Source organism: Streptomyces sp. NPDC058663 (assembly GCF_042716745.1).
GTDB lineage: Bacteria > Actinomycetota > Actinomycetes > Streptomycetales > Streptomycetaceae > Streptomyces.
Window position 1 is genome coordinate 714 of sequence record NZ_JBHXRV010000014.1, and the last position, 56648, is coordinate 57361.

General features: G+C 72.6%; 46 protein-coding genes and 3 tRNA genes. 29 read left to right on the plus strand and 20 right to left on the minus strand.

Going from position 1 to position 56648, the window contains the following annotated elements:
* Positions 1-221 precede the first annotated feature (221 nt).
* The 6 genes from ACFWVV_RS12600 (at position 222) to ACFWVV_RS12625 (ending at position 8436) form a co-directional block, all read left to right on the plus strand.
* A complete protein-coding gene (locus tag ACFWVV_RS12600) occupies positions 222-674 on the plus strand; it encodes a GNAT family N-acetyltransferase (protein WP_384341663.1) in 453 nt (150 codons plus the stop codon).
* Between the two features lie 83 nt (positions 675-757).
* Entirely contained in the window at positions 758-2050 is a 1293-nt protein-coding gene (locus ACFWVV_RS12605) for a deoxyguanosinetriphosphate triphosphohydrolase (protein ID WP_384341661.1), read from the plus strand.
* A 278-nt stretch (positions 2051-2328) separates the two neighbouring features.
* A complete protein-coding gene (locus ACFWVV_RS12610; RefSeq protein WP_384341659.1) occupies positions 2329-3351 on the plus strand; it encodes an ArsR/SmtB family transcription factor in 1023 nt (340 codons plus the stop codon).
* A gap of 254 nt (positions 3352-3605) precedes the next feature.
* Entirely contained in the window at positions 3606-4886 is a 1281-nt protein-coding gene (locus tag ACFWVV_RS12615) for an NAD(P)/FAD-dependent oxidoreductase (protein ID WP_384341657.1), read from the plus strand.
* A gap of 74 nt (positions 4887-4960) precedes the next feature.
* Positions 4961-6871, plus strand: a complete 1911-nt coding sequence (gene dnaG / locus ACFWVV_RS12620; RefSeq protein ID WP_384341654.1) for a DNA primase — start codon at positions 4961-4963, stop codon at positions 6869-6871.
* A 371-nt stretch (positions 6872-7242) separates the two neighbouring features.
* Positions 7243-8436: an RNA polymerase sigma factor gene (locus tag ACFWVV_RS12625; RefSeq protein ID WP_384342161.1), complete on the plus strand. Its 1194-nt coding sequence runs from the start codon at positions 7243-7245 to the stop codon at positions 8434-8436.
* Positions 8437-8677: 241 nt separating this feature from the next.
* On the opposite strand, the gene ACFWVV_RS12630 is transcribed toward ACFWVV_RS12625, so the two are convergent.
* The 4 genes from ACFWVV_RS12630 to ACFWVV_RS12645 form a co-directional block, all read right to left on the minus strand.
* Positions 8678-10612 (minus strand): ABC transporter ATP-binding protein, encoded by a 1935-nt coding sequence (locus ACFWVV_RS12630; RefSeq protein ID WP_384341652.1) that lies wholly within the window; start codon positions 10610-10612, stop codon positions 8678-8680.
* Positions 10609-12342, minus strand: a complete 1734-nt coding sequence (locus ACFWVV_RS12635) for an ABC transporter ATP-binding protein (RefSeq protein WP_384341650.1) — start codon at positions 12340-12342, stop codon at positions 10609-10611. The genes ACFWVV_RS12630 and ACFWVV_RS12635 overlap by 4 nt, the downstream gene beginning before the upstream one ends.
* A gap of 210 nt (positions 12343-12552) precedes the next feature.
* The gene (locus ACFWVV_RS12640; RefSeq protein WP_384341648.1) at positions 12553-13998 is read right to left on the minus strand and encodes an FGGY family carbohydrate kinase; all 1446 of its coding nucleotides are present in this window, start codon (positions 13996-13998) and stop codon (positions 12553-12555) included.
* 93 nt (positions 13999-14091) lie between these two features.
* Positions 14092-14400, minus strand: a complete 309-nt coding sequence (locus tag ACFWVV_RS12645) for a YtxH domain-containing protein (protein WP_384342160.1) — start codon at positions 14398-14400, stop codon at positions 14092-14094.
* A gap of 181 nt (positions 14401-14581) precedes the next feature.
* On the opposite strand from ACFWVV_RS12645, the gene ACFWVV_RS12650 reads away from it, so the two are divergent.
* From ACFWVV_RS12650 to ACFWVV_RS12660, 3 genes are all read left to right on the plus strand, one after another.
* Positions 14582-14654 (plus strand) — tRNA-Asn (locus ACFWVV_RS12650).
* A gap of 5 nt (positions 14655-14659) precedes the next feature.
* A tRNA-Asn gene (locus ACFWVV_RS12655) sits at positions 14660-14732 on the plus strand.
* A gap of 214 nt (positions 14733-14946) precedes the next feature.
* Positions 14947-15020 (plus strand) — tRNA-Ile (locus ACFWVV_RS12660).
* A gap of 186 nt (positions 15021-15206) precedes the next feature.
* Here ACFWVV_RS12660 and ACFWVV_RS12665 read toward each other — a convergent pair.
* Together ACFWVV_RS12665 and ACFWVV_RS12670 are read right to left on the minus strand one after the other, a co-directional pair.
* Positions 15207-15560, minus strand: a complete 354-nt coding sequence (locus tag ACFWVV_RS12665; RefSeq protein ID WP_384341646.1) for a hypothetical protein — start codon at positions 15558-15560, stop codon at positions 15207-15209.
* 499 nt (positions 15561-16059) lie between these two features.
* Positions 16060-16644, minus strand: a complete 585-nt coding sequence (locus ACFWVV_RS12670; RefSeq protein WP_384341644.1) for a TetR/AcrR family transcriptional regulator — start codon at positions 16642-16644, stop codon at positions 16060-16062.
* An 87-nt stretch (positions 16645-16731) separates the two neighbouring features.
* Here ACFWVV_RS12670 and ACFWVV_RS12675 point away from each other — a divergent pair, with 87 nt between their 5' ends.
* The 3 genes from ACFWVV_RS12675 (at position 16732) to ACFWVV_RS12685 (ending at position 19533) form a co-directional block, all read left to right on the plus strand.
* A complete protein-coding gene (locus tag ACFWVV_RS12675; protein WP_384341642.1) occupies positions 16732-17946 on the plus strand; it encodes an FAD-dependent monooxygenase in 1215 nt (404 codons plus the stop codon).
* Positions 17943-18428, plus strand: a complete 486-nt coding sequence (locus ACFWVV_RS12680) for a hypothetical protein (protein WP_384341640.1) — start codon at positions 17943-17945, stop codon at positions 18426-18428. Before ACFWVV_RS12675 ends, ACFWVV_RS12680 begins: the two co-directional genes overlap by 4 nt.
* Positions 18429-18618: 190 nt before the next feature.
* Positions 18619-19533 carry a YceI family protein gene (locus tag ACFWVV_RS12685; protein ID WP_384341638.1) on the plus strand — a complete coding sequence of 305 codons (915 nt, stop codon included), beginning with the start codon at positions 18619-18621 and terminating at the stop codon, positions 19531-19533.
* 66 nt (positions 19534-19599) lie between these two features.
* On the opposite strand, the gene ACFWVV_RS12690 is transcribed toward ACFWVV_RS12685, so the two are convergent.
* Entirely contained in the window at positions 19600-20208 is a 609-nt protein-coding gene (locus ACFWVV_RS12690) for an NAD(P)H oxidoreductase (protein WP_384341636.1), read from the minus strand.
* A 172-nt stretch (positions 20209-20380) separates the two neighbouring features.
* On the opposite strand from ACFWVV_RS12690, the gene ACFWVV_RS12695 reads away from it, so the two are divergent.
* A complete protein-coding gene (locus ACFWVV_RS12695) occupies positions 20381-23719 on the plus strand; it encodes a BTAD domain-containing putative transcriptional regulator (RefSeq protein ID WP_384341634.1) in 3339 nt (1112 codons plus the stop codon).
* A gap of 100 nt (positions 23720-23819) precedes the next feature.
* On the opposite strand, the gene ACFWVV_RS12700 is transcribed toward ACFWVV_RS12695, so the two are convergent.
* Positions 23820-24635, minus strand: coding sequence for a FadR/GntR family transcriptional regulator (locus ACFWVV_RS12700; protein ID WP_384341632.1), 816 nt, complete (start codon positions 24633-24635; stop codon positions 23820-23822).
* A 301-nt stretch (positions 24636-24936) separates the two neighbouring features.
* Here ACFWVV_RS12700 and ACFWVV_RS12705 point away from each other — a divergent pair, with 301 nt between their 5' ends.
* The 8 genes from ACFWVV_RS12705 to ACFWVV_RS12740 all read left to right on the plus strand — a co-directional run bounded on the left by ACFWVV_RS12705 (position 24937) and on the right by ACFWVV_RS12740 (position 33743).
* Positions 24937-26001 (plus strand): sugar ABC transporter substrate-binding protein, encoded by a 1065-nt coding sequence (locus tag ACFWVV_RS12705; RefSeq protein ID WP_384341630.1) that lies wholly within the window; start codon positions 24937-24939, stop codon positions 25999-26001.
* Positions 25998-27521, plus strand: a complete 1524-nt coding sequence (locus tag ACFWVV_RS12710; protein WP_384341629.1) for a sugar ABC transporter ATP-binding protein — start codon at positions 25998-26000, stop codon at positions 27519-27521. The genes ACFWVV_RS12705 and ACFWVV_RS12710 overlap by 4 nt, the downstream gene beginning before the upstream one ends.
* Positions 27514-28560, plus strand: a complete 1047-nt coding sequence (locus tag ACFWVV_RS12715; protein ID WP_384341627.1) for an ABC transporter permease — start codon at positions 27514-27516, stop codon at positions 28558-28560. Before ACFWVV_RS12710 ends, ACFWVV_RS12715 begins: the two co-directional genes overlap by 8 nt.
* A gap of 58 nt (positions 28561-28618) precedes the next feature.
* Positions 28619-29473: a fumarylacetoacetate hydrolase family protein gene (locus ACFWVV_RS12720; RefSeq protein WP_384341626.1), complete on the plus strand. Its 855-nt coding sequence runs from the start codon at positions 28619-28621 to the stop codon at positions 29471-29473.
* A gap of 97 nt (positions 29474-29570) precedes the next feature.
* Positions 29571-30959: an enolase C-terminal domain-like protein gene (locus ACFWVV_RS12725; protein WP_384341624.1), complete on the plus strand. Its 1389-nt coding sequence runs from the start codon at positions 29571-29573 to the stop codon at positions 30957-30959.
* On the plus strand, positions 30956-31711 hold the full coding sequence (locus ACFWVV_RS12730; RefSeq protein ID WP_384341622.1) for an SDR family NAD(P)-dependent oxidoreductase: 756 nt from the start codon (positions 30956-30958) through the stop codon (positions 31709-31711). Before ACFWVV_RS12725 ends, ACFWVV_RS12730 begins: the two co-directional genes overlap by 4 nt.
* A gap of 89 nt (positions 31712-31800) precedes the next feature.
* Positions 31801-32814, plus strand: a complete 1014-nt coding sequence (locus tag ACFWVV_RS12735; protein WP_384341620.1) for an aldo/keto reductase — start codon at positions 31801-31803, stop codon at positions 32812-32814.
* The gene (locus tag ACFWVV_RS12740) at positions 32811-33743 is read left to right on the plus strand and encodes an amidohydrolase family protein (RefSeq protein WP_384341618.1); all 933 of its coding nucleotides are present in this window, start codon (positions 32811-32813) and stop codon (positions 33741-33743) included. Before ACFWVV_RS12735 ends, ACFWVV_RS12740 begins: the two co-directional genes overlap by 4 nt.
* 60 nt (positions 33744-33803) lie before the next feature.
* Here ACFWVV_RS12740 and ACFWVV_RS12745 read toward each other — a convergent pair whose 3' ends face one another.
* From ACFWVV_RS12745 to ACFWVV_RS12755, 3 genes are all read right to left on the minus strand, one after another.
* A complete protein-coding gene (locus ACFWVV_RS12745) occupies positions 33804-35507 on the minus strand; it encodes a GAF domain-containing protein (protein WP_384341616.1) in 1704 nt (567 codons plus the stop codon).
* A gap of 108 nt (positions 35508-35615) precedes the next feature.
* Complete coding sequence (locus ACFWVV_RS12750; protein WP_384341614.1) at positions 35616-36659, minus strand: rod shape-determining protein; 1044 nt, start codon at positions 36657-36659, stop codon at positions 35616-35618.
* Positions 36660-36747: 88 nt separating this feature from the next.
* Complete coding sequence (locus ACFWVV_RS12755; RefSeq protein WP_384341612.1) at positions 36748-37374, minus strand: hypothetical protein; 627 nt, start codon at positions 37372-37374, stop codon at positions 36748-36750.
* 96 nt (positions 37375-37470) lie between these two features.
* Between ACFWVV_RS12755 and ACFWVV_RS12760 the strand changes: the two genes are divergently transcribed.
* Together ACFWVV_RS12760 and ACFWVV_RS12765 are read left to right on the plus strand one after the other, a co-directional pair.
* Positions 37471-38493, plus strand: a complete 1023-nt coding sequence (locus ACFWVV_RS12760; RefSeq protein ID WP_384341610.1) for an NADP-dependent oxidoreductase — start codon at positions 37471-37473, stop codon at positions 38491-38493.
* Between the two features lie 87 nt (positions 38494-38580).
* Entirely contained in the window at positions 38581-39009 is a 429-nt protein-coding gene (locus tag ACFWVV_RS12765; protein WP_384341608.1) for an organic hydroperoxide resistance protein, read from the plus strand.
* A 241-nt stretch (positions 39010-39250) separates the two neighbouring features.
* On the opposite strand, the gene ACFWVV_RS12770 is transcribed toward ACFWVV_RS12765, so the two are convergent.
* The 5 genes from ACFWVV_RS12770 to ACFWVV_RS12790 all read right to left on the minus strand — a co-directional run bounded on the left by ACFWVV_RS12770 (position 39251) and on the right by ACFWVV_RS12790 (position 46207).
* Entirely contained in the window at positions 39251-40411 is a 1161-nt protein-coding gene (locus ACFWVV_RS12770; protein WP_384341606.1) for a serine hydrolase domain-containing protein, read from the minus strand.
* An 84-nt stretch (positions 40412-40495) separates the two neighbouring features.
* Positions 40496-43075, minus strand: a complete 2580-nt coding sequence (locus ACFWVV_RS12775) for a M14 family zinc carboxypeptidase (protein WP_384341604.1) — start codon at positions 43073-43075, stop codon at positions 40496-40498.
* 158 nt (positions 43076-43233) lie between these two features.
* Positions 43234-44316, minus strand: a complete 1083-nt coding sequence (locus tag ACFWVV_RS12780) for a hypothetical protein (RefSeq protein WP_384341602.1) — start codon at positions 44314-44316, stop codon at positions 43234-43236.
* Between the two features lie 241 nt (positions 44317-44557).
* Positions 44558-45652 carry a helix-turn-helix transcriptional regulator gene (locus ACFWVV_RS12785; RefSeq protein ID WP_384341600.1) on the minus strand — a complete coding sequence of 365 codons (1095 nt, stop codon included), beginning with the start codon at positions 45650-45652 and terminating at the stop codon, positions 44558-44560.
* Positions 45653-45811: 159 nt separating this feature from the next.
* Positions 45812-46207, minus strand: a complete 396-nt coding sequence (locus tag ACFWVV_RS12790; RefSeq protein ID WP_384341598.1) for a cupin domain-containing protein — start codon at positions 46205-46207, stop codon at positions 45812-45814.
* A 52-nt stretch (positions 46208-46259) separates the two neighbouring features.
* On the opposite strand from ACFWVV_RS12790, the gene ACFWVV_RS12795 reads away from it, so the two are divergent.
* From ACFWVV_RS12795 to ACFWVV_RS12805, 3 genes are all read left to right on the plus strand, one after another.
* Positions 46260-47273, plus strand: coding sequence for a GlxA family transcriptional regulator (locus ACFWVV_RS12795; RefSeq protein ID WP_384341596.1), 1014 nt, complete (start codon positions 46260-46262; stop codon positions 47271-47273).
* A gap of 77 nt (positions 47274-47350) precedes the next feature.
* Positions 47351-48151 carry an EI24 domain-containing protein gene (locus ACFWVV_RS12800; RefSeq protein ID WP_384341594.1) on the plus strand — a complete coding sequence of 267 codons (801 nt, stop codon included), beginning with the start codon at positions 47351-47353 and terminating at the stop codon, positions 48149-48151.
* A 215-nt stretch (positions 48152-48366) separates the two neighbouring features.
* On the plus strand, positions 48367-48975 hold the full coding sequence (locus ACFWVV_RS12805; RefSeq protein ID WP_384341592.1) for a LysE family transporter: 609 nt from the start codon (positions 48367-48369) through the stop codon (positions 48973-48975).
* Between the two features lie 36 nt (positions 48976-49011).
* Here ACFWVV_RS12805 and ACFWVV_RS12810 read toward each other — a convergent pair whose 3' ends face one another.
* The 3 genes from ACFWVV_RS12810 to ACFWVV_RS12820 form a co-directional block, all read right to left on the minus strand.
* Entirely contained in the window at positions 49012-49422 is a 411-nt protein-coding gene (locus tag ACFWVV_RS12810; protein ID WP_384341590.1) for a DNA-binding protein, read from the minus strand.
* The gene (locus ACFWVV_RS12815) at positions 49419-49679 is read right to left on the minus strand and encodes a hypothetical protein (protein WP_384341588.1); all 261 of its coding nucleotides are present in this window, start codon (positions 49677-49679) and stop codon (positions 49419-49421) included. The genes ACFWVV_RS12810 and ACFWVV_RS12815 overlap by 4 nt, the downstream gene beginning before the upstream one ends.
* A 79-nt stretch (positions 49680-49758) precedes the next feature.
* A complete protein-coding gene (locus ACFWVV_RS12820) occupies positions 49759-50328 on the minus strand; it encodes a TetR/AcrR family transcriptional regulator (protein ID WP_384341586.1) in 570 nt (189 codons plus the stop codon).
* Positions 50329-50472: 144 nt separating this feature from the next.
* Between ACFWVV_RS12820 and ACFWVV_RS12825 the strand changes: the two genes are divergently transcribed.
* Positions 50473-52944 carry a glycoside hydrolase family 3 protein gene (locus tag ACFWVV_RS12825; protein ID WP_384341585.1) on the plus strand — a complete coding sequence of 824 codons (2472 nt, stop codon included), beginning with the start codon at positions 50473-50475 and terminating at the stop codon, positions 52942-52944.
* Here ACFWVV_RS12825 and ACFWVV_RS12830 read toward each other — a convergent pair.
* Complete coding sequence (locus ACFWVV_RS12830) at positions 52941-53891, minus strand: SGNH/GDSL hydrolase family protein (RefSeq protein ID WP_384341582.1); 951 nt, start codon at positions 53889-53891, stop codon at positions 52941-52943. The genes ACFWVV_RS12825 and ACFWVV_RS12830 overlap by 4 nt on opposite strands.
* 482 nt (positions 53892-54373) lie before the next feature.
* Between ACFWVV_RS12830 and ACFWVV_RS12835 the strand changes: the two genes are divergently transcribed.
* The gene (locus ACFWVV_RS12835) at positions 54374-54868 is read left to right on the plus strand and encodes a DUF3145 domain-containing protein (protein ID WP_384341580.1); all 495 of its coding nucleotides are present in this window, start codon (positions 54374-54376) and stop codon (positions 54866-54868) included.
* Positions 54869-54973: 105 nt separating this feature from the next.
* Complete coding sequence (locus ACFWVV_RS12840; protein WP_384342158.1) at positions 54974-56563, plus strand: PQQ-binding-like beta-propeller repeat protein; 1590 nt, start codon at positions 54974-54976, stop codon at positions 56561-56563.
* Positions 56564-56648 lie beyond the last annotated feature (85 nt).

Consider the following 56648-nt stretch of genomic DNA (forward strand, 5'->3'; position numbering starts at 1 on the left):
GTGCACCCCCCCCCCCCCCCCCCCGGCGCCCGGGGCCCCCCCGGCCCCGGGCCGCCCGCAACCGCCGCCCCCCGGGCCCCCCTGTCCCCCTCCCCCCCCCGGGGCGGGGCCACCCCCGCGCCCCCCCCGGGGGGGCGGCCGGGTACCTCCCCGGGCCGGCCCCGCCGTCGTACCCGCAAATTCGCTGGAGGGTGCCCCCGTGGCCCCGGCATACTCCCCGCATGACGACCGATCAGAGCGCCACCCTCCGCGTGGGCGAGGACGACAAGGAACTCGACGACCGCCTGGACAAGGAGCTCACCGCCTTCAACAGGGCGGCCACCGGGGCCCATGACGAGAAGGAGCTCTCGGTACGCGTCACCGACAGCGCGGGGGAGCTCGTCGGCGGCCTCACCGGGTGGACCTGGGGCGGCCTGTGCGGGGTGGCCATGCTGTGGGTACGGGAGGACGCCCGGCACGCGGGCTGGGGCTCCCGGCTGATGCGGGCGGCCGAGGCGGAGGCGGTGCGGCGCGGCTGCGACCGCATGATGGTCTCCTCCTTCACCTTCCAGGCACCGGACTTCTACCGCGGACTGGGGTACGAGGAGGTCGGCCGGCAGCCCGGAATCCCCGGCGGGCACGAGGACGTGCACTTCTTCCGGAAGCTGGACAAGGCCGCAGGGCACCGCCCGTAGCACTCCGTCCTGCCGTCCCCGCCCGCCCGGCCCGCACGCGGCGGGTGGGGCGGCTGTCGGTGCGTGCGGTTACGGTCGGTGCCATGGAAAGCAGTGCATACGACTTGGCCGCCACCCAGCGCTGGGACGCCGAGCCCGACAAACGGCCCGGCAGGACCGCGTTCCAGCGCGACCGCGCCCGGGTGCTGCACTCCGCCGCGCTGCGCAGGCTGGCGGGCAAGACACAGGTCGTCACACCCGGTTCGCGCAGTCAGGTCTGGGACTCCAGCCCCCGCACCCGGCTCACCCACTCCCTGGAGTGCGCGCAGGTGGGCCGGGAGCTGGGCGCGGCGCTGGGCTGCGACCCCGACCTGGTCGAAGCGGCCTGCCTCGCGCACGACATGGGCCACCCGCCCTTCGGCCACAACGGCGAACAGGCGCTCAACGACTTCGCCGAGGACTGCGGCGGCTTCGAGGGCAACGCCCAGTCGCTGCGCCTGCTCACCCGGCTCGAACCCAAGCGTTTCGTACCCGACGAGGAGAGCGGCGGCCTCGTCAGTGTCGGACTCAACCTCACCCGCGCCGCCCTGGACGCCGCCACCAAGTACCCCTGGGCGCGCGGCGGCCACCCCACCGAACCCGGCTCGGTGAAGTTCGGGGTGTACGAGGACGACCTGCCGGTGTTCCGGTGGGCGCGCGAGGGTGCTCCCGGCCTGCGCACGTGCTTCGAGGCCCAGGTCATGGACTGGTCCGACGACGTCGCCTACTCCGTGCACGACTTCGAGGACGGCCTGCACGCCGGCCACCTCGACCCCGGCCTGCTGCTCGCCGAACCCGAACGGCAGGAGATCTTCCGGGTGGCGCGCGGCCGTTACGTCCCCGAGGACACCGACCCCGCCGAACTGGCCGCGGCGCTCGACCGGCTGACGGACCAGGAGTGGTGGCCGCACGGGTACGACGGCTCCGCCCTCGCCCAGGCCCGGCTCAAGGACGCCACCAGCCAGCTCATCGGCCGGTTCTGCCTCGCCGCCGAGAGCGCGACCAGGGCCGCGTACGGCGGCGGACGGCTCACCCGGTACGCGGCCGAACTGGTCGTTCCGCGCGAGACCCGCAACGAGTGCGCGGTCCTCAAGGCGGTCGCCGACCGCTATGTGATGCAGCGCGACGAGCAGGAGCGGCTGCGGGCCGACCAGCGCGTCGTGATCGCCGAACTGGCCCAGGCTCTGACGCTGCGCGCACCGGGGGAGGGGCTGGACCCGCAGTTCCGGGCCCTGTTCGACGCCGCCGGGGACGACAGGACCCGCAAGCGCGTCCTGGTCGACCAGATCGCGGCCCTCACGGACGCCTCCGCCCGCTCCCTGCACGCACGGCTGACGGTCCGCCCCGGGGGCCGGTGACCCCGAAGCTCCGGCCACCGCCCGCCGCACGCCCCGAAAGCGATCCCGGGCCCTGGGCACGGCACGCCCCGCGCCCGGGGGAGGCGGCCGCGGACGACTCCCCCGCGGACCCTCCGCGGCCGCGCCCCTCCAGCGTCGTGCCGATGTGTGCGAGTCGCGGGGCTTTCGTGCACAACGCAAAGGGACCGTCCCCTTCCGGTGAACGGTCATTAGGCTCGGCACAGCGCCGGCGAGGCGTGAACGGCGCGACCGCGGGGGAGCAAGGGGGGCCGGCAGACGTGCTGCGAATCCACTTCGGTACCGAGGACCTGAACCGGCTGCGGATCGCCGCCCGCCCCGACCCGCTCTGGGAACTCGTCCACGCCCTGCACCTCCTGCAGAACCGCCAGGCCTCGCTCGTCTTCGACCCCTGGCGCCGCGAGGTGCGCGACGCCCTCGTGCGCGAGCGGCTGACCGACACGGTGGCCGCGCTGAGCCTGGTGTGCCCGTGCGCCGCCTACTTCCCCGACTTCCTCACCCCCGGCCAGGGCATCGCCGACCTGGAGACCGGCCTCGACGAGGTGCTCTCCACCCCGAAGCAGCGGCTGGCGGCGGAACTGGGCCTGCTGTTCGCGCACGGCGGCCCGGTTCCGGCGATGGCGCGGCGGCTCGCGGAGGGGGACGCCCGGACGCTGGAGCGGCTCGGCGAAGGGATGCGCCGCTTCTACGCCGTCGCGGTGGCCCCCTACCTGGGCGAGATCCGTGCGGCCGTGGCCGCCGACCGGCCCGCCAGGGCGGAAGCGGCCCTGGAAGGCGGCGCGGACGGCCTGCTCGCCAGCTACCAGCCCGAACTGACCTGGCGGGAGGGCGGCAGGCTGCTGGAGGCGGAGTACCCGGTGGACCGCGTCCTCACCCTCCAGGGGCAGTCGCTGACGCTGATCCCCTCCTTCTTCTGTGTACGCCGCCCGGTGGCGCTGGCCGACCCCGAGCTGCCCCCGGTACTGGTCCATCCGCTCACGCCGGAGCCCGGCTGGCTGCTGCGCTCCCGGGCGGCCGGGGGCGGGGTCACGGCGGCCGGGCTGCCGGTGGCCCAGCTGATCGGGCACACCAGGGCCGCCGTCCTCGACGCACTGGACCGGCCGATGACCACCACCCAGCTCGGCTCGGTCCTGCGCCTGGCCCTGTCCACCGCCAGCAGGCACGCCACCGTGCTGCGCGAGGCGGGCCTGGTGGCCTCGCACCGCCGCGGGCCTTCGGTGGTCCACCGGCGCACCGACCTGGGCGACGCCCTCCTCAACGGCGACCCCGCCTCCGCGCCCTGACCCCGGTCCGCGCCCTGACTCCGCCTCCGCCTCCCGACCCCGCCTCCGCCCCGTGACCCCGGTCCGCGCCCGCACGGCAGGCCGCGCACAGACCGTCGCGGCCACCCGGACTCCACCCCCCTCTTCCGCCCGCCCACCGGGTGCGGGACGCTCGCTGGGGCGGCGTACGCACGCGAGGTCGTGTGTACTTCGTCCGGTGACAGCGCGCCGGAACAGCGCGGCGGCAGCACAGGGCACAGTGGTGGAGGCATCAAGTGGTCGACGCAGATCAGACGTTCGTGATCGTCGGCGGGGGACTGGCCGGCGCGAAAGCGGCCGAATCCCTCCGCTCGGAGGGATTCACCGGCCGGGTCATCCTGATCGGGGACGAACGCGACCACCCCTACGAACGGCCACCCCTGTCCAAGGGGTTCCTCGCGGGCAAGGACGGCCGCGACAGCGTCTTCGTCCACGACAGCGGCTGGTACGCGGCCAACGACGTCGAGCTGCACCTCGGCCAGAGCGTCGAGAGGCTCGACCGCACGGCGAAGACCGTCCGGCTCGGCGACGGCACCCTCATCGGCTACGACAAGCTCCTGCTGGCCACCGGCTCCGAGCCCCGACGCCTGGACGTCCCCGGCACCGGTCTCGCCGGCGTCCACCACCTGCGCCGGCTCGCCCACGCGGAGCGGCTGCGCGGGGTGCTCGCCACCCTCGGCCGTGACAACGGCCACCTGGTGATCGCCGGAGCGGGCTGGATCGGTCTGGAGATCGCCGCCGCCGCCCGCGGGTACGGGGCGGAGGTCACCGTCGTCGAGGCCGAGCCCACCCCCCTGCACGGCGTGCTGGGACCCGAGCTCGGCCAGCTCTTCACCGACCTGCACGCCGAGCACGGTGTCCGCTTCCACTTCGGGGCCCGGCTCACCGAGATCGTCGGCCAGGACGGCATGGTGCTGGCCGTCCGCACCGACGACGGCGAGGAGCACCCCGCCCACGACGTACTGGCCGCCATCGGCGCCGCCCCCCGCTCTGCCCTCGCCGAAGCCGCGGGCCTGGAGCTCGCCGCGCGGGAGCACGGCGGCGGCATCGTGGTCGACGCCCACCTGCGCACCAGCGATCCGCACATCCACGCGGCCGGCGACGTCGCCGCCGCACCCCTGCATCTGCCAGGGTCCCCCCTGGACGGACAGCGGCTGCGCGTCGAGCACTGGGCGAACGCGCTCAACGCAGGAGCGGCCGCCGCGAAGTCGATGCTCGGACGCGGGGCCCCGTACGACCGCATCCCGTACTTCTTCTCCGACCAGTACGACCTGGGCCTGGAGTACGTCGGCTGGGCACCGCCGGGCACCTACGACCAGGTGGTGGTGCGGGGCGACACGGGCAAGCGGCGGTTCCTGGCCTTCTGGCTGAAGGACGGGCGGGTCCTGGCCGGGATGAACGTCAATGTGTGGGACGTCACCGACCAGGTGAAGCACCTCGTCCGCAGTGGCGAGAGGGTCGACCAGCACGCCCTCTCCGACCCCTCCGTACCGCTGGAGTCGCTGGTCACCCCATGATCACCGGCCGTGTCCCGGGGTGAGCGGCCCACCGGGGAGGCCGGAGTGTCCGAGCCTCCCCGTACACTTCACGCGTGGCAGGCAGGATCAACGACGACGACGTGAAGGCGGTCCGGGAGGCGCTCCCGATCGACGCCGTCGTGTCCGAATACCTTCAGCTCCGCGGTGCGGGCGGCGGCAACCTCAAGGGCCTGTGCCCCTTCCACGACGAGAAGTCGCCGTCCTTCCAGGTCAGTCCGAGCAAGGGTCTCTTCCACTGCTTCGGCTGCCAGGAGGGCGGCGACACGATCGCCTTCGTGATGAAGATCGACCACCTCACCTTCTCCGAGACGGTCGAGCGGCTCGCCGCGCAGGCGGGCATCACCCTGCGGTACGAGGAGGGCGGCTACAACCCGTCCAACCAGCGCGGCGAGCGCACCCGCCTGGTCGAGGCGCACAAGGCGGCCACGGACTTCTACATCCAGCAGCTGGAGAGCCCCGAGGCGGAGATCGGCCGCAAGTTCCTCGCCGAGCGCGGCTTCGACCAGGCCGCAGCCGCCCACTTCGGCATCGGCTACAGCCCGGCCGGCTGGGACCACCTCACCCGCTTCCTGCGCGGCAAGGGCTTCACCGACAAGGAACTCATCACCTCCGGCCTCTCCCAGGACGGCCGCCGCGGCCCCATCGACCGCTTCCGCGGCAGACTGATGTGGCCGATCCGCGACATCGGCGGCGAGGTCGTCGGCTTCGGCGCCCGCAAGCTCCGCGAGGACGGCACCGACAACGGGCCCAAGTACCTCAACACCCCCGACACGCCGATCTACAAGAAGTCCCAGGTCCTGTACGGAATCGACCTGGCGAAGAAGGAGATCGCGAAGACCAGCAGGGCGGTCGTCGTCGAGGGTTACACCGACGTCATGGCCTGCCACCTCGCCGGAGTGACGACGGCCATCGCGACCTGCGGCACCGCCTTCGGCAACGACCACATCAAGATCCTCCGCCGGCTCCTGATGGACAACGGCTCGGCCCGCGTGATCTTCACCTTCGACGGTGACTCGGCCGGCCAGAAGGCCGCGTTGCGGGCCTTCGAGGACGACCAGAAGTTCGCCGCCGAGACGTACATCGCGATCGCCCCGGACGGCATGGACCCCTGCGACCTGCGCCTGGCCAAGGGTGACGAGGCGGTCGCCGACCTCACCCAGCCGCGCACCCCGCTCTTCGAGTTCGCGCTGCGCCAGATCATCGCCCGGTACGACCTGGAGACCCCTGGCGGCCGGGCGGCCGCGCTCGACGAGGCGGGCCCGGTTGTCGCCCGCATCAAGAACAGCGCCTCGCAGCACGAGGTCGCAGTCCAGCTGGCGGGCATGCTCGGCATCCTGGACACCCAGTTCGTGGTGAAGCGCATCGCGCAGCTCGCCCGCTGGGCGAAGGACAAGGGCGGACGCGGCGGACCCCAGCAGGGCGGACGCGGCGGCCGGCAGTACGACGCGGCGCCCGCCGCACCCGTCGTGACGGGCCCGGCCCTCAACCTCCGCAGCCCCGTCCACCGCACCGAGCGCGAGCTGCTGAAGCTCGCCCTCCAGCGGCCCGACCTGGTCTCTCCCGCCTTCGACGCGTACGGGGCCGACGAGTTCACCGCCCCTCCGTACGCCGCCGTGCGGCAGACCATCGAGGAGGCTGGCGGCGTGGAACTGGGTGCCCGGGCGCCCGCCGACTACCTTGCCCGGGTCCGCGAGACGGCCCTCAACGACCAGATCAGGGCCATGGTCACCGAGCTCGCGGTCGAGGCGATCCACGCCAAGTCGGTCGACGAGATCTACGCCGGCATGCAGCTCGTCCAGGTGCGCCTGCGGGCCGTCGACCGCCGCATCCTCGAAGTCCAGGGCTCCCTGTCCCGGGCCGGCAGCCACGGCGACCCCACCACACTGGCCGCCGTCCAGAACGAACTCTGGGTCCTCCAGCAGTACGCCCAGTCCCTCCGCAACCACGGCCCCTCGGCCCTCTGAGCCCGTAGTCCCCTCCCCGGCCCCTTTGCCCCCTAGCCCCTTGGGCGGCGGGGTCGCCCGCACGCCTCGCCCCAGCCCCCTTGGGCGGCGGGGCCGCCCCCGGGGGCGAGTGGGGTCTCCCCTGCTCGAGCGAAGCCGAGAGCTTGGGGGAGGGCGGGCAAGGGGGCGGCCCCCGGGCGGAGCCGCACATCCCGGTCCCGCTCGACACCGCGCACCGACACCGCACCGCGCCCCGCACACCCAGGAGTCGCCCCGGTAACCGCCCGGTCACGGACCGGACTCAGAAAGTCACCGCACGCCCCTCGCGGCGACCATGTGTCGCACCCCACACTGGTTGCGGTGCCTGAGGCCCCGACCCGGCAGCGTTCACCCTGGAGGTCGCCCCCGTGCAGACCCAGACCCTGACCGATCCGGTCGCGGCCGTCCCCGCACAGAGCCGCACCGAGCACCCCCCGGAAGCCGTCGCCGAGCCCCGGCCCACAGGATCCACCGACCCCTGTGAGGACACGGTGGACGACCCGCACCAGGAGCAACGGGAGCAGGAACAGCCGGAGCCCGAGCCGGAGCAGCCCGAGCCGGAGCAGGAACAGCCGGAGCAGGAGCTGGAGCGGGCCGAATTACCCGATCCCCCCCTCCGCACCGCCGAATCCGCCGGCCCCTCCTCCGACCTGTTCCGCCAGTACCTGCGGGAGATCGGCCGCATCCCCCTCCTGACCGCCGCCGAGGAGGTGGAACTCGCCCGCAGCGTCGAAGCCGGCCTCTTCGCCGAGGAGAAGCTCGCCCGCTCCACCGACCTGGACACCCGGCTCGCCCTGGACCTCGACACGCTGGTGGTACGCGGCCGGATGGCCAAGCGGCGCCTCATCGAGGCGAACCTGCGCCTGGTCGTCTCCGTGGCGAAACGGTACGTCGGGCGCGGGCTCACCATGCTGGACCTCGTCCAGGAGGGCAACCTCGGCCTCATCAGGGCCGTCGAGAAGTTCGACTACGCACGCGGCTACAAGTTCTCGACGTACGCCACCTGGTGGATCCGCCAGGCCATGTCCCGGGCCCTGGCCGACCAGGCCCGCACCATACGGGTACCGGTCCACGTCGTCGAACTCATCAACCGGGTGGTCCGCGTCCAGCGCCGCCTGCTCCAGGAGCGCGGCAGTGAGCCCACGGCGGAGGAGGTGGCCGCCCAGCTGGACCTGACCCCGGAACGGGTCGGTGAAGTCCTGCGGCTGGCCCAGGAGCCCGTCTCGCTGCACGCTCCCGTGGGCGAGGAGGACGACGTGGCGCTCGGCGACCTGATCGAGGACGGTGACGCCGCCTCTCCCGTCGAGTCGGCAGCCTTCCTGCTCCTGCGCGAGCACCTGGAGGTCGTTCTCTGCACCCTCGGCGAGCGGGAACGCAAGGTCGTCCAGCTCCGTTACGGCCTCGCCGACGGGCGCCCGCGCACCCTGGAGGAGATCGGCCGCATCTTCGGCGTCACCCGCGAACGCATCCGCCAGATCGAGTCCAAGACCCTCAACAAACTCCGCGACCACGCCTTCGCCGACCAACTAAGGGGCTACCTCGACTAACCCCCAGCCCCCTCGGACGACGGCGCCGCCCGCACGCCATACCCCAGCCCCCTCGGGCGGCGGGGCCGCCCCCGGGGGCGCGGGGGTCCCCCCTGCTCGAGCGAAGCCGAGAGCTTGGGGGAGGGCGGGCAAGGGGGCGGCCCCCTGCGGAGCCGGACAACGCACCCCCGCCCCACCAGCACCCCGCCCCTCCCGGGTGAGCCTCCCGGCTCCGTCACACCCCGGCGCCCCGCCGGGACCCTCACTCCACCTCCACCACCGCCTGCGCAAACTGCGCCGCATAGAGCCCCGCGTAAGCCCCCTCCGCCGCCAACAGCTCCTCATGCGTGCCCTGTTCCACGATCGACCCGCCCTCCATCACGAGGATCACGTCCGCGTCCCGGATCGTGGACAGCCGGTGCGCGATCACGAACGACGTCCGGCCGTGCGCGAGCCGCGCCATCGCCTTCTGGATCAGCACCTCCGTCCGCGTGTCCACGGAGCTGGTGGCCTCGTCGAGGACAAGGATCACCGGGTCCGACAGGAACGCCCGGGCGATCGTGATCAGCTGCTTCTCGCCCGCGCTGACCCCCGCCCCCTCGTCGTCGATGACCGTGTCGTAGCCGTCCGGCAGCGTCCGTACGAAACGGTCCGCGTGCGCGGCCCTGGCGGCGGCCTCGATCTCCTGGCGGCTCACCTCGCCGCTCGCCCCGTACGCGATGTTGTCGGCGATCGTCCCCCCGAACAGCCAGGTGTCCTGGAGCACCATGCCGACCCCGGCCCGCAGTTCCTCCCGCGACATGGCGGCGATGTCCGCCCCGTCCACGGTGATGTGTCCGCCGGTGACCTCGTAGAACCGCATCAGGAGGTTCACCAGGGTGGTCTTGCCGGCGCCCGTCGGGCCGACGATCGCGACCGTCTGGGCGGGTGAGACCCGCAGCGAGAGGTCCTCGATGAGAGGCTTGTCCGCCTCGTAGCGGAAGGAGACGTTCCTGAACTCGACCGCGCCGCGCGGCACATCGGGACCGGTCACCGGCAGGGCGGCCGTCGCCGCGTCCGGCTCCTGCTCGTCCGCGTCCAGCAGCTCGAAGACCCGCTCGGCGGAAGCGACCGCCGACTGCACCAGGTTCGCCATCGACGCGATCTGCGTGAGCGGCATCGAGAACTGCCGGGAGTACTGGATGAACGCCTGCACATCGCCGATGGACAGGCTGCCGGAAGCGACCCGCAGCCCGCCGACGACCGCCACCAGCACGTAGCTGAGGTTGGACACGCACATCATCAGCGGCTGCGAGATCCCGCTGTTGAACTGCGCCCGGAAACCGGCCTCGTAGAGCTGGTCGTTCTGCTCCTTGAAGGCCGCCGCCGACTCGTCCTGCCGGCCGAAGACCTTCACCAGTGAGTGCCCGGTGTACATCTCCTCGATGTGCGCGTTCAGCGTGCCCGTCGTCTTCCACTGCCGCACGAACTGCGGCTGCGACCGCTTGCCGACCTTCGCCGCCACCACCACCGACAGCGGCACCGTGACCAGCGAGACCACCGCCAGCAGCGGAGAGATCCAGAACATCACGATCAGGACGCCCACCACGGTCAGCACCGAGTTGATGAGCTGGCCCATCGTCTGCTGCATCGTCTGGCCGATGTTGTCGATGTCGTTGGTCGTACGCGAAAGCACTTCGCCGCGCTTGGCCCGGTCGAAGTACGACAGGGGCAGGCGGGACAGCTTCGCCTGGACGTCCTCGCGCATCCGGTAGACGGTCCGGTTGACCGCGAGGTTCACCAGCCGCGTCGAGACGAGCATCAGCAGCCCGGCGCCGACGTACACCGCGAGCACGATCATGAGGACACTGCCGACCGCCCCGAAGTCGATGCCCTGCCCGGGGGTGAAGTCGACCCCGGTGAGCATGTCCGCGTAACCGTCGTCACCCGCTTTCCGCAGGCCCTCGATGGCCTGTTCCTTCGTGGTGCCCGGGGTCATCTGCCGGCCGACTATCCCGCCGAACAGCAGGTCCGTCGCCGAGCCGAGGATCTTCGGGCCGACCACCGACAGTGCGACGCTGCCGACCAGTGCCACGAACAGCACCCACAACGTCGCTTTCTCCGGGGCAAGTTGCCCCACCAGCCGTTTCGCCGACTCCTTGAAGTGCGCGGACTTCTCCGCCGGCGGTCCCATCATGCGTCCCGCGGGTCCGCTCATGCGGCCTCAGCCTCCGTCAGCTGGGAGAGCACGATCTCCCGGTAGGTCTCATTGGTGTCCATCAGCTCGTGGTGCCGCCCGGTGCCCACGACCCTGCCCTCGTCGAGGACCACGATCCGGTCGGCGTCGCGGATCGTCGACACCCGCTGGGCGACGATCAGCACCGTCGCCTCGGCGGTCTCCCGCCCCAGCGCCGCCCGCAGCGCCGCGTCCGTCGCGTAGTCCAGCGCGGAGAACGAATCGTCGAAGAGGTAGATCTCCGGGCGCTGCACCAGCGTCCGCGCGATCGACAGCCGCTGGCGCTGGCCGCCGGAGACGTTCGTGCCGCCCTGGGAGACGGGGGCGTCAAGACCGCCCTCGAGCCGCTCCACGAACTCTCTGGCCTGCGCCGTCTCCAGGGCCCGCCACAGCTCCTCGTCCGTCGCGTCCGGCTTCCCGTACCGCAGATTGCTGGCGACCGTCCCCGAGAAGAGGTACGGCTTCTGCGGGACGAGCGACACCGTCCTGGCGAGCAGCGCCGGATCCAGGGTGCGTACGTCGACCCCGTCGACCAGCACCTCGCCGCCGGTCGCGTCGAACAGCCGGGGCACCAGCCCCAGCAGCGTCGACTTGCCGCTTCCCGTCGAGCCGATGATCGCGGTCGTCTCGCCCGGCCTGGCCTCGACGCTGATGCCCCTGAGGACCGCCTCCTCCGCGCCCGGGTAGCTGAACTCCACGTTCCGCAGCTCCAGTTGGCCGTGCCGGCGCAGCTCGGTGACCGGGGCCAGGGGTGGCACCACACTGGACCGCGTACCGAGGACCTCCTCGATCCGCTCGGCGCACACCTCCGCACGCGGCACCATCATGAACATGAAGGTGGCCATCATCACGGCCATCACGATCTGCATCAGATACGCCAGGAACGCGGTCAGCGCCCCGATCTGCATGCCGCCGCTGTCGATCCGGTGCGCGCCGAACCAGACCACCGCCACGCTGGAGATGTTGACGACCGTCATCACGATCGGGAACATCAGCGCCATCAGCCGGCCGGTCGCCAGGGACACGTCGGTGAGGTCCTCGTTGGCCCGCCGGAAGCGCGCCTTCTCGTAGTCGTCCTTGACGAACGCCCGGATGACCCGGTTGCCGGTGATCTGTTCGCGCAGTACCCGGTTCACCTGGTCGAGCCGCTCCTGCATCGACCGGAACAGCGGGCGCATCCGCCGCACGATCAGCGAGACGCAGATGCCCAGCACCGGCACCACCGCCAGCAGCACCGCCGACAGCGGCACGTCCTGCCCCAGCGCCATCACGATGCCGCCGACGCACATGATGGGTGCGGCCACCACCAGCGTGAAGCTCATCAGGGCCAGCATCTGCACCTGCTGGACGTCGTTCGTCGTCCTGGTGATCAGCGACGGAGCCCCGAACTGCCCCACCTCCCGCGCGGAGAAGCTCTGTACCCGCGCGAAGACCGCGGCACGGATGTCCCGCCCGAGGGCGGCGGCCGTCCGTGCCCCGTAGAAGACGGCACCGATGTTGCAGACCACCTGGACGAGGCTGACGCCGATCATCAGCGCGCCGAACCGGAGGATGTAGCCCGTGTCCCCCTTCACCACGCCGTGGTCGATGATGTCGGCGTTGAGGGTGGGCAGATAGAGGGAGGCGCTGGTCTGCAACAGCTGCAGCACCACCAGCAGGGCCATGGGTTTCTTGTACGGACCGAGATGGGCCCGCAGGAGATTGAGAAGCACGCGCAGTCTTTCGTCGGGCGGCGGCGGAGGTCCCCGGGACTCCTCCGGGGAGGGGGAACGGCCCCATCCTCCGCCAACCATCGCGCCCGCGCCCCGGGGATTTCCTCAAACCCAGGTCAAGACCGCGCCGTGCGCCGGACCGCGGACGGCCCGGCCCCGCCATCCGCGTACGGCCCGGTCGCGTACGGCGGACCCGCGGACCCCGTCGGCCTAGTGAACCGGACCGAAGGCCTCCGGATGGACCTGGTCCCGGGCGGCCGTGTACTGCTGCCGCAGCGCCTTGCCCACCGCAAGTTCCTCACCCGGCTCCAGCACCTGCGCCACCGCACCCTGCCAGGCGGGCGGGGTGTGCGGGGCGAGGGTGCCCTGGGCCACCCCGAGCGCCCACGCCGCCTGCCGGGCCGCGCCCAGCGCCGCGTACTGCGCGGGCTGCGGCACCACGACCTGGGTGCCGAACAGCATCGGCGCCATCGCCCGCACGGCCGGCAGCGCGGCCGCCGCTCCCAGCAGGAACACCCGCCGCACCTGCACCCCACGCGCCCGCAGGACGTCCAGGGCGTCCGCCAGTGAGCACAGCATCCCCTCGAAGGACGCCCTGGCCAGGTGCTCCGGCTTCATCGACTCCCGCCGCAGCCCGTACAGCGTGCCCGCCGCGTGCGGCAGCCACGGAGTGCGCTCACCCTCCAGATAAGGCAGCAGGACGAGCCCGGAGGCGCCCGGCGTCGACTTCAGGGCCAGCTCGGACAGCTCCTCCAGGCTCTCCACGCCCAGCAGTTCGGCGGTGCCCCGCAGTGCCCGTACCGCATTGGAGGTGTGCACCACCGGCAGGTGCATGCCGGTGGCGTCGGCGAACGAGGTGATCATCCCGCTGGAGTCGGCCAGTGCCTCGTGGTGCACCGCCATCACCGAGCCGGAGGCGCCGAGCGAGACGACCGCGTCGCCGACCGCGACGCCCAGCCCGAAAGCGGCAGCCATGGTCTCGCCCGTACCGGCCGAGATCAGCAGCCCCTCCGGGGTCGTTCCCGCGCTGTCCGAGGGGCCGAGCACCTCCGGCAGCGCCGCCCGGTGTCCCAGCGCCAGCTCCACCAGGTCAGGCCGGTAGGCCCCGGTCGCCGCGGACCAGTACCCGGTGGCCGAGGCCGCCCCCCGGTCGGTGGTGCGGTGCGCGGGGCGGCCGAGCAGCTGCCACACCAGCCAGTCGTGCGGCTGCATCACCATGGCGATCTGCCGCGCGTTCTCCGGTTCGTGCCGCTTCAGCCAGGCCAGCTTGGCCAGCGGCAGTGGCGCCGTCGGCACCGCCCCGACCGCCTCGGCCCACGCCTGCTTGCCGCCGAGCGCCTCCACCAGATCGGCGGCGGCGACCTGCGCCCGCTTGTCGTTGCCCAGGAGCGCCGGGCGCACCGGGTTGCCCGCCGCGTCCAGGGGGACGAGGCCGTGCTGCTGGGCGGAGACCCCGATCGCCTGAACGTCGTCCAGTACGCCGCCGGAGGCGGCCTCGCCCAGCGAGAGCAGCCACGCCTGCGGATCGGTCTCGGTGGCCTTCTCCTCGACCGGATGGGGGGCGTACCCCTCGCGCAGCACCGCGCCCGTGTCCATGTCGCAGACGACGACGTGTGTGAAACCGGAGGAACTGTCCAACCCCGCGACTATGCCCATGGACACGATTCTGCCGCACTCCGCCGGGGCGGAATGCGGCAGCCGTGACTCCCGGCCATGAGGTGCCGGCCGGGCCGGTGGGGACGCAGGGGGTCAGGTGTTGCTGGTACCCCAGTCGTCCTCACCGCTCTGGGTGCGCTCCCTGAGCGAGCGCACCCGCTGGGCGACCGAGTCCGGGACCCGGTCGCCGACGTCACCCATCTTCTCGGTGACGGTGTGCAGTGCCTTGCCCGCGAACTCGCGGCCGCTCTGCGCCGCGGACTCCGCGGTGTTCCGCACGGCGGGGTTCTGGGAGATCCGCCGGGCGGACTTCCTGATCTGCTCGTAGCGCTCGCGCCCGGCCCGGGTGCCGAGCACGTATCCGAGGGCCAGTCCGGCGACGAACGTGAGCCGGTAGCGCATGGCTGCCACCCTTCTCCTGCAACGGTGTCGGTGTGCGGTCCGCCTACCCGGCCTGCCCGCAGATCATCCCGGGGCTTACCGATTGGCGGAGCACCCCCCTGCTTGCGCTAATGTATGTCTCGCAGCGACCGCACGCCCCCGGGGAGACCGGGTGGGGGTGCATTCGATGCAACCGCAGCAATCCCCTGTAGCTCAATTGGCAGAGCAGCCGGCTGTTAACCGGCAGGTTACTGGTTCGAGTCCAGTCGGGGGAGCGCGGTCCCCTGTAGCTCAATTGGCAGAGCATTCGGCTGTTAACCGGAGGGTTACTGGTTCGAGTCCAGTCGGGGGAGCAGGAAGGAAAGAGGGCCTCTTCGGAGGCCCTCTTTTCGTTCGCCCGCCCGTTCCGCTTGGTCCCGTTGGTGTGGCCTGCCGCACGTTCGGGAACCGTCGGGGCGCCGCGGCAGTCCTCATGGTCACGCGTAGCCGACCATCCGAGGCAGGAGATCGTATGACCGGCTATGCTGCGGCAGACGGCGCGTACATGTGTACGCGCCACGCCGAGTGGGGGCGGTAGCTCAGCCGGTTAGAGCAGCGGACTCATAATCCGTCGGCCGTGGGTTCGAGTCCCACCCGCCCCACTGCGGCAGGACGATGAAGAATCGTTCTCAACTGGGGAATCGTTGAGCAGAGGGCCCTCGGGAACATTGCGGGGGCCCTTACTCGTGCTGCGGGCCAAGAGTTAGGACCGACGGCCGGTGAGCGAGTGGAACGGGGGCTCGGGCCGGTGGGGTCCGAGCCCCCGGCTCCGCACAGCGCGGGACGGGTCAGCAGTTGACGTAACGCATGGTGTACGTCACGGAGCCCCAGATTCCGGAGAAGGAGAAGTTTTTCTTGGCCCCCTTGGGGCCGACCCACGGGCTGTCCTTGACGCCGCTGCTGGTGCTGAGCCTCACGTACGGGCAGCGTCCGTCGGCATTGGTGTCCTGCACCCAGCCGGAGACGACGCCGTTGTCGCAGTGGGTGCCGGAGGCCTTGCCCTGGGCACTGCTCACGGTCCAGTTCTGGCAGGCCTGGACTCCGGTGGGAGAGGGGGAGGCGGCGTGCGCGGCGGGGGCGGTCAGGGTCATTCCGAGCGCGGCCATACCGAGAGCGGCTGCCGTGGCCATCCTGGTCTTCATGTGCTCCTCATTTCGTTTGGTCGGACGTAACGAAGGCACTGCTGGCTGTACTGGTCGGTCGGCACGCTAGTCGCAATCCCACGTCCTGGACGCGTCAATACCGGTCAACCGACTGTCCGGATGGGGTGACTTGCGGGCAACTGCCCCTGGGTCTTCGCTGTCCGGTTGGCCTGCGGGGCCGGCCCGGGACGGTGGTGACGGCGCGGGTCCGCCGAGGAAGGGTGCGTGGTGGCACCGCCCCGGCAGGAGTCCGCGCCGAGGGAGCTGGAGCGTGCGTGGCGACACCTTGGTGCGGCGACCTGCGTGCGGACTGCGCCGCTTTCTCTTCCCGCCTCGCCGAGAGGGCCGCGAAGGACCCGTACGCGGCCGGCCCCCGCGCTGACGAGCTCCGCCTCCGTGCCGTGGAAGCGGACGTAGCGCAGGTACGCCGTGAGCGTGAGCAGCGGCAGACCGACGCCCGTATGTCAGGTTCCCTGCGGCGCAGGGGAGCAGGCGTCAGTCAGGTGGAGAGCACGGCGGCCAGCATCCGCCGGACGACCGGGGTCAGCTCGGTCACGTCGGGCACCGGGCGGGTCGCGGCCGTCGCACCGGCGAGCCAGTCGTACAGCAGGCCGTCGGTCCAGGCGACGAGCAGGTCCGCCGCCGACGCCGGATCGGGAGCGCCGAGCGCCGCCAGCACGGCGGCGGCCCTGGACCGTGCGGCCAGGCCGGCGGTCTGCAGGTCGGCACGCAGCTCCGGGCGACGAGTCGCCTCCAGGCTGAGTTCGAACCGGGCGAGCTGACGGTCCCGTTCCACCGTGAGCCAGTGGTGCAGCAGCGCGGCCAGCGCCTGTGCGGCAGAGTCCGGGTCCGGGCGCCCGTGCTCCGCTTCCCACCGGTCCACGTCGGCGACCGACAGTTCGGCCAGGCGGAGGTAGCAGGCGCTGATCAGAGCGCTGCGCGTGCGGAAGTAGTACGACGTGCTGCCGGCCGGCAGCCCCGCGGCGGCGTCGACCGCGCGATGGGTCAAGCCGCGCAGCCCGGCTTTGGCCACCGTGCTGATGGCGGCGTCGGCGATCAGGTCTCGTCGGTCAGGGAGGGGCACACCCTGCACTCTACAGGTGTAGAGTGCGCAGCAATCGCCTCTACAGCTGTAGAGGCAGCGGGTGGACGAGTGGGGGAGGCAGTCGACATGGGTGTGCGTCATGCCGTGGTGGCCGGAGGCGGTATCGGGGGTCTGACCGCGGCGGTGGCCCTGAGCCGGCGCGGATGGCGCGTGACCGTGTGTGAACGGGCTCCCGCCCTCACGGGCGCCGGCGCCGGCATCGTGCTCGCCCCCAACGCACTGCGCGCCCTGGACTCGATCGGCCTGGGCCCCGAGGTGTGGGCGGGTGACGCCCTGCCCGGTCCGGTCGGGCTGCGTACACCCGACGGCACGTGGCTGAGCCGATCCGACAGCGGCGGCATGTCCACCCGCTACGGGCTCTCCGCGCGCGCCGTGCACCGCGGCTTCCTGATCGACGCCCTCGCCGCCGCACTGCCGCCCGGCGTCGTACACCTCGGCGTCTCGGTGACCGGTGCGGACGACGCCGGGGGCGCGGTGGCCGTGCGTACGTCCGCGGGCGACCTGCGTGCCGACGTCGTGGTGGCAGCCGACGGCATGCGCAGTGTCCTGCGCGGACACCTCTTTCCCCGGCACCCCGGGCTGTGTCACGCCGGTGAGGCCGGATGGCGGGCGGTGGTGCCCGGCGGCGGCCTGCCTCCCCAGCAGGCGACCGAAACCTGGGGCCGGGGCGAGCGGTTCGGCGTCGTTCCCCTCGTCGACGGCCGGATCTACGTCTACGCCACCACCGTCACCGCCCCCGCAGCGCAGCCGGCCGACCACCACGCGGAACTGACCCGGCGCTTCGGTGCGTGGCACGATCCGATACCCGCGCTGCTGGACCGGCTGAACCGGCAAAACCCCGACCCGGTCGGCATACTCCACCACGTCTTCCACGAACTGGGCTCGCCCCTGCCCCGGTTCCACGCCGGGCGGGTGGCCCTGCTCGGTGACGCCGCCCACGCGATGACGCCCAACATGGGCCAGGGCGGCTGCCAGGCCATCGAGGACGCGGTCGTCATGGCGCACCTCCTCGCACGCGACACCGACGTGCCGGCCGCGCTCGCCGCCTACACCGACGCCAGACTCCGGCGAACCACCCGTATCAGCCGCCGCTCCCGACGCATGGGTGAACTCGCCCGGCTCTCCCACCCCCTTGCCGTGTCGCTCCGGAACCTCGCCGTACGCGCCACGCCGCGGGTGGTCACGTGGAGGGCCCTGGACCCGGTCCTCGGCTGGCAACCCCCTCCCGGCGCCGCCCCCGCCTCCGTCACCGTCCCTGCCGATGTCAAGGAGCAGTCATGAACACCGCGGTCACCTCCCGTTCCCTCGCCCGGGCGGACTCCGTCCGGCCCTTCACGGTCGGCGCGTACGGCTTCGTCTTCCTGGGCATCGGCCATCTCGCCCTCTCCGCCGTCGCGGCGGCGGCCACCCGGACACCGGAACAACGCGAAGCCGACACGGCCATGCGGGAGTCCACGTTCGCGCTGCTGGGTCTGGAACGCACCACCCTCGACGTCTTCAACGGCATGAGCATCGCCATGGCGTTCTTCAGCATCACCTGCGGCCTGCTGATTCTCGCCGCCGTCCGTCACGCCCCCGCCCTCGTCCAGCGCCGCACCGCCTTCGGATGGTCCGCCCTCGCGGTCTCCCTGGCCGTTCTGGCGGTGTCCGTCCTCCTGCTGCCCCCTCCGCCGATCGTCGTCCTCACCGTCACCAGCTGCGCTTTCGCGCTGTCGTTGCGCAGGGCGACCACGCCGTCCGCTCCCGCGGGAGAGGCCGCATGACGCAGGCCGCCACGCCCTCCGCTCGTGCGGCAGAGGCCGCGCGACGCGTCCTCGCGCAGCCCGTGCTGTGGCCCAAGGGCGGTTTCGGATCTCCGTTCGGTCTGTGAGACAACTGAACGGATCATTCCGGTCCCTGCCCGGCGCGGGGGCCGGTGGTCGTTCCGGTCGGCTGCTTCGAAAGGTGAACCCCATGGTCCTCTCCCTCCTCCGGCGTGCTCGGGCGAAGGCCGGACAGGACGGTGGCGGCGGTCTGGTGCTGCCGGTGCCGCGGGGCGCAGGGACGGTCGGCTGCCAGGTGGTGGATCCGGTCGGGCAGAACCTCGGCGGCGCGGAGATCACGATCACCGCGAAGACCGACGGACGCGTCGTCGCCAAGGGCACCACGGACCTGTTCGGGCTGTTCACCGCCGCGCTGCCGGCCGGTGAGTACGGGCTGCTGATGACCGCCGAGGGGATGAGCCCGGCCAGCTGGACCTTCCACGTCGAGCCGGGCGAGAGCCTGAGCATGGGGCGGGTCGAGATGGAGGTGGCGCAGCAGCTGGAGCCGCCGTCACCGGGGATGTGGACCATCGACCCGCCGCACACCGCGATCCGCTTCATCGCCCAGCACGTCGGCATGGCCCATGTGCACGGCCGGTTCCAGAAATTCGAGGGCGGTGTGCGCATGGCCGCGAACCCGGAGGAGTCGGAGGTACGGGTACGGATCGAGGCGGCCAGCCTGACCACCGGCAACAAGACGCGGGACGCGCATCTGCGCTCGGCGGACTTCCTGGACGTGGAGAACTACCCCTACATCGACTTCGTGAGCGACCGCTTCGTCCACCGGGGCGGCAACGCCTGGTCCGTGCAGGGGGCGCTGACCCTGCACGGGGTGAGCCGCTCGGTGGCGCTGGACACCACCTACCTGGGCGCCGTCAACGGCGGGTACGGGGAGGAACTGCGCTGCGCCGCCCGGGCCACCGCCGAACTGCACCGCGAGGACTACACGCTGAACTGGCGGAACATGCTCGCGCGCGGCATCGCCATCGTCGGGCCGACGGTGCGTCTGGAGATGGACGTCCAAACGATGTTCCAGGGACCGGACACCCCGACACCCCCGGAGTAGCGGAGTCGGGAGGTCCGGTGCGGGCGGCGGCCGCCGTGCGGGGCCCGGGGCCGGGCAGGCGGCGGGTCAGGGAGTGCGTGCCCCCGGCGCGGCCAGGAAGTCCGCGAGGGCGGTGTCGGCGTCGTCGAGGACGCGCCGGGCGCCGGCCGCGTCGGCCACCACCGTCTCGTACACGAACTCCAGCGTCACGTCCGTCATCCCGGTGTACTCGGAGATCCCGGCCCGCAGCAGCCGCTCGATCGCGTCGTCGAAGCCGGGCTTGGAGAGGTCCTCGGCGCCCGCGCCCGCCAGCACCGTCCACAGCATCCGCTTGCCGGAGAAGGGGGTGCGGTCGGCCGGGTTCCCGTACGCGAAACCGTTGTTCCAGACGCGGTCGAACCAGCCCTTGAGGAGGGCGGGCATCGCGTACCACCAGAGCGGGAAGACGACCACGACCGTGCCGGCCGCTTCGATCCGCCGCATGTGGGCCCGCACTTCGGGGCTGTACGTCTTGTGGGGGTCCGACCAGTCGGGTTCGTCGGCCTGCGTCATCCGGGGGTCGAAGCCCTCCGCGTGCAGATCGAGGAGGTCGACGGTGTGCCCCGCGGCCTCCAGCTGCTGACGGGCGCGCGCCGCGGCCTGCCCGGTCAGGGAGTCGGTGCGGGGGTGGGCGACGACGAGAAGGGTGTGCGACACGGGAGTACTCCTGAAACGAGTGGGGCGGGAGCGAGTGGGGCGGCCGGCCGTGAACGAGCGGGGCGGCTGCGAGCCCCTCGGGCCTTGGTGAACCCCACTGTGGGGCGGGGCTGTTCGGATGCTGCTCGGACACTGTTACGGCGCTGTCCTGGGCCCGCGTTACGGTGGCGCCATGCGATTCGCGGTGCTGGGCCCGGTACAGGTGGTGACCGACGGCGGAGCACCCGTCCGCGTGCCCGAACTCAAGGTCAGGGCCCTCCTCGCCGCCCTGCTCGTCGACCCGGGCCGCCCCGTCGCCACCCACCGGCTGATCGACGCGCTCTGGGGCGATGGCCCGGGACGGCAGCCGGGACAGCCGCTGCGCGCCCTCCAGGCGAAGGTCTCCCAGCTGCGCCGGGTGCTGGAGGAGGCGGAGCCGGGAGCGCGGGAGCTGGTGGTGTCCCGGCCGCCCGGGTACGCCCTGACACCGTGCGACGACGCGACGGACCTGCACCGCTTCGCGGAGCTCGCCGCCCGGGCGCGCACCGAGGACGACCCCCGCGAGAAGGCCGCACTCCTCACCCGTGCGCTGGAGCTGTGGCGCGGCAACGCCTTCGCCGACTTCGCCGGCGAACCCTTCGTGCTCGCCACGGCGAACCGGCTGGAGGAGGACCGGCTGGCCGTGACGGAGGAGCTGGCCGAGGTCCGCCTCGCCCTCGGGGAGCACGCGGCCCTGACCGGTGAGCTGGCGGACCTCGTCGACCGGTACCCGCTGCGCGAACGCCTGCGTGCCGTACAGCTCAAGGCCCTCTACCGGGCAGGCCGCCAGAGCGAGGCGCTCGCCGCGTACGAGGACCTCCGCGCCCGCCTCGCCCACGACCTCGGTCTGGACCCCGGACCGGAACTCGTCGCCCTCCACCGGGCGGTGCTCACCCAGGACCCGGGCCTGGCAGCCGCCACCGTGCCGCCCGCGCCCGCCGCCCCGCGCGGCAACCTCCCCGCGCCGCTCACCGGACTCATCGGCAGGGACGAGGAGGTCGCCGCGATCGCCCAACTCCTCACCACAACAAGGCTGGTGACGCTCACCGGGCCCGGCGGGGTCGGCAAGACCCGGCTCTCGGTGGCCGTCGGCGAGCGGGTCACCCCCGACTTCCCCGACGGGGTCTGGCTCACCGAACTGGCCGCCCTGCCGGGCAGCGCCGGGGTGGTGGAGGTGGCCGCCGCCGTCGCCGCCGTACTCGGCATCCGCGACGACGGCACCGGCGGCACCGACGCCCGCACCGGCTCCGGGGCCGGGCTGCTCGCCGCAGCCCTGCGCCCCCGCCGCATGCTCCTGGTCCTCGACAACTGCGAGCACCTGATCGAGCCCGTCGCCGCACTCGCCGGACACCTGCTCCACGCCGCGCCGGGCCTGCGCGTCCTCGCCACCAGCCAGGAAACCCTCGCCGTCCCCGGCGAACACGTCCGCAGCGTCCCCGTGCTGAACCTGCCGGACGCCGTCGCCCTGTTCGCCGCCCGTGCGAGCGGACTGACCCTCGACGCCGCCAGTACCCCGGCGGTGGAGGCGATCTGCCGCCGTCTCGACGGCATCCCGCTCGCCCTCGAACTCGCCGCCACCCGGGTCCGCGCCCTCGGCGTGCACCGCCTCCTCGACCGGCTCGACGACCGCTTCCGCGCGCTCGGCGCGGCCGGCCTGCGCGGAGCCCCCGCGCGCCAGCAGACCCTGCGCGCGATGATCGACTGGAGCTGGGAACTCCTCACCGGACCCGAACGCGCCGTACTGCGCCGCCTCGCCGTCCACGCCGACGGCTGTACTGCGGAAGCCGCCGAGGAGGTCTGTGGGGATGGCGGGACGGACGTGGCCGCCGAGGAGGTCTGTGCGGACGGCCGCACAGACGTGGCCGCCGACGAGATCTGTGCGGACGGAGCCGCGGACGGAGGCACACGCGTCGCCCGCGAGGACGTGCTCGACCTGCTGGCCCGGCTGGTGGACCGCTCGCTGGTCGTCCCCGCCGTGGGTGCGGACGGCGGGCCCCGCTACCGGCTGCTGGAATCCGTCGCCGCGTACAGCGCGGAGCGGCTGGCCGAGGCGGGGGAGGAGGCCGGGGTACGGGCCCGCCACCTCGCCCACTACACCGCGCTCGCCGAGGAGGCGGCGCCCCGCCTCTGCGGACCCGAGACACAGCAGTGGCTGGAGCGGCTCACTGCCGAGAGTGCCAACTTCCGCAGCGCACTGGACACCTCGATACGGTCCCGCGACTCCCGCGCCGCCCTGCGCCTGGTCGCCGCCCTCGCCTGGTCGTGGGTACTGCGCGGCCGGCCCGCCGAAGGCAGACGCGCGCTCGCCGACGCGCTGGCGGTACCGGGCGGCGGCGAGGAGTGCGCCGCACTGCGCGCCGGTGTCGGCGCCTGGCGGGTCGGCATCGACATCCTCTCCGGCGACAGCGCCGGCCACCCGGAGCGGATCACGGCCGCGCTCCGGGCGTACGAAGGGCTGGACGAGCCGCACGGGGAGGCGCGGGCCCGCTGGTTCCTGGCCCACTCGCTCTGCGGCACCGGAGACATCACGCTCGGCGAAGCCCTCACCACGAGCGCCCTCGGCTGTTTTCGTGAACTGGGCGACGACTGGGGTGCGGCCGCCGCGCTCGCCGACCGTTCCGTCCAGCGCCTCGTGCGGGGCGACCTCGGCCGGGCGGGCGAGGACGCCGCGGCGAGCGACGAGCTCTTCCGCCGACTGGGCGACAGCGGCGCCGGGCTGTGGACCGTGCACACCCTCGCCACCCTCGCCGAGGTGCACGGCGACTACGCCCGCGCCGCCCGCCTCCAGCACACCGCCCTGGGCACCGCCCGCCGCCTCGGCCTCGCCACCCAGGCCGCCGAGCTCCTGAGCGGCCTGGGCCGTGTCGCCCTCCTCACCGGCGACCTCGCCCGGGCCGCCGACCTCCACGAGGAAGCCCGCAGGCTGGCCGCCGCGCACGGCTTCGAGGCGGGCGAGATCAACGCGGTGCTCGGCCTCGGTCTGGTCGCACGCCGCGCCGGCGACCTCGACACCGCGGAGCGCCACCTGCGCCGCGTCCTGGACTGGCACCGCGCGGTCGGCAGGGACGGGGGGAACGCCCTGGTCCTCGCCGAGCTGGGCTTCGTCGCCGAGCTGCGCGGGGAGGCCGCGGACGCGCGCGCCCTGCACGAGCAGAGCTACGCCACGGCCCGGACGACCGGCGACCCCCGCGCGCTCGCCCTCGCCCTGGAGGGCCTGGCCGGGGCACACACCCTGTGCGGCAGGTACGCGGACGCCGCACTGCTGCTGGGCGCGGCCTCGGCCGCCCGCACCTCGGCGGGCGCACCGCTCCCGGTGGCGGAGCGCGCGGACGTCGTACGGATCGAATCCGGATGCCGTACGGGGACGGGTTCGGCGGAGCGCTACGAGGCTGCCTTCGCCCGGGGGGCCGCGCTGTCACCGGACGCGGCGCGCGACGCGGTGGGGGCGGGCGGGCCCCTCCCGGCCGACGGCGTCCCCAGCATGTCCGCATGAGCGCCGGCGCCGACCTGTTCGCAGGCATTGCCGTACGGGACTACGCCGTGGCCACGGCGTAGTACGAGCGGCTGTCCGGCGGCCCGCCCGAGGTGTGCTCTCAGTCGCCCAGCTGCCCCCGCAGCCACTCCTCCACCGTCGAGACGTGCGCCGCCGCTGCCACGCGCGCCGCCTCCGGGTCCCTGTCGAGAAGGGCGCGGTAGATCCGGCGGTGCTCCTCGCGGGTCTGCGCGAACGCGCCCGCGTCCTGGAGGCCCCGGCGCACCCTGGCCCGGAAGGTGCGCGACGAGAGGCCCTCCACGATCGCGGCCAGTGCCTCGTTCCCGGCCGCCTGGGCGACCGTGCGGTGGAACGCCATGTCGGCGGCGAGGAACTCCTCCGGGTCGTCGGTGCCGTTCATGGCGTCCAACTGGGCGGAGAGGGAAGCGAGTTGCGAGGAGTCGATACGGGCAGCCGCAAGCGCGGCGGCGGAGGACTCCAGGATGCGCCGTACCTCCAGGAACTCCACCAGGCGTGAGGTCGGCGAGATTTCGGCGACCACGCCGAAGGTGTCGAGGAGGTCGACCGCGTCGAGGTTGGTGACGTAGACACCGGAGCCGTGCCGCGATTCCAGGACGCCCAGGACCGTGAGGGCGCGGATCGCCTCGCGCATCGAGCTGCGCGAGATGCCGAGCCGCACCGCCAGGTCGCGCTCGGTGGGCAGGCGTTGGCCCGAGGTCAGCCGACCGCTCGTGATCATGGCCTTGACCGCCTCGATCGCGCGATGGGTCACCGTCTCCTTGGCGGCGGCAGCGGTGAGTTCGGGGGCGGGACCGGGGCCGGTCCTGGCCGCGGGTACGGGGCCGGGGTCGGTCTCGGCCTCGGGGACGGGGCCCGGGTCGCGCGCGGAGCTGCTCTCGGGGCTGCTGACGGCCATGTGGGTCCCTCCGGGCGTGGGGTGTTGGCGGCGATTCTAACCGGGCGTCAAGGCCGAGTCATCGGACCAATGTGGTCACTTTCCCGGGAAATACGGCTCCGAGGGGTGTTGAAGGCCCCAAGAGGTCTGATAAATATTCGGCGCGGCCTGATGGGGACCACCGGGCGGCGGCAGCCGGCCAACAGACCCCGGGCGACGGGCTCTTGACGAGGCGCCGCCGCTGCCGGACCTCTGTTGCCGGACCTCCGGAGACAGACCCCGGCCGCCCCCCCAGCATTCCGTTTCGACGAGGAGCCGTCAGATGACCGGCAGCACAGCGGGCAACAGGGCGAAGGTACGTACGACGGTCCTGGCGGCCCTCGCGGCAGGCGCCGCCCTGGCACTCACCGCGTGCGGCAGCACCAAGGGCGGAGCCTCTGGGGCGGCCGGCGGCGAGGGCAAGGTCGGCGTGATCCTGCCTCTGCTGACCTCGCCGTTCTGGCAGTCGTACAACGACTACGTGCCGAAGATGGCGAAGGAGGAGGGCGTCGAGGCACTGAAGACGGTCAACTCCAACAGCGACCCCGCCCAGCAGATCACCGACATCAACAACCAGCTCAACCAGGGCGTGAAAGGCATCGTGGTCGCGCCCCTCGACAGCGCGGCGATAGCCGCCGGGCTCGACCAGGCCGAACGCAAGGGCGTCCCCGTGGTCGCCGTCGACGTGGCCCCCGAAAAGGGCAAGGTCGCCATGATCGTGCGCGCCGACAACGTCGCGTACGGCCAGAAGGCCTGCGAGTTCCTCGGCTCCAAGGTCAAGACCGGCAAGGTCGTCCAGATCATGGGCGACCTCGCCTCGGTGAACGGCCGCGAGCGCTCCGAGGCGTTCCGCAGCTGCGCCAAGAAGAAGTTCCCCGGCCTGCAGGTCCTGGAGATCCCCGCGAAGTGGGAGTCGGACACGGCCGCGTCCAAGCTGGACACCCTCCTCAACGACCACCCCGACATCAAGGGCATCTACATGCAGGCGGGCGGCGTGTATCTCGCCCCCACCCTGCAGACGCTGAAGACCAAGAACCTGCTCAAGCCGGCCGGCGACCCCGCGCACATCGCGATCGTCTCCAACGACGGCATCAAGCTGGAGCTGGACGCCATCAGGAAGGGCGACATCGACGCGACGGTCTCCCAGCCCGCCGACACCTACGCCAAGTACGGCATGTACTACATCAAGAAGGCGATGGCCGGCGAGACCTTCAAGGAGGGGCCCACCGACCACGGCTCCACCATCGTCAAGCACCCCAGCGGCCTGCTGGAGGACCAGCTGCCCGCACCGCTGGTCACCAAGGAGAACGTGGACGACCCCAAGCTGTGGGGCAACGCCGCCAAGTGAGCACCTCGACCCGAACCGACGCCCCGGCGCGACCGCTGGTCGAGGCGTCCGGGATCACCAAGCGGTACGGCCCCACCACCGCGCTCCAGGACGGCAGGCTCACCGTGCTGCCGGGCGAGTCGCACGCCCTGGTGGGACGCAACGGGGCGGGCAAGTCCACCCTGGTCACCGTCCTCACCGGGCTCCAGGCCCCGGACGCGGGCACGGTCCGCTTCGACGGCACAAACGCCCCTCCTCTCTCGGACCGGGACGCCTGGCGGCGCAAGGTCGCCTGCGTGTACCAGAAGCCGACCGTGGTGCCCGACCTGTCCGTCGCGGAGAACCTGTTCATCCACCGCCAGCCCACCCGCTTCGGCGGGATGATCGACTGGAAGAAGCTGCGGGCGGACGCCGCCGTACTGCTCGACACCTGGGACGTGCGGGTCGACCCGGACGCCCGGACCTCGGAACTCAGGGTCGAGGACCGGCAGATGGTGGAGATCGCCCGCGCCCTGTCCTTCGGAGCGCGGTTCATCGTCCTCGACGAGCCGACCGCCCAGCTCGACAACAAGGAGATCGAGCGCCTCTTCACCCGGATGCGGGCCCTCCAGGAGTCCGGGGTGACCTTCCTGTTCATCTCGCACCACCTCCAGGAGGTGTACGAGGTGTGCCAGACGGTCACCGTGCTGCGCGACGCCCGCTGGATCACCACCGCACCGGTCGCCGAACTCCCGCGCGCCGCCCTGGTGGAGGCCATGGCGGGCGAGACGGTCACCGCCGCCGTGAGCGCCACCAGGCCCGGCGTACCCGCGACGGCGGCGATCCGGCTGGAAGTGACCGGACTGTCCTCCGCCGCGTACCACGGCATCGAACTCACGGTGCGCGAAGGCGAGGTCGTCGGGCTGGCCGGGACCAGCGGCAGCGGCAAGATCGAACTGGCCGAGAGCCTGGCCGGGCTGTACACGCCCGAGCGGGGCACCGCCTGGCTCGACGGCCGCAGGCTGCCCTTCGGGGACGTGCCCGCGGCGCTCGCGGCGGGGGTCGGCTGTGTGCCGCGCGACCGGCACGAGCAGGGCCTGGTCCCCGGCATGAGCATCGGCGACAACGCCACGATGAGCGTGCTCGGCAGCCTCGGCCCGTACGGGTTCGTCGCCGCGGAGAAGAAGCGGGCCCTCGGCGAGGAACTGATCCGCCGCCTCGGCATCCACGCCGAAGGTCCCCACCAGAGCGTCTGCGATCTGTCCGGCGGCAACGCCCAGAAGGTCGTGATGGCCAGGGCGCTCGCCCTGGACCCGCGACTGCTCGTCCTCATCAACCCGACAGCGGGCGTGGACGTGAAGTCCAAGGAATCCCTGCTCGCCCGCATGGACAGTGCGCGCGAGGACGGCACGGCGGTACTCGTCGTGTCCGACGAGCTCGACGATCTGCGGCGCTGCGACCGGGTGCTGGTCCTCTTCCACGGGCGCGTCGTCGCGGACCACGCGGCCGGCTGGAACGACCACGAGCTGATCGCATCCATCGAAGGAGTAGACCGTGGCTGAGACGACAGCCCCGCAGGCGGCCGGGCCGCGGCTCGGCAAGCAGAACCCGGGCGCCCCTCCCGCGCGGCGGAAGAAGTCCCCGCTGCTCAGCCGGGCCCGCGAACTCGCCCTCGTCCCCGCGCTGGTGGTGCTGGTGGTGGTCGGAGCGCTCACCAACGACACCTTCTTCACCCAGGGCAACATCATCTCCGTCCTGGGCGCCTCGGCCGCCCTCGCCATGGTGGTGCTGGCGGAGTCGCTGGTGCTCATCACCGGCAAGTTCGACCTGTCGCTGGAATCGGTGGTCGGCGTCGCGCCCGCGGTCGGCGCCCTGCTGGTGCTGCCCGCCCTCCAGGCCGGCTTCGGCACCGAACTGCCGGTGGGCGTCGGCATCCTGGCGATGCTGCTGGTCGGCGCGCTGATCGGGGCGTGCAACGGCGTGCTCGTCGTGAAGCTGAAGCTCAACGCCTTCATCGTCACGCTCGCGATGCTCATCGTGCTGCGCGGACTGCTGGTCGGCGCGACCGAGGGCAAGACGCTCTTCGGCATGCCCGACGCCTTCTTCGCGCTGGCCACCACCACCTTCCTCGGCATCCCGCTGTCCGTGTGGGTGGCCGCCGTCTCCTTCGGCATCGCCGGGTTCGTACTGAAGTACCACCGGGTGGGCCGGGCGCTGTACGCGATCGGCGGCAACCCGGCGGCGGCGCGGGCGGCCGGCATCCGGGTCGAGCGGGTGATGCTCGGGGTGTTCGTCACCGCGGGCGCCCTGGCGGCGCTGGGCGGGCTCATGCAGACCGGGTACGTCGGCGCGATCAACGCCAACCAGGGCCAGAACATGATCTTCACCGTGTTCGCGGCGGCCGTGATCGGCGGCATCAGCCTGGACGGCGGCAAGGGCAGCATGTTCGGCGCGCTGACCGGTGTGCTGCTGCTCGGGGTCGTGAAGAACCTGCTGACCCTTGCCCAGGTGCCCTCGTTCTGGATCGACGCGATCTACGGGGCGATCATCCTGATCGCGCTGATGATCGCCCGGGTGACGACCGGCCGGGCCCAGGACTGAGCCGGGCCGCTCCCTTGTCCCTCTTTGTGCAGCTGACTGGAAAGTGGTGTCGACGGACGTGAAACTGCAGCGACTTGGCGAGGCGGGAAGCGAGCGGCCCGCGTTGCTCGCGGACGACGGGCAGGTGTACGACCTGTCCGCCCTCACCCCCGACATCGACGGGCCCTTCCTCGCCGGCGGCGGCGTGGCCCGCGTGCGGGAGGCGTACGGGGCGGGTGAGCTGCCCCTGCTCGACGGCGCCGGCGACCTGCGCGTCGGGGCGCCCGTCGCCCGCCCGGGCAAGGTGGTCTGCATCGGGCTCAACTACCGGGACCACGCCGAGGAGACCGGGGCCGCCGTACCGCCGAGGCCGGTGGTGTTCATGAAGGACCCAGGGACCGTCGTCGGGCCGTACGACGAGGTGCTGATCCCGCGGAACTCCGAGCGGACCGACTGGGAGGTGGAGCTCGGCGTCGTCATCGGCGGCCGGGCCCGCTACCTGGACGGGCCCAAGGAGGCGCTCGACTGCATCGGCGGGTACGCGGTCAGCCACGACGTCTCCGAGCGCGAGTTCCAGCTCGAGCTCTCGCCGCAGTGGGACCTCGGCAAGTCCTGCGAGACCTTCAACCCGCTCGGCCCCTGGCTCGTCACCGCCGACGAGATCGCCGACCCGCAGGACCTGCGGCTGCGGCTCGACGTCAACGGCGTACGGCGGCAGGACGGCACCACCCGCAACATGATCTTCCAGGTCGCCGAGGTCATCGCCTACCTGAGCCGCTACATGGTGCTCGAACCCGGCGACCTCATCAACACGGGAACGCCGGCCGGAGTCGCCCTGGGACTGCCCGGAAACCCCTATCTGCGCGTCGGCGACACCGTGGAGCTGTCCATCGACGGCCTCGGCAGCCAGCGCCAGACGTTCGCCCAGGCGTGAGCAGTCCCAGGCGTTCGCCCAGGCGTGACCAGTTCCCATACCTTCGCCAGGCGTGAGAGACGCCAGGCCCTCGCCCAGGCGTGAAAGGCCCAGCCACGTGACCAGATCCGCCGTGAGCACCACCGCCGCGTCCCCCGCCGGCGCCGTCATCAGGGACGTCGTCACCTACGACATCCGCTTCCCCACCTCGCGCGAGCTCGACGGCTCGGACGCGATGAACCCCGACCCGGACTACTCGGCCGCCTACCTCGTCCTGCGCACCGACGCGGGCGACGGCATCGAGGGCCACGGCTTCACCTTCACCATCGGGCGCGGCAACGACGTCCAGGTCGCCGCCATCGACGCCCTGAAGCCGTACCTGATCGGCCGGTCGGTGGACGAACTGTGCGCCGATCCCGCCACCTTGGGGCGCGCCCTGACCGGGGACAGCCAGCTCCGCTGGCTCGGGCCCGAGAAGGGCGTGATGCACATGGCGATCGGGGCGGCCGTCAACGCTGCCTGGGATCTCGCCGCCAAGCGGGCCGGCAAGCCGCTCTGGAAACTCCTCGCCGACGCCGAGCCCGAATGGCTCGTCCAGCAGGTCGACTTCCGCTACATCGCCGACGTCCTCAGCCCCGCCGACGCCCTCCAGCTGCTCCGTACGGGCAAGCAGGGGGCCGCGGAACGGGAGGCGAGACTGCGTGAGCGCGGATACCCCGGCTACACCACCTCGCCCGGCTGGCTCGGCTACTCCGACGAGAAGCTGACCCGGCTCGCCCAGCAGGCGGTCGCCGACGGGTTCACCCAGATCAAGCTGAAGGTGGGCGCGGATCTCGCCGACGACGTACGGCGGATGCGGGCGGCCCGCGCCGCCGTCGGCCCGGACATCCGCATCGCCATCGACGCCAACCAGCGGTGGAACGTCGACGAGGCCGTCGAGTGGACCCGCGCGCTGGGCGCCTTCGACCCGTACTGGATCGAGGAGCCCACCAGCCCCGACGACGTCCTCGGCCACGCCGCGATCCGGGCGGCCGTCGGCCCCGCCATCAAGGTGGCGACCGGCGAGCACGTCCAGAACCGCATCGTCTTCAAACAGCTCCTCCAGGCCGGAGCGATCGATGTGCTGCAGATCGACGCGGCACGCGTCGGCGGCGTCAACGAGAACCTGGCGATCCTGCTCCTCGCCGCCGCGTTCGGCGTGCCGGTCTGCCCGCACGCCGGCGGGGTCGGCCTGTGCGAACTCGTCCAGCACCTCTCGATGTTCGACTACGTGGCCCTCAGCGGCACCACCGAGGACCGCGTCATCGAGTACGTCGACCATCTGCACGACCACTTCGAAACCCCGGTGGTGATGCGCGACGGCCACTACACCGCCCCCGGCACCCCCGGCTTCTCGGCGGCCATGCACCCCGCGTCGATCGCCGAATTCACCTATCCGGACGGCCTGTTCTGGGCCGCGGACCGTGCCCGCGACGCGGGCGGCACACCCGAGGAGGCTGCCGTATGAGCGAACTGGCCGGGCTGAAGGCCTTGGTCACGGGCGGTGCCTCCGGCATCGGCCTGGCCACGGCGCACCTCCTCGCGGAGCGCGGCGCGCAGGTCGCCGTACTGGACCTCGACCCCTCGGGCGCCGGCGACCCGCTGCTCGGCATCTCGGCGGACGTCTCCCACGACCCCTCGGTACGGGCGGGCGTCGCCGGGGCGGTGGAAGCGCTCGGCGGCCTCGACATCCTCGTCAACAACGCGGGCATCGGCGCGGCGGGCACCGTCGAGGACAACGACGACGCCCAGTGGCACCGGGTACTGGACGTGAACGTGCTGGGGATGGTGCGGGTGACCCGCGCCGCCCTGCCCGCCCTGCGCGCCTCCGCGCACGCGTCGGTCGTCAACACCTGCTCCATCGCCGCCACCGCGGGCCTCCCGCAGCGTGCCCTCTACAGCGCCAGCAAGGGCGCCGTGCTGTCGCTGACGCTCGCCATGGCCGCCGACCACGTCCGCGAGGGCATCCGCGTCAACTGCGTCAACCCGGGCACCGCCGACACCCCGTGGGTCGGCCGGCTGCTCGCCGCCGCCGACGACCCGCAGGCGGAGAGGGCCGCGCTCCACGCCCGTCAGCCGATGGGCCGGCTGGTCAGCGCCCCCGAGGTGGCCGCGGCCATCGTCTACCTGGCGAGCCCTGCCGCCGCCTCGGTCACCGGCACCTCGCTGGCCGTGGACGGCGGCATGCAGGGCCTGCGGCTGCGCCCGGAGGGGCAGTAGTGGCCGGGGCACGGGGGAAACGGCCGGCAGTCCCCGGAGCGGCGGCCCGGGACACCGGTGCCGGGACCTGCGCCGGGCGGCCCGCGACCGTGGGAACCGGGGCGCGTGCCGGGAGCGTGCCGGTCAGCGCGCTCGGCTTCGGCGCGGCGACCCTGGGCAACCTCTTCACCGCCGTCACCGACGAGGAGTCCCACACCGCCGTCGAGACCGCCTGGAACCACGGGGTCCGCTACTTCGACACCGCCCCCCACTACGGGCTCGGCCTCTCCGAGCGGCGGCTCGGCGAAGCGCTGCGCGGCCGCCCCCGGGACACGTACACCCTGTCCACCAAGGTCGGCCGCCTCCTCGAACCCACCGGCACCCCTGCCCACGCGGGCACCGCCCCCGGCGGCACGGACTGCGGATTCGCCGTCCCGGTGACGCACCGCCGGGTGTGGGACTTCAGCGCGGACGGGGTGCGCCGCAGCCTCGAAGCCAGCCTGGAACGGCTCGGCCTCGACCGCGTCGACATCGTCTACCTGCACGACCCCGACGAGTGCGGCGACGGCGGCGAACAGGCCCTGCGCGAGGCCTACCCGGCCCTGGAGCGGCTGCGCGCCGAGGGCGTCATCGGGGCCATCGGCGCCGGCATGAACCGCGTCGCACCACTGGAAAGGTTCCTGCGCGAGACCGACGCCGACGTCCTGCTGTGCGCGGGCCGGCTGACCCTGCTCGACCAGCGGGCCGCCCGCTCCCTCCTCCCGGAGGCGGCGAGGCGGGGCCGCTCCGTCGTGGTCGGCGGAGTCTTCAACTCCGGTCTGCTCGCCGACCCGCGTCCCGGCGCCACCTTCGACTACCGGGCCGCCTCCGTCGACCTCCTCGGCCGCGCCCTGCGCATCAGGGCCGTGGCCGAGGAGCACGGGGTGCCGCTGCGGGCGGCCGCCGTGCAGTTCCCCTTCCGGTACGCGGCCGTGGCGAGCGTGCTCGTCGGCATGCGGTCGGCGGCCGAGGCGGCGGACGCGGCGGCCGTGCTCGCCGTCGACGTACCGGAAGAACTGTGGGACGCGCTGCGGGCCGAGGGCCTGCTGGAGGACGGGCCGCAGGACGGGGGAGAGGCCGCATGAACGCGGAGACGCCAGGCGGGGGGCCCGGCGGGGACGCGGCGACGACACCCGCGGAGCTGTCCGGGCTGCCCCGGGTGGTGGACTCCCACCACCACCTCTGGGACCTTTCGGTGCGGGACCAGGACTGGATCACCGGGCCCCGTCTCGCCCCCCTCCGGCGGGACTTCCTCGTCGGGGAGCTGGCGGCGGAGGCGGCCGCGGCGGGCGTCACGGCTTCCGTTCTCGTCCAGACGGTCACCGTCGCCGAGGAGACCCCGGAACTGCTGGCGCTCGCCGGCGCCCACGAGCTGATCGCGGGGGTCGTCGGCTGGACCGATCTCACCGCCCCCGGCGTCGCCGACCGGATCGCCGGGCTCCGGGCTCTGCCGGGCGGCACCCGTCTGGTCGGCATCCGTCACCAGGTCCAGGGCGAGAGCGACCCCCGGTGGCTGCTGCGGCCCGAGGTGCGCCGGGGACTGGCCGCGGTCGCCGACGCGGGTCTGGCCTACGACCTGGTCATCACCCCCTCCCAGCTCCCCGCCGCGGCCGAGGCCGCCGCGGCCCACCCGGGACTCACCTTCGTGCTCGACCACCTGGGCAAGCCCCCGATCGCCTCCGGCGCCCTGGAGCCCTGGGCCACGGCGGTCCGCGCCCTGGCCGCCCTGCCCAACACGGTCTGCAAGCTGTCCGGAATGGTCGTCGAGGCCCACTGGCGGCACTGGACGGTCGCGGGCCTGCGCCCGTACGCGCGGACAGTGCTCGACGCCTTCGGCCCCGGACGGCTGATGTATGGCTCGGACTGGCCGGTGTGCAGGCTGGCCTCGTCGTACGGGGAGGTGCTGGCGGTGGCGCGGGAGCTGATGTCCCCGCTCTCCGCTGCCGAACGGGAAGGGGTCTTCGGGGGAGTGGCCGACCGGGTGTACGGACTCCGGACGAGCGGAGGGGCTTGAAGGGCTGAGGGCTGAGGGCTGAGGAGCGGGAGGCAGCGGGCCTCGCCGCTCCTCAAGTCCTCACAGCGGTGCCTGCCAGGTCACCGTCGTGCCGGTGCCGGTGCCGGTGCCGGTGCCGGTCCCAGGCCCAGCCCCAGGCCCGGCCCCGGCCCCGGGCTCCGCCCCGCCCTCCGTCCCTGCCGCGCTCTCCGCGTCCGGGCCCTCCGCCACGCCGTCGTCCCACACCGTCAGCCGTACCCCCTGCCGGCCGTCCCCCAGGGCGGCCGTCGCGTCGACCCGTACCCGTACCGAGGTGACCCCGGCCCGTCGGTGGGCCGCGGCCAGCGCCCCGCGCAGGGCGGCCACCAGCTGTTTGTCCACGGGGGGTCCGACCAGCGCATCGACCGCCCCCTCGAAGTGGACCGAGGGCGTGAAGCCGAGGAGGGTGCCGGCCCCGGCGGTCTCCCGGAGCACCTTGCCGCGCACCGTCGTCGGGGCGTCCGCGGGCGGCTGCTGCAGGGCGAAGATCGCGGTCCGTACCTCCTGGATCGTCGAATCCAGCTCGTCGACCGCCCGCCCCAGCAGGTCGTCCATGGCCTCACCCGCCCCGGCGGCCTTGTCCACCGTCCTGCCCCCGCCCGCGGCCTGTGCCCGCCGCCGGGTCGACTCCAGCATCATCTCCGTCGCGAACAGCCGCTGCACCACCAGATCGTGCAGATCGCGCGCGATGCGGTCCCGGTCCTCGAAGACGGCGAGCCGCTCCCGGGCCTCGCGGCCGTCGGCCAGCACCATTGCCAGCGCCGCCTGCGAGGCGAACTGCGAGGCGAGCAGCCGTTCCGCCGCCGTGTACGGGATCGCACCGCGCCGCCTGGGCAGCGCGAGCGTGCCGATGAGTTTGCCGCCGCTCTGCAGCGGCAGCAGCATGCTCGGTCCGAACCGCGAGCGCACGGACGTCGTCATCCGCTCGTCGGTGGCGGAGTCGTCCACGAACACCGGCTCGCCGCCCAGGAGTTGTTCCAGTACCGCACTGCCGGGGGCGATCGCCACGCCCAGGAAGTCGGACTCGTCGTCACCGGGCACGGTGGCCGCGGCGACGATCTCCATCCCGCCGGACTCCATCGGCTGGAGCACGATCCCGGCCGCCGCCCCGGCCAGCGACCTGGCCTTCTCGGCGACGGTCGACAGCGCGTCGCCCGCCGTCCCGCCGTGCAGCAGTGCCGTGGTGACGGCGGCGGCCCCCTCGATCCAGCGCTCGCGCAGCCGGGCCGTCTCGTACAGCCGGGCGTTGCCGATCGCGATGCCGGCCTGCGCGGCGAGCACCCGCAGCAGCGACAGGTCGTCCGGGGTGAAGGAGCTGCCGTCGCGCTTGTCCGTCAGATAGAGGTTGCCGAAGACCTTGGTGTCCACCCGTACGGGGACCCCGACGAAGGAATTCATCGCGGGATGCCCCGGCGGGAAGCCGCACGACCGGACGTCCGCGGCGATCTGCGGTACGAGCAGCGGGCGCGGCTCCTGCACCAGGATGCCGAGCAGCCCGCTGTGCCCGTCCGGCAGCCGGGCGATCCGCCGCCGGGCCGCCTCGTCGAGTCCGGCGGTGTACAGCTCGGTGATCCGGGTGCGCTCCGCGTCGACCACGCCCAGCGCCCCGTACCGCGCGCCGGTCAGTTCGGTCGCCGAGTCCACCAGGTGCTGGAGGGTGCCGCGCAGTTCGAGGTCCGTGCCGACGCTGAGGACCGCGTCGAGCAGCAGGGGAAGGCCGGGGGCGGTGTGTCCCTCGTCGTGCATCGGGTCTCGCAGTCCTTCCTCGGCCCGGCGCCGCACGGGCCGGGGGCGCCCGCGGGCCGGGGGCGCCCCCTCGGGGCCGGTGCCCCTGCCCTCCGCGACCGGCGGCGCTCAGTCGGTCGCGGTCAGCGGGGCCAGTGCCATCGGTTCGATCTTTCCCTCCAGCATCGCCCCGAGCCCGAGCACCGCGCAGACGTCCGGCCGCTCCGCGATCCGCACGGACATGCCCGTCGAGTCGCGCAGCATCTGGTCCAGGCCCGGCAGCAGGGCACTGCCGCCGACCATCATGATCCCGCAGTCGGCCAGGTCGGCCACCAGGTCGGGCGGGCAGACCCGCAGGATCCGGCCAATTCCGTCGAGTACCGCGGTCAGCGGGGTGTGGATGGCGCGCCGTACGGCGGCGGTGTCCACCAGCACCGTGCGGGCCAGCCCTGTGGCCACGTCCCGGCCGTGGATCTCGGTGGAGGCCGGGCCGCCCGTCGCCAGTCCCGTGCCGCTGAGCGCGAGCTGGAGCGGGCGTACCGACTGCGAGGGCAGCATCAGCTCGTGCGCCTGGCGCAGGTGCTGGACGACGGCGTGATCGATGGCGTTGCCGCCGACCGGGATCCGTTCGGCGGCGACGATCGAACCGAGGGAGAGGACCGAGATCTGGGTGGTGGCCGCCCCGCACACCATGATCATCGAGGCGGACGGCTGCTCGACGGGCAGCCCGCAGCCGACCGCCGCAGCGATGAGGGTGTCCACCAGCTCCACCCGGCGGGCCCCGATCCCCACCAGGGTCTCCACGGTGGCGCGCTGGGCGAGCGGGTCGGCGTCGTGCGGGGTGCTGGCGGCGGCCCGCAGCCGGGGCTTGCGGCGCAACTGGCGGCGGAGCTTGTCGCCGAGCAACTGGCGCAGCATGCGCTGGGCCATCTCGATGTCGACGACGGTGCCGCCGGACACGGGGCGCACCACCCTGATGTAGTCGGGCGTACGGCCCGTCATCTGCTCCGCGAACGCGCCGACCGCGATGAGTGCTCCGGTACGGGTGTTGACGGCGGCACAGCTCGGCTCGTCGACCACGAGACCGAGCCCCTTCACGAACACGCGGGTCCTGGCGGCCCCCAGATCGACGGCGACATGGCAACGGCGCAACTGCTCAAGACTGACGGTCATAGACGCATCGTGCGGTCGGCCCGCCCCGGGCGCGCGCTGGGCTGAGCCGCACGGGGTAGGCGAGCTGACGCAGTGCCAGAAAGCCGGGTCACGAAGCGTCGGTGCACGGTCCGCCGCCCGCCGGAAGCAGCCGTTGCAGCAGCCCCCAGGCGAATTCCGCCACCCGCTGCTCTCCGCCCGGCAGCGTCACCTCCAGATGCGCGCGCTGCGGAGTGCCCGCGTCCCTCATCCGTACCGGTGGGAACGCCCGCGCCACCTCGTCCACGGTCGCCGACCACGGCACGAGATCGTCCGCCGTGCGCAGGACGGGGCCCGGGGAGCCGGGTGCCCGCACCAGCCACTCGTTCCACACGCGCCCGTCGGGTCCGCACATCGCCTCGAACCGCAGTTCCGGCCAGAGCGGCAGCCGCCACAGCAGCGCCTCGCACTCCAGGTCGCCGATCCTGCGTCGCAGCACCGTCTCCGGCGCCCCGAGCACGGAGCGGTAGCGGGCCGCCGCGTCGCGGGCCCGGGGCGCGCGCACCATGGCCTGCCAGCGCCGGTTCGCCTCGCGCATCCCGGCGGCCGAGACGCCCATCGAGATCCGGGCGTCCTGCACCAGCTCCGGCTGGTGGTCGGCCATCCGGCGCAGCAGCACGAGCTGGAAGTCCCGCGGCCCGAACGCACCACTGCCACCGTCGCCACCACTGCCGGTTCCGGCTCCGGCACGCACCATGATCCACCTCACTTACTTGACAATCTCAATCATTGAGGTGCAGGGTTCTTCCAGATCATAAAGTTTCAGGTCCGTCGATCCGGAGGCCGCATCACCATGACCACTCTCCCCACCACCGGCCACGCCTGGCACCTCGTCCGCCGTCCGAACGGCTGGCCCGTGCCGGAAGACTTCGCACTGGTCGAGTTCCCGGTGACCGAGCCCTCCGAGGGCCGGATCCTGGTCCGCAACCTGCACCTCTCTGTCGACCCCTACATGCGCGGCCGGATGAACGACGTGAAGTCGTACGTTCCCGCTTTTGAGCTCGGCAAGCCGATGACCGGCGGCGCGGTCGGCGAGGTCATCGCCTCGAACGACGAGCGCTTCGCCGTCGGCGACCACGTGCTGCACGACCTCGGCTGGCGCGACATCGCCGACCTGAAGGCCGACTTCGCCACCAAGGTCAGCGCCGAGCTCGCCCCCCTCTCCACCTACCTCGGCGTCCTCGGCATGCCGGGCCTCACCGCTTACGCGGGCCTGTTCGAGGTGGCCTCGTTCAAGCCCGGCGACGCGGTCTTCGTCTCCGGTGCCGCCGGTGCCGTCGGCAGCCAGGTCGGCCAGATGGCCAAGATCAAGGGCGCGTCCCGGGTGGTCGGCTCGGCCGGCTCCGCGGACAAGATCAAGCTGCTCACCGAGGAGTACGGCTTCGACGCCGCGTTCAACTACAAGGACGAGGCCCCGGTCGCCGAGCAGCTGCGCGAGGCCGCTCCCGACGGCATCGACGTCTACTTCGACAACGTCGGCGGCGAGCACCTGGAAGCCGCGATCTCCGCGCTCCACCTGCACGGCCGCGCCACCCTCTGCGGGGCGATCTCCGGCTACAACGACACCGAGGCCACCCCCGGCCCCCGCAACATGATGCAGATCATCGGCAAGCGGCTGCGACTGACGGGCATCCTGGTCAGCGACCACGCGCACCTGCAGAAGCAGTTCGTCGAGGAGGTCTCCGGCTGGATCCGCTCCGGTGAGCTCAAGTACTCCGAGACCGTCGTCGAGGGCCTGGAGAACAACGTCGACGCCTTCCTCGGCATGCTGCGCGGCGCGAACACCGGAAAGATGATCGTTTCGCTGGGCTCCTGACCGGACAGGCGAACCGATAGGCTCGCCAGAAGCCGCCGCGATCCGTGGGCGCGAGTCGCGGCGAACCAAGCAGGAGGATTTCCCCGTATGACCATCCAGAAGATCGACGTCAAGTACACCGCTGTCGCCACCGCCGAGAACGGCAGGGACGGCCGCGTCGCATCCGACGACGGCAAGCTCGACGTGGTCGTCAACCCGCCGAAGGAGATGGGCGGCAGCGGCGCCGGAACCAACCCGGAGCAGCTCTTCGCCGCCGGTTACAGCGCCTGCTTCCAGGGTGCGCTCGGTGTCGTCGCCCGCAAGGAGAAGGTCGACATCTCCGGCTCCACCGTGACCGCCCAGGTCGGCATAGGCCAGAACGAGGAAGGCGGCTTCGGCCTGGAGGTCGCCATCTCGGCCTCCATCCCGAACGTCGACGAGGCCACCGCCAAGTCCCTGGTGGAGAAGGCGCACCAGGTGTGCCCGTACTCCAGCGCCACCCGTGGCAACATCAAGGTCGAGCTCTCCGTCGCCTGATCCGTCGGGCATCGCCGAGCCGGCGGTACGCAAGCACAGGGGCCGCCCCGGAGTGATCCGGGGCGGCCCCCTTTGCCGTGCCGGGCGCCCGCCGCACGCACCGGCCGGGACGTGGCGGGCGTGGCTGGCCGGGCCGACGCCTCGCAGTGCCGGTCCGCAGCAGGCCGGGCCGACGCCGCGCGCACCGGCCCCGGCGTGGCCGGTCAGGCAATCGCCGCGCGCACCGGCCCGTCGTGGCGGATCAGGCGGTCGCCGCGCGGACCAGTGCCCGTATCAGCTGCACGTTCTCCGGGGCCGCGCCGCCCGGGTAGGCGAAGCGCCGCCGGTTGTAGCCGTATGCGATCCGGTTGCGCGGGTCGGCGAAGGCGACCGAGCCCGCCGCGCCGCTGTGGCCGATCGAACCGTGCCCGAGCACCGGGTACTTCTCCTCGGAGAACGCCTGGAAGCCAAGGCCGAACACGCCCCGCTGCCCGCCGGCCAGGTCGATGCCTTCGGAGTGGACCTGCCCGAACTCCGCCAGGGTGTCCGCGCTCAGCAGCGGCTCGGCGCCGTCCGGGCCGCCGCCGAGAACCGCCAGGTACATCCCGGCCAGACCGCGCGCGGACCCGATCCCGCCGTAGGACGCGGGCGACGCCTTGCGGCTCGCGACCGAGTTCGCCGTGGCCACCAGGTCGGTGGGCTCCTTGCCGTTCAGGTTGAAGGCGATGCCGCCGAGGCTGTGTGCGCCGACCGGGTTGGCCGCCTGCTCGGCCTGCTGCGCCGGGGTCGGCGTCATCGGCAGCGTGTCCAGGAAGCGCGGGGTGACCTCGTCGGGCTCGCCCAGGTAGAAGTCCAGGCCGAACGGCGCCCGCACCCGCTCCTCGTACCACTCCTGGATCGTCCGTCCCGTGACCCGCCGCACCACCTCACCGGTCAGCGCGGCGATGGCGTACGCGTGGTAGCCGAAGGCGCTGCCGGGCCGCCAGTACGGCCGCTGCCCGGCCAGCCGCTGCGCCATCAGCCGGTCGTCGATCACCTCGGCCGCACTGAACCCGGTGTCCGCGCCCACCACTCCCGCGCGGTGCGCGAGCAGTTCCCGCAGCGTCAGCCGGTCCTTGCCGTGCACTCCGAACTCCGGCCAGTACGAGGCGACGGTGCGGTCCAGGGCGAGCATCCCGTCCTGCACCAGCAGCGCCACCACCAGGTGGGCGGCGCCCTTGGTCGACGAGTAGACCGGAGTCAGGGAGTCGGCCTCCATGTGCGGGCCGCCCCACAGGTCCACGACCAGCTCGCCGCGCACATGGGCGGCGAGCTGGGCGGAGTGGTCCGGCCCCTCGTCGGGGTTGTCGAGCACGGCGGCGAACTCCTCGCGCACGTCCTCGTAGCCTGCGGCGACGGTCCCCTTGACTTCGATCCCGCTCATGCGGATCAACTCCCCGATGTGTGTGTCTGTCTGTACGGGGTCAAGTGATCGTCGCCGCCCGCTATTCCGGACCTGCGCTCCCTTTCATCCGCCGGTGACGTACAGGGCCCGTGCGACCTGTGCGAACGCGCCCTTCGGGTGCGCCCGGAACAGCGGCTGCGTACCGAAGAGCACCACTTCGGCGCCCTGTGCGGAGGTTCCGCTGACGACGGCCGCCTGTCCCGCCGCGTCCTTCGGTCCGCCCCTGCCGTCCTCGCCCGCGCGCCAGTGACCGGACACCAGCGGGTTGGCGCCCGCCGCGCCGTACGACTGGTCGGCGCGGACGCCCTTGCCGAGTCCGGTGAACCACATCGGCGAGAAGACGAAGGTGTGCGCGGGAGCCCCGGCCGTCACCGCACTGTCCGCCGCGTTGTCGACCCGCACCACACCGTTGGCGTCGCCGTTGCCCGGTACGGCGGTGGCGGCGAGCAGCTTCGCGTCGGCGTTCAGCTTCGCCCCCGCCTCCCCGAGCCCGACGACCCCGTGCTCCTTCAGGAACGCGTCAAGACCCGCCTTCGCGGCGGCGTTCAGCTTTCCGTACGCGAGATCGGCGGACACGTACAGGGTGTCGGCCTTCGTCCAGTCGAAGCCCGCGTTGAGCACGGCGGTCGACACCGGAGTCACGTCGAAGCCCATCTCCCGCAGCGCGAACAGCTCGCCGGGCAGGACGGCGGCCGCCACGCGGGTCCGCGCGATCGGCGCGAGACCCCGGGCGTGCGTCGCGTGGAACGCGACCCCCAGCCGGTCCGCCAGCCGGACGGCCTTCCACCGCGCCGACCCCGGCACCACGGCGGTTCCGTCGGCGGCCCGCCGCACTGTCACCCCGTCCGCGAGGAGCGAGTTGAGCGCGGCGACCTCCTTGGGGTCGTCCAGACGCAGCCGCAGGTCGCCCCGGGGGGCGACGTATCCGCCTGCGGAGGCGGCGTGCACGGTACGGCCCGGCACGTCGAGGGTCCCCTTCTCGACCCGGTCGACGCTCGCACCCCACAGCAGGCCGAGGCTCCACCCGGAGATGTCGTACATCGCGGAGACATCGGGGCTGATGTCCCGCCCGTCGGCCAGGATCACGTTCGCGAGACCGCGCTTGGGCTGCTTCATGTCGACGACGTACGACCCCGCCGGGTAGCTCTTCCCGCCGAGCCGGAAACCGCGCAGGGCGCGCTCGACCTTCACGTCATTGGCCACGAGGTGGTCGACCAGCCGCCCGGCCGCCACCTCGGAGCGCTGCCCGCCGCCCGCCGGGATGACGTACGCACGCGGGAACCTGGTCGTGTAGACGTCCTCGGGCCCGATGCCGGGAACACCCGGCACGGTCTCCTCGGAGACGGGCACCTGCGCGGCCCCCGCCGCACCGCGCCGGAACGTCTCGATCTGATCGGCGATCACCGAGGTGCGGTGGGTCGCGGTGTAGTCGATGGCCGCCTTGATGGTGGCGCCGGCGATGTCGGTGTTGACCGCCGCCCTGCGCCGCAGTTCCGCCACCGGCTGGGTGTTGTAGGCCGCGTTGTTGACCTGCAGGGGTATTTCGATGGTGTGCGTGGCGACCGCGCCCTGGAAGGGCATGTACTGCGGGGTGAAGACGGGCGGCCAGTCGTCCCATCCCTCCTGCTGGTCCCGGAAGGGAATGACCACGGGATCGACACCGTCCTTGGCGGGCGTGTACCCGAGCCCGTTGACGGCGGCTTCCATGCCCAGCGCGTTCGCGTACGAGTTCTTCAGGAAGAGGTCGTACTCGTAGTTCTCGCCGTGCGGGGGAGTGGTGGGCTCGATCAGCGTGCCGTTCACATAGCCGTGGATGTCGAGCATGACGGCGGGCTGCTTGTCGATGGCGATCTGCCGGATGGCACGGGCCTCGGGCTGGGTGGCGGTGATGAAGTCACGGTTGATGTCGAAGCCGTTGGAATTGGCCCGGGTGCCCGCTATCCGGCCGTCCGGATTCGCCGTGACATTGAAGTACAGCCGGTTCTCCTCCAGCACCTTGCGCGTCTTCGCGTCCTTCGCGGACGCCAGCTCGGAGATGAGCTTCAGGGAGGCGTCCGTCCCCTCCCACTCATTGCCGTGGATGTTGTTGTTGACGAACAGCGGCGTCTTGTAGTCCGCCTTGATCTCACGGTCCTTGGCGGCGCGGGCGGGGGAGTTCTCGATCAGTTCCCGCATCCTCTCCTGCCGTCCGGCCTCCCGCCGGCTCTCGGGCGCGGTCACCGTCACCAGATACAGATCGTGCCCGCCGGCCGACTTCCCGGCCAGCTCGACGCTGACCCGGTCGCTCTGCCTCTGGAGCTGATTCAGCTTCGGCGCGATCGCGTGGTACGGGGTCAGCCCCAGCTTGATCGACTTGTCCGCCGGGTCGGGCACGGGCTCCGTCAGCCGGGTGTGCCGGGGGAAACCGTCGGCACGGCTCCCGTGCCGGACCCCGGCGTCCCCGAGGGCCCGCTCCGCGGCCACTTCCCCGGTCCGCGCGGCCGGACCCCTCAACTCCCGCTCGGCCTCGGCCCGTTCGTGCTGCGGGCCCTTGCGGTCCTTCGGTCCGGGAGCGGCCTGCGCTCCGGTGGCGGGGACGATCAGCGCGGCACCGGCGAGCGCGGCGGTGGCGACGAGCACGGGTCTCGGTATACGTGCGGCCATGGATGTGCGTACCTCCGGGAAGGGCTGCGGAAGATCAATCTGTACGCAGCGGTCTACCGGCTGAACTGCCACCGCACAAGGGTTTGTTGGGAACGGGACCACGGGCGGGGTGCGGCCGGGAGGACGGGCCCGCGGCCGCCTCCCAGCCCTGCGCGGCCCTACGACCGGGTCGCCGTCCCGCACTTCTCGTCCGTGCCGCCCCCGGTGAGGGCCCGGCTCCGGTCGTACGGGTCGACGGACGGCCCCTCACCCGGGGCGCGCGGCCCGAACTCGGGCGCGAAGTAGCCCGTGAGGTCGGTTCCGCACCCGGCGTTGGTCATGTGGACCTTGTACGAGACGAGGGAGAAGGTCCCCGGCTCGGTCCGCACCCTCGCGGGATCGTCCGAACTGGCCACGACCGCGCGCCGGACGACGGTCCGCACGACGTCCCGGCTGCCGGGGGCGGGCCGGACGACCGGATAGACGTAACTGACATCGGTCGCCACCTCCAGCGCGCCGCGCTCACCCTCCCGGAACGTCATCGTCCCGCGCACCTTCACGACGTCCCCGACCAGCCGGGTCTTCGATGCGTCGAACCGGCTGAAGAGCAGCAGCGGGTCGTGTTCCGCGTCCGGCTTGCGGAACGCGCGGTCCAGGAAGCGCGTCATGTCCTGCTGCCGCGGATTGATCAGCGCGATGGCCTTGCCGGGCCGCTCCCCGCGCAGTACGTCCGCCGCCAGATTGGACCCGACGAGGAAGTCCCGGGTACGGGCGAGGGCCTGCTCCACCTGCGCGGCGCTCATCCAGCCCGTGGCTCTGGCCGCGGGAAGGGGAATCCCGGCCGCACCGTCGGCCCACAGGGCGGCGGGGGAGCCGCGGAAGGGGTCCTCGAGGGTCCCGTCCCGGGGCGTGGGGTCGTGCCGGGACCCGGCGGACGGTTCACTGCCCGTCGCGGCCTGCCCGCTGTCCCCGACGCCGAACCGTCCGGCCAGGGCCCCGGGCCACAGGGCCGCTCCCAGCAGTGCGAGGGAGGCCACGAGCACAACGACGTGCCAGGCCCTCAGCCGCCGCCGTGGTGCGGCGGGGGAGTACGCCCGCCAGGGCACGGCCTGCCCCGGCTCCTCCCGCAGCCGCCGCGTCACCTGCCGGGCCCGCGCGGAGGGCTCCTTGGGCGCGTCGGGCACGCCGTTGACGGAGTCCCGGAGGAACTGTTCCCACTTCTCGTCGGACTCCGAAGCCCCGTCGCCCGTACCCGTGCCCACCGTTGATCCCCCCGGAGCCGCTGATCCTCGCCGCTCCGGTTCCCCCCAGGGCGGCACACGGAATAGTCACACACGCTGCCGGAGCGGGGGGCGGCGGCCTTGAGGTCTGCTCTGCTGCACCCGGTCCGCTGCACCCGGTCTGCTGCACCCGGTCTGCTGCACCCGGTCCGCTGCACCCGGTCCGCTGCACCCGGGTCCGGTGCGCCCGGGTCCGGTGCGCAGCAAGCCTCTGTGCCGACGGTCAGCCGGCGCCCGCGGGGCTCGCTGCATCCGCCCGGCCCGGTGGGCCCGTCCGATCCTCTGCGTCCGTCCGACCCTCTCCGACCGCCCGCCCCTCTGCGTCCGTCCGCCCCGACGCGCCCGCCGGCCGGTACCGGTCGAGCACGGCCGCCGCCGTCTCCGCCATTGCGCGGCGCAGCTCCTCGGGGGCGAGCACTTCGATGTCGGGACCGAGCGACAGCAGTGCGGGTTTTGCCAGCGCGACCGATTCCAGCGGCACCGTCGCCGTCACCCACCCGTCTTCCCCGGGCGGCCCCGCAGAAGCTTCGACGGCACGGACCAGTGCGGCGTCCAGACGGTCCGGCAGCGCGGACAGGAGCGCGGGAGCGATCCGGACCAGGGCCTGGAGCCGCAGCCTGCGGGCGTCGTAGACAGCGAGGTAGTCCTGCCAGTGGGCGGCCAGGTCGAATCCCGCCGGGCGCTCGAAGCCGGTCTCCCCGACGTCCAGCGCGAGGATCGAGGACACCCGGTACGTCCGTACGGTGTCGTCCACCGCGGCGACGAGGTACCAGACGCCCGCCTTGAGGACCAGGCCGTAGGGCGCGAGTTCGCGCTCGACCTCCTGCGGCTCGGCCCAGCGGCGGTAGCGCACGCGGATCCGCCGCTGGTTCCACACCGCGTCGGCGAGCGCCGTGAGTGCGGGCGGGGAGTCCTGTTCCCGGTACCAGCCGAGGGCGTCGAGGTGGAACCGCTCGCGGATCCGGCCGGCGCGGTCCCGCAGCGGTGCCGGCAGCGCCGCGGTCAGTTTCAGCTGTGCCGCCGCCAGCACCTCCCCCAGCCCCAGGTCGTCCGCGGCGCCCGGCAGCCCCGCCAGGAACAGCGACTCCGCCTCGTCGGCGTGCAGTCCGGTGAGCCGGGTCCGGTAGCCGTCGAGCAGCTGGTACCCGCCGCCGTGCCCGGCGTCCCCGTAGACCGGAATGCCCGCGCCGCCCAGCGAATCGATGTCCCGGTAGATCGTCCGGACCGAGACGTTCAGCTCCTCGGCGAGCTCACCGGCCGTCAGCCTGCCCCGATTTTGCAGCAGGAGGACGAGGGAAAGGAGGCGGGCCGCGCGCATGAACCCATCCTTCCAGGCCGGGGGCCGGGCCGGGCGGGGTCTTGGCGGGGTCCGTGTACGGCCGGGCCGGTGCCGGGCGGGGGCCGTGCCGGATCAGGGCCCGTGCGGGGCGGGGGCCCGTGCCGGGCCAGGCCTTCGGGCGGCGCCCCACCCGTGAGGTCAGGCGTCCAGCGCGTGCCCCGTCGTGGCGTCCACGTGATCGGGGACCTCCTCGTGGCGGTCGCCCACGGTCAGTGTCCCGGCGGGCTCGAACATGAGGATCGCGGCCCCCGACGGCGCGGACGGCCGGTGCTCCGTACCCCGGGGGACGGTGAACACCGACCCCTGCGGCAGCAGGACCGTGCGTTCCCCGGCCGGCTCGCGCAAGGAGAGGTGCAGTTCCCCTTCGAGTACGAGGAAGAACTCGTCGGTGGTGTCGTGGGCGTGCCAGACGTGCTCGCCCTCGACCTTGGCGATGCGGACGTCGTAGTCGTTGACACGGGTGACGATGCGGGGGCTCCACAGGGCGTCGAAGGAGGCCAGGGCCTTGGCGAGGGAGACGGGGTCGTTGCTCATGGCCCCATCCTGGGCCGTTCCGCCCGCCGGGCGGGAGTGCTAGGAATTGCACATGGCGAAAGAATCCTCGCACGCACGGACCGCTGCGGGCCCGCACCGGGTCGTCGTGATCGTGGACGAGAACTCCAACCCCTTCGAGCTCGGCTGCTCCACGGAGGTCTTCGGCCTGCGCAGACCGGAGCTCCGGCGGGAGCTCTACGACTTCACGCTCTGCTCGCCGGAGCCGCGCACCGTGATGCGGGACGGGTTCTTCACGCTCACGGGAGTCGCGGGGCTGGAGGCGGCCGACACGGCGGACACCCTGATCGTGCCCAACCGTCCCGACGTGGAAGTGCCCCGCCGCCCCGCCGTCCTGGACGCCGTACGGCGGGCGCACGCGCGCGGGGCCCGCCTGATCGGCTTCTGCAGCGGCGCCTTCACCCTGGCCGAGGCCGGAGTCCTCGACGGCCGCCGCGCCACCGCGCACTGGCAGTGGGCGGACTCCTTCCGGGCCCGGTTCCCCGGGGTCCGCCTCGAATCTGACGTGCTGTTCGTGGATGACGGCGACATCCTCACCGCGGCGGGCAGCTCCGCCGCGCTCGACCTCGGGCTGCACGTGGTCCGCCTCGACCACGGTGCGGAGGTCGCCAACGCGGTGAGCCGGCGGCTGGTCTTCGCCGCCCACCGGGACGGCGGCCAGCGGCAGTTCGTGGAGCGCCCGATGCCCGACCTGCCGGACGAGTCCCTGGGGCCCGTCCTGGTCTGGGCCCAGGAACGGCTGGATTCGCCCCTCACCGTCGCCGCGCTCGCGGCGCGGGCGGCGGTCAGCCCGGCGACACTGCACCGCCGCTTCCGTGCCCAGCTGGGAACGACCCCGCTGGCGTGGCTCACAGGTCAACGGCTCGCACTGGCATGCCGGTTGATCGAGCGGGGCGAGTCCCGCTCCGAGGTGGTCGCGCGACGCAGCGGGCTCGGCACCGCCGCGAACCTGCGCGCGCTGATGCGCCGCGAGCGGGGCATCAGCCCCGCGGCGTACCGGGCGCGGTTCGGCCCGGCCGGAACACGGGCGCCGCCGAGGACCCCGTAAAGCCTCGCGCCGCCGGAGCACGGGCGGCGCCGAGGACCCCGTGACCCCTCCCACCGGGCCACCTCTACAGTGTCCGCATGAGCGACCTCGGGGTGGGATTCAAGTACCTGGCCAAGGGCCAGCAGTGGATGGCGCGGCACGGGCGGAGTTACGGGCTCGGGCTGCTGCCGGGGCTGGTGACGCTCGTCCTGTACGTCGCGGCCCTGGCCGGCCTTGTCGCCTGGTCGGGCGACTTCGTCGGCTGGGCCACCCCCTTCGCGGACAACTGGGGCGAGACCTGGCTGAGCATATTCCGGGGCCTGCTCCGGGCGCTGCTCTTCGCGCTCGCCCTCTTCCTTGCCGTCATCACCTTCACCGCCGTGACGCTGCTCGTCGGGCAGCCCTTCTACGAGGCCCTGTCCGAGCGCGTCGACCGGTCCCGCTCGCCCGACGGCACCGCCCCCGAGTCCGGTCTCCCGCTCCTGCGCGAGCTGTGGATCTCGGCGCGGGACAGCGTCCGGGTACTGGCGCGGGTGCTGTGCTACGGGATCCTGCTCTTCGCGTGCGGGTTCATCCCGGTCATCGGCCAGACCGTCGTCCCGGTTCTCGGCTTCTGCGTGTCCGGCTTCTTCCTCACCGAGGAGCTGACCTCCGTCGCCCTCCAGCGCCGCGGCATCGAGCTCAAGGAACGGCTGGCCCTGTTGCGGAGCCGCCGCTCCCTGGTCCTCGGCTTCGGCGTGCCGCTCACCCTCGCCTACCTGGTGCCGTTCGTGGCTGTGTTCCTCATGCCGGGCGCGGTGGCCGGGGCGACGCTGATGGCACGGGACCTGCTGAACGAGCCCTCGGCCGACGACGAGGAGAACGACGACGCCGACGCCTCGACCACGCCGGCCGGCTGAGTGCGTCTGCCCAGCTGAGCGGCCTGCCCGGCTGAGCGGCCTGCCCGGCTGAGCGGCCTGCCCGGCTGATCGATCTGCCTGGCCAGGCAGGCCGCCCGGCTGGTGCACGCCGGCCGGGCGAGGGCCCCGCCCGGCGAACGCCCCGCCCTCCGGGACGAGTTCCAGAATCCGGAAAGGGGTTGATCACGGGCCCGCCCGGCGGCACCATCCCGTACATGACAGAAGTCCTGGCCGTCGCGCTCATCACCCTCCTCGCCGTCATCAGCCCGGGTGCTGACTTCGCGATGGTCGTCCGCAACAGCTATCTGTACGGGCGCGGCACCGGCCTCCTCGGCGCGGCCGGCGTGGCGGCCGGTGTGCTGGTCCACGTCACGTACACGATGCTCGGCGTCGGCCTGCTGATCGCCTCGTCCACGGCGCTGTTCACCGCCATCAAGCTGCTCGGCGCGGCCTATCTGGTCTACATCGGACTGCGTACCTTCTTCGCCCGCGCCGAACTCACCGTCGATCTGGAGGGCAAGCGGGAGCTGTCACCGCTGGGGGCGATGCGGGCCGGGTTCCTGACCAACGTACTGAACCCGAAGACGACGCTCTTCGTCGTCTCGACGTTCACGCAGGTCGTGGGCCCCGAGACGGCGCTGTGGCAGCAGGCGGGGTACGGGCTCTTCATGTCGGCCGCACACTTCGGCTGGTTCGCGCTGGTGGCGCTCTTCTTCTCGGACGGCCGGCTGCGCGCGGCCATGCTGCGCCGCCAGAAGGCACTCAACCGGGGGATCGGGTCGGTGCTGGTGGGACTCGGGGTGACGCTGGGGCTGGCGCGGTGAGTGGATGCGCGAGGGTGGGGGTGGGAGGCGTCGGCGTCATACCCTGATGACGCGGACGCGTGGCCCGCAGAGCATGCCGATGTCCTCGGGGTCGGAGGTCACCACGACCACAGGCTTCGGAAGCGAAAGGGCCGTCGCCGAAAGAATCGCGTCGAGGGCGTACTTGTGACCGTGCAGACGGGCATCGGCGAGCAGTGCCGAGGCCGCCCGCGAGGTCGCTTCCGTGACTGGCTCGACGTCGATTCGGGAAAGTACCCAGTCGAACCGGGCCTGGCGCCCACTCGGGTTGCGGGCTTCCACGGGAGTCACCGCGCTGGTGACCACGTGGGCTCCGCTCTCATGGGCGCGCTGGACCAGGGCACTGACGATGCGGTCGTCGGCCACGAGCTTAGACAGCCCTTCGCAGTCCAGGACCAGCGTTCCGACGAGCGGTGCGGGGGTCTTCACGCGGCGGCCCGGCCTTCCTCGTTGCTCGCTTGCGAGCCTGCCAGCAGGGCGTCGGCGTGTGCCAGTTCCGCATCGGTGAAGGCACCGTGCCTGGTTTCGTGGTCCTCGATCATCTCGGCGAGGTTGTCCATGGACACCTGATGCCTCAAGGCGGCGGTGACGTAGCCGGAGAAGCCGCCGGAACCCACCCGTGCCCTGATGGATTCGGCCAGGTCCTCGGGAATGCTGATGGAGTACTTCCGTGTGACGCTGCTCATAACATCAACGGTAGCAGCGCCGGTGGTATGACGGATCGATTCTGCGCGCAGCACTTCCGCCACGCACTCCGGGCTCCCCTCACGGCCCCGGCCGCAGCAGCGCCAGGAAGTCCCGGAAGGCCCCCGGCATGTCCACCCCGTCCGAGTCCAGCAGCCACTGGTACTGCAGCCCGTCCATCACCGCCACCAGCAGCACAGCCGCCTGTTCCGGGGTGAGGCCGCCGGGCAGCCGCTCCCCGTACTCCGCACGCAGCGCCCGTGCCATGCCCTCGCGCACGAGCGCGTACCGCTGCGTGAAGAACTCCTTCGCCGGGTGTCCCTCCGTGACGGATTCCCCGAGCAGCGCCGAGAAGGTCTGCACGACGCCGGGGCGCATGGCGTTGTAGTCCACCAGCGACGGCAGCAGATCGAGCCGCCACGACTGGGGGCTGAGCCCCGCCCCGCCCGTGTCCCACTGGTCGCGCTCCTCCAGTACGGCGACGAGCAGTGCCTCCTTGGTCGGGAAGTAGTGCAGCAGGCCCTGCTGGGTGAGGCCCACGCGCTCGGCGACCGACGCCAGCGACGCACCCCGGTAGCCGCGTTCGGCGATTACTTCGAGGGTGGCCCGCAGGATCTCCGCGCGGCGCTCCTCGCTCCTTGCCCTGGCCATCGTCCGTACCCCTTCACCGGCGATCTTGCTGGTCGGGACGTTACGCCATCCTCATGGGTCACGAAGAAGTAACGAAGCCTACCGGGTTACAGGTGAAAGGAGTAATCATGGGGTCACCAGCAGCTCCCCCAAGGAGGTACGGCCGTGGCAGACGAGTCCACCACCCAGCACACCGCGAGCAGCACAGCCGAGCAGATCCGCGAGGACGCCGTCGCTGCCGCACTCGGCAAGCTCGACCTCGACGCCAAGGCCCGTCTCCTGGCAGGCCAGGACATGTGGACGCTGCCCGCGCTCCCCGCGATCGGCCTGCGGTCACTCGTCTTCTCCGACGGGCCGATCGGTGTCCGGGGCGTCCGCTGGACCGCCGACGATCCGTCGGTCGCCCTGCCCTCGCCGACCGCGCTCGCCGCCACCTGGGACCCGGAGCTGGCCCGCCGGGCAGGCAGGCTGCTCGCCCAGGAGGCCCGCCGCAAGGGCGTGCACGTCCTGCTCGCCCCCACCGTGAACCTGCACCGCTCGCCGCTCGGCGGCCGGCACTTCGAGTGCTACTCCGAGGACCCCTACCTCACCGGCGAGATCGGCTCCGGTTACGTGCAGGGCGTCCAGGACGGCGGGGTGGGCACCACCGTCAAGCACTTCGTCGCCAACGACGCCGAGACCGACCGCTTCACCGTCAACAACGTCATCGCCCCGCGCCCGCTGCGCGAGCTCTACCTCGCCCCCTTCGAGGCGATCGTCGAAAACGCCCACCCGTGGGGCATCATGTGCGCCTACAACTCGGTCAACGGCACCACCATGTCCGAGCACCGCCACCTCCAGAACGAGGTCCTGCGCGGCGAGTGGGGCTTCGACGGCGCGATCGTCTCCGACTGGATGGCGGCCCGCTCCACCAAGGGCGGCATCGAGGGCGGCCTGGACGTCGCGATGCCGGGCCCCCGGACCGTGTACGGCGAAGCGCTCGCCGGCGCGGTGCGCGCGGGCGAGGTGGAGGAGTCCGTCGTCGACGAGGCCGTGCGCAACGTACTGCGCCTCGCCGCCCGCGTCGGCATCCTCGAGGGCGCCCCGGCGGTCGTGAGCGACCCGCCCGCCGGGATCGAAGGACAGGCGCTCGCCCGCGAAGTCGCCCGCCGCGCCCTCGTCCTCGTACGCAACGAGGGCGACGTCCTGCCCCTCGCCCCCACCGGCTCGGTGGCGCTCTCCGGCGCGGCCGCCCGCGACGCCCGCGTGCTCGGCGGCGGTTCCGCGACCGTCTTCCCGGAGCACGTCGTCTCCCCGCTGGACGGCCTGAGCGAGGCGCTCCCTTCCGGGTCGCTCACCTACTGCGTCGGCGCCGACCCCAGCGACGAGCTCGCCGTCGCCGACAAGGGCTTCGAGCTGCGCGCGGTCTGCCGCGACGAGTCCGGCGCGATCATCGGCGAGGGCTCGCTGCCGGGCGGCCAGGTCCAGTGGATCGGTGACGACCTCCCCGACGGCGTCACCCACGACAACCTGCACTCCGTCGAGGTCGTCGGCACCTTCACGCCGCGCGAGACCGGCGAGCACCTCTTCGGCACCCGGGGCCAGGGCCACTTCACGCTGACCGTGGACGGCGAGACCCACTACGACGGCTTCCACGGGCCGCGCGAGGACGCGGACCCGTTCGAGTCCTTCTTCGGCGCCCCGGTGGAGCGCGGCCGCACGCACCTCACCGAGGGGCGGCCCGTCACGGTCTCCCTGCACCACACCGTCGTCAGGAACACCGGCTCACCGCTGACCGCCGTGATGTTCTCGCTCTCCCACCTCTCGCCGCGGCGCGACGCGGACGAACTGATCGCGGAGGCCGTGGCGGCCGCCCGCGGCGCCGATACGGCGGTCGTCGTGGTCGCCACCACCGACCGCGTCGAGTCCGAGGGCTTCGACCGCACGGACCTCGTGCTCCCCGGCCGCCAGAACGACCTGGTGCGCGCCGTCGCCGCCGCCAACCCCCGTACCGTCGTCGTCGTCAACTCCGGCTCCCCGGTGGAGATGCCGTGGCGCGAGAAGGTGGCCGCGGTGCTGCTCACCTGGTTCCCCGGCCAGGAAGGGGGCGCGGCCCTCGCCGACGTCCTGCTCGGCACGGAGGAGCCGGGCGGACGGCTGCCCACCACCTGGCCCGCCGCCTTCGCCGACGTGCCCGTCACGGAGGTCACCCCCACCGGCGGCCGGCTCGCCTACACCGAGGGCGTGTTCATCGGCTACCGCGCCTGGGACAGGGCCGGAGCCACCCCCGCGTACCCCTTCGGCCACGGCCTCGGCTACACCACCTGGGAGTACGAGTCCCTCACCCTGGACGGTACGACCGCCAGGGTCCGTCTCCGCAACACGGGCGAGCGCGGCGGCCGCGAGGTCGTCCAGATCTACCTGGCGCCGGTCGCGGACACCGTGGAGCGGCCCGCGCGCGTGCTGGCCGGCTTCGCGAGCGTGCGGGCGGAGGCAGGGCAGAGCGTGGAGGTGTCCGTCGAGGTGCCGCGCCGGGCGTTCGAGATCTGGGACGAGACCACCCGCTCCTGGTCCTTCGTGCCCGGCCGCTACGAGGTGGAAGCGGCCCACTCCCTCACGGACCGCCGCCTGAGCTCCCCGCTGGAAGCCCGTCCTTAGGGGCGGGGCTGCCGGGGTGCCGCCTGCGCGACACCCCGGTACGCCAGTTCCGCCAGCCGCCGCTGGCCGTCCACGCTCGGATGGAACCAGTCCCACTGGCTCAACTGGGCCCCGCCGAAGGCGAAGGAGAAGACCGCCCCGCCGTCGTACCGGCACCAGCGGTCCTTCGCACACACCTCGCGCAGCACCTCGTTGTAGTCCTGCACACGGGTGCGCACCGCGTCCCGCCGGGCCGCCGCCCGCCCGCTCGTCGCGTCCGCGTCGCCGAGCATCGAGGGGCACACCCCCAGCGCCCACACCTGCTTGGCGGCCGGGGTGGCCCTGCCCTGCGACCACAGCCGCTTCAGGTCGGGCACACTCGCCACGTACACCTGCGTCTTCGGCAGTTCCGCGCGCAGGGTGCGCAGCGACTTCTCGAACGAGGCGCGGAAGTCCGCCACCGGCGTCATGGCCGCCACCGAGCTGCGGCAGGCGTCGTTCGCCCCGGTCAGCACCGTGACCAGCTCGGGGCGGTGCGCGGCGGCCCTGGTCATCTGCTGCGGCAGGTCGGACATCCGGGAGCCGGAGACCGCCAGGTTCCAGCTGCGGCTCGCAGCCCCTTCGGGCCCCAGCAGGCGCAGCGCCAGGCTGTTGACGGACGCGTTCGTACCGGTGGCCCAGGACACCTCGGGGCAGTCCGCGAGGACCGAGCAGGCGTCGAACCCGCGTGTGATCGAATCGCCGACGGCAACGAGCGAGGCGGGCGAGCGGTCCCACTCAGGAGTGGGCTTCGGCTTCGGCCCCGCGGTCGGGGCCGCGGACCGCTCACCCCGGGGCGTCGCACCGGACGGGGCCCGGTCCGCGCCGCCGCACCCGGCCACCGCGAGCAGGACACCGGCCGCCAGCGCGCCGGCCGCACCGCGCACGCGCCGCTTCGTCCGTGTCCGGCCCCGGCTGCTGTCCCGCATGCTGTGCTTCCCTCCGCGCGACGGTGTGCGTGGTCCGCGCCCGCCGTCCGTGTGCTTCGTCGGTGTGCTTCGCCCGTGTGCGCTGTCCGCGTGCTGCGCCTGTGTGCTGCGTCCGCGTGCAGTGGCCGTGTGCTTCGCCTGTGTGCGCCGCCCGGGTGTGTCCTTCCGGGAAACGCCGGAATCCCCGCCAGTTCCCTGCCCCCGGACCGACACTACGTCACACCCCGGCACACGCCGCACGGTAGCTTTTCCCCCACGGCACCAGCGCCGGGCCCCCGTGACACCACCTCCGGTACTCCGTCCCTCACGTACCGGTAAATAATGTGACGTCACATACTGTCCCTTTTCAGGAGATTCACTCCTGATGCTGTTTACTGTTGACAACCTCGGGAGCCGGCCGGGCGTGTCATCTCGAACGCGCGGTCAGGGAGCACGAGGCCGCTGGTGAAGGCGAACCTCGACCCACACAGCAGGAGGTCCCGGTGACGACACGTGGAGTTCTCTACGTCCACTCCGCACCGCGCGCGATGTGCCCCCATGTCGAATGGGCGGTGGGTTCCGTGCTCGGTGTACGAGTCGGTCTCGACTGGATCAGGCAGCCGGCCGCGCCCGGCACCTGGAGATCCGAATTCTCCTGGCAGGGCAGCCCCGGCACGGCGTCCAAGCTGGCGTCCGCACTGCGCGGCTGGGACATGCTCCGCTTCGAAGTGACGGCGGAACCCTGCCCCACCGCCGAGGGCGAGCGCTACAGCTCGACCCCGGTGCTCGGCATCTTCCACGCCGTCACCGGCATGCACGGCGACATCCTCATCCCCGAGGACCGGCTGCGGGCCGCCCTCGCCCGTGCCGCGCGCGGCGAGAGCGAGCTGGAGGCCGAGGTCTCCCGCCTCCTCGGCAAACCCTGGGACGACGAACTCGAACCCTTCCGGTACGCCGGCGAGGGCGCCCCCGTGCGCTGGCTGCACCAGGTCGTCTGACCGGATTTCCGGCCCGCGTGATCATCCGCGCCCGGACCGGTATAGATTCCGCCCACAGTTGAATGAGCTTTTACCTGTGGGGGGTACGGAGTGCGTGTGGGTCAGATGGTGGCCGGGGCTGCCGTCGTCGTTTCGGGGGGCCTGGTCGCGGCGGCGATCAGGTTCCACATCGAGGATTCGCGGCTCGAGCGGATCGAGGGCACCTGTAACGGGGACAACTGTCTGCCCGGCTCCTCCTCCGTCGACGGCTGGGCCCACGCCTTCACCGTCCTCGGGGCGATCGCGCTGCTGAGCACCGTGCTGGTCTTCATCGCCTTCGTCGTTCCACCGCCGCCCCAGGGACCCGACGGCGAAGTCACCGGCCCTTCCCCGCACCGCAAGCGCGCCTGGATCGCCCTTCCGCTGGCAGTGGCGGGCATCGCCGCGTTCCTGTGGCCCGCGGGGGCCTGGGCCGCCTCGCTGCCCGGCAAGGCCCACTCCGTCGCCTGGGCCCTCCCGTACGAAAGCACCGGGCCGCAGAACGGCGGCAGCGGAAACGGCGCGCGGAGCGTGCGGACCCTCCCGGCGGGCCGCAACCTCGTGCGGGTCACCCCGGACGCGCTCACCGCGTTCTCCCTGGCCGACGGCCACCGCCAGTGGCGCACCCCCGTGCCGCCGCGCCGCACCGCGTGCGGCGCCGGCCTGCGCGCCGCCGCGGACCTCGCCCTCGTCGGCTACGCCCGCTTCGAGGAGCCGTGCACCGAGCTGGCCGCCGTCGACCTCGCCACCGGCAGGACCCGCTGGCAGCGGAGCCTGCGCTTCGACAGGTACGACCCACATGCCAGGACCGGCATTTTCGCCCTGGCGGACCGTACCGCCGTCGCCGTGGAGAGCGAGCGGCTGCGCGCCTTCGACGCGACCACCGGCAGAGCGGTCTGGACGCGGCCCTTCGGCGACAAGCGACTGTGCACGGCCGCTGCGCTGGGCGCCTCGGCGGACCGTGTCCTGCTCGTGGAGGAGTGCCGCAAGGAGTACGGCCAGAACGCCGCCACCTCCCGGCTGATCGCCCTCGACGCCGCCACCGGCAAGCAGCTCTGGCGCACCACGCTGCCGGTGGAGTCGCGTGCGATGCACGCCTCCTTCACGTCCACCTCGCCCCTGGTGCTGCGGATCAAGGAGCTGGACGAGCGCGGGGTGGACGCCTTCCTGTCGTACGACGACAAGGGGCGCCCCCGTGCGGTCCTGAAGGTTTCCCGCCACGCCAGTGGCAACGCGAACGCCAACTCCGAGACCGAGGGCCTCATCGGTATGCCGTCGGAGGCCCGCGTGGACGGCGACCGGCTGATCGCGGGGGCGATCTCGCCGGGGGAGACCTCCGTGCGCTGGGTCGGCGCGTTCTCCCTGGCCACCGGGGAGCGGCAGTGGCTCAGGCGGCTGCCCCACCGGGCCACGGCGCTGCTCACCGGCACCGGCGGGCGGCTCACCGTCCTGACCGAGGGGGACAGCACGCCCTACCTGGCCTCGTACGACCTGCGCACCGGGCGCAGGACCGCCGCCCCGCTCGGCGTCCTCGGCTCGCGGACCCCGAACCCGTCGTCGGCGACGCTGCTCCAGGGTCCGGGCTCCACCGTGGTGATCGTCAACGAGGACGAACCCCACTCCTACAGCAGCGACAAGCACCTCTCGGAACCCGTCCCGGTCTTCGCGGTCCGCTGAGCACGTCCGCTGAGCACGGCTGCGAGGCCCGTGCCCCGAGGTCCGCCTGAGGAAACGGCGAAGGCCCGCCCCCAGCAGGGAGCGG

What these genes read in the sequence shown, in the direction of transcription:
- ACFWVV_RS12600 (WP_384341663.1), top strand. Translation starts at nt 222, where the DNA reads ATGACGACCGATCAGAGCGCCACCCTCCGCGTGGGCGAGGACGACAAG.
- ACFWVV_RS12605 (WP_384341661.1), top strand. Translation starts at nt 758, where the DNA reads ATGGAAAGCAGTGCATACGACTTGGCCGCCACCCAGCGCTGGGACGCC.
- ACFWVV_RS12630 (WP_384341652.1), bottom strand. Translation starts at nt 10,612, where the DNA reads ATGAGCGGACCCGCGGGACGCATGATGGGACCGCCGGCGGAGAAGTCC.
- ACFWVV_RS12640 (WP_384341648.1), bottom strand. Translation starts at nt 13,998, where the DNA reads ATGGGCATAGTCGCGGGGTTGGACAGTTCCTCCGGTTTCACACACGTC.
- ACFWVV_RS12645 (WP_384342160.1), bottom strand. Translation starts at nt 14,400, where the DNA reads ATGCGCTACCGGCTCACGTTCGTCGCCGGACTGGCCCTCGGATACGTG.
- ACFWVV_RS12665 (WP_384341646.1), bottom strand. Translation starts at nt 15,560, where the DNA reads ATGAAGACCAGGATGGCCACGGCAGCCGCTCTCGGTATGGCCGCGCTC.
- ACFWVV_RS12675 (WP_384341642.1), top strand. Translation starts at nt 16,732, where the DNA reads ATGGGTGTGCGTCATGCCGTGGTGGCCGGAGGCGGTATCGGGGGTCTG.
- ACFWVV_RS12680 (WP_384341640.1), top strand. Translation starts at nt 17,943, where the DNA reads ATGAACACCGCGGTCACCTCCCGTTCCCTCGCCCGGGCGGACTCCGTC.
- ACFWVV_RS12685 (WP_384341638.1), top strand. Translation starts at nt 18,619, where the DNA reads ATGGTCCTCTCCCTCCTCCGGCGTGCTCGGGCGAAGGCCGGACAGGAC.
- ACFWVV_RS12695 (WP_384341634.1), top strand. Translation starts at nt 20,381, where the DNA reads ATGCGATTCGCGGTGCTGGGCCCGGTACAGGTGGTGACCGACGGCGGA.
- ACFWVV_RS12700 (WP_384341632.1), bottom strand. Translation starts at nt 24,635, where the DNA reads ATGGCCGTCAGCAGCCCCGAGAGCAGCTCCGCGCGCGACCCGGGCCCC.
- ACFWVV_RS12705 (WP_384341630.1), top strand. Translation starts at nt 24,937, where the DNA reads ATGACCGGCAGCACAGCGGGCAACAGGGCGAAGGTACGTACGACGGTC.
- ACFWVV_RS12730 (WP_384341622.1), top strand. Translation starts at nt 30,956, where the DNA reads ATGAGCGAACTGGCCGGGCTGAAGGCCTTGGTCACGGGCGGTGCCTCC.
- ACFWVV_RS12740 (WP_384341618.1), top strand. Translation starts at nt 32,811, where the DNA reads ATGAACGCGGAGACGCCAGGCGGGGGGCCCGGCGGGGACGCGGCGACG.
- ACFWVV_RS12745 (WP_384341616.1), bottom strand. Translation starts at nt 35,507, where the DNA reads ATGCACGACGAGGGACACACCGCCCCCGGCCTTCCCCTGCTGCTCGAC.
- ACFWVV_RS12750 (WP_384341614.1), bottom strand. Translation starts at nt 36,659, where the DNA reads ATGACCGTCAGTCTTGAGCAGTTGCGCCGTTGCCATGTCGCCGTCGAT.
- ACFWVV_RS12755 (WP_384341612.1), bottom strand. Translation starts at nt 37,374, where the DNA reads ATGGTGCGTGCCGGAGCCGGAACCGGCAGTGGTGGCGACGGTGGCAGT.
- ACFWVV_RS12760 (WP_384341610.1), top strand. Translation starts at nt 37,471, where the DNA reads ATGACCACTCTCCCCACCACCGGCCACGCCTGGCACCTCGTCCGCCGT.
- ACFWVV_RS12765 (WP_384341608.1), top strand. Translation starts at nt 38,581, where the DNA reads ATGACCATCCAGAAGATCGACGTCAAGTACACCGCTGTCGCCACCGCC.
- ACFWVV_RS12770 (WP_384341606.1), bottom strand. Translation starts at nt 40,411, where the DNA reads ATGAGCGGGATCGAAGTCAAGGGGACCGTCGCCGCAGGCTACGAGGAC.
- ACFWVV_RS12775 (WP_384341604.1), bottom strand. Translation starts at nt 43,075, where the DNA reads ATGGCCGCACGTATACCGAGACCCGTGCTCGTCGCCACCGCCGCGCTC.
- ACFWVV_RS12785 (WP_384341600.1), bottom strand. Translation starts at nt 45,652, where the DNA reads ATGCGCGCGGCCCGCCTCCTTTCCCTCGTCCTCCTGCTGCAAAATCGG.
- ACFWVV_RS12790 (WP_384341598.1), bottom strand. Translation starts at nt 46,207, where the DNA reads ATGAGCAACGACCCCGTCTCCCTCGCCAAGGCCCTGGCCTCCTTCGAC.
- ACFWVV_RS12795 (WP_384341596.1), top strand. Translation starts at nt 46,260, where the DNA reads ATGGCGAAAGAATCCTCGCACGCACGGACCGCTGCGGGCCCGCACCGG.
- ACFWVV_RS12800 (WP_384341594.1), top strand. Translation starts at nt 47,351, where the DNA reads ATGAGCGACCTCGGGGTGGGATTCAAGTACCTGGCCAAGGGCCAGCAG.
- ACFWVV_RS12805 (WP_384341592.1), top strand. Translation starts at nt 48,367, where the DNA reads ATGACAGAAGTCCTGGCCGTCGCGCTCATCACCCTCCTCGCCGTCATC.
- ACFWVV_RS12815 (WP_384341588.1), bottom strand. Translation starts at nt 49,679, where the DNA reads ATGAGCAGCGTCACACGGAAGTACTCCATCAGCATTCCCGAGGACCTG.
- ACFWVV_RS12820 (WP_384341586.1), bottom strand. Translation starts at nt 50,328, where the DNA reads ATGGCCAGGGCAAGGAGCGAGGAGCGCCGCGCGGAGATCCTGCGGGCC.
- ACFWVV_RS12830 (WP_384341582.1), bottom strand. Translation starts at nt 53,891, where the DNA reads ATGCGGGACAGCAGCCGGGGCCGGACACGGACGAAGCGGCGCGTGCGC.
- ACFWVV_RS12840 (WP_384342158.1), top strand. Translation starts at nt 54,974, where the DNA reads ATGGTGGCCGGGGCTGCCGTCGTCGTTTCGGGGGGCCTGGTCGCGGCG.